Below are 57,671 nucleotides of genomic sequence, written 5' to 3' on the forward strand. Positions count from 1 at the left end.
AAAATCATTTGAATGATTTCTTCTTGGTCTACGTGCCATAAAATACTCCATATATTGATGTTTATAACATCATTTGAGGAGCAGAATATCACTTATAGGAGTTGTTCAAATTTACGGATCCATCTCTAGATTAACCCGTTAGGTCAGGTGGCCTAACTTAAATAAAAAAGTCTCCGACAAACCCGGTACGGTTCACTCTCTACTTACTACTCACAATCAACAATCTGAATCAGCATGCATATCGCCATACCCGACCTCGTGTCGGGTATGGCTTTTTATGCATTTCTTTTACAGAGATCAGAATTAATAAGGATAATTCCATGAATCAAATTGTACCTATTTCCCATCAGCCTACGACGGTAGGATCAAAGATCGTTGTCAATCCAACCGTCACCATCAAACGCTCAACAGCAGCCAAGCGACTAGTCAATACCAAAGGAATGGAATATCAGGACTGGCTTGAAGTTCGTAAACAAGGTATCGGTAGCAGTGATGCCGCGACTGCCTGTGGTCTTAATCCATATATGTCGATGCTGGAACTCTGGCTGATCAAAACCGGACGACAGGCTCAATCCATAGAAGATGAAAGCTCAGGTGTAGCACCACTGTACTGGGGCAAACAGCTCGAACCTTTAGTGGCTGAGTATTACAGCATGCACACCAATAATAAAGTTCGTCGAGTCAATGCGGTACTTCAGCATCCTGATCCCGATAAACACTTTATGTTAGCCAATCTGGATTACAGCGTGGTCGGCAGTGATGAAGTCCAAATTTTGGAATGCAAAACAGCAGGTGAGCATGGAGCAAAATTGTGGCGTAATGGTGTGCCTTTATATGTGCTTTGTCAGGTACAACATCAACTGGCGGTGACAGGAAAGCAGGCAGCACATGTTTGTGTCTTGATCTGTGGGCATGAAACCAAGATCTTCAAAGTGACACGGTCTGAATCAGTGATTGACCATATTGTCAAAGCAGAACGATATTTCTGGGAGTGTGTAGAAAAGGATATGCCGCCATCCGTGGATGCCAGTGAATCCGCAGCTAAAGCGATTCAACAACTCTATCCAGCGCATGTGCCTTTAACCGTAGAGGATCTCTCGCAAAATGAAAATGCCAATTTGATGTTCGACCAGCTCATCAAAATGAAAGAAGAGATTCAGCATAAGCAGGAACGCTTTGACCAGCTTAAACATGAAATCCAGATGATGATGCAAGACAAGGAAAGGGCGGTCTTTGCAAATGGCTCGGTAGTTTGGAAGAAAGCCAAGGATTCTATCAGCCTCAATACCAAAGCATTGCTTCAGCACCAACCTGAACTCATTGAGCTTTATCCACTTCAAAAGCAAGGCAGTCGTCGATTTAACATCTATACCGACTAAGTCCTATCTACAGCACCAAATCAAAAATTCACAAAAATCGCTCCCCGCTCTCTACCCTTCGGTAGAGAGCAAATCGGTCGCGATCTCTGTAGCACTTTATCTGGCTCTACATTCTTTGGGTAACTTATTTGGTCCTTGTTCCGACCTACATACATAGACCCAAATTTGTAAGGTAATACATTAAGGAATATCAACATGATTAAAGGTTTAGCAATTACTCCTCCAATACTCGGACGGATCAGTATCGGTCGTATGATCGAGAAGAATGGCAAACGCCTACCGGAAAAGGATGACCAGTTCACCATTACTTCCCAGATTCAAAGCAAAGAAGGCTGGGTTAAACATCCACTGGATGATCAGCTTCGAGCCAATACGCCTAATCAAAAGCTACGTTCAATCCCTGTCAGAATGATCTTTAATGATCCTGATTTAAACCTGCGTGCAGAATACAGCCTGTTTGACCGACAGACTGGAAGACCTATCTGTGTCGGTAATGGAGAAACCTGCCAGCGTTTAACCAATCAAGGCGTGGAGCAACTTCCCTGTCCATCCCCTGATTTATGTCCATTGGCTCAAGGAGGGAACTGCAAGCCCTACGGGCGTTTGCATGTGAACTTAGATGAATCGGATGAGTTTGGCACCTTCATCTTTAGAACCACGGGCTTTAACAGTATTCGGACTTTGGCTGCACGGCTGAGTTATTACCACGCAGCTTCAGGAGGCTTACTGTCTTGCCTGCCTTTGCAACTGACTTTAAGAGGAAAAAGCACCACACAAAGCTATCGGCAACCGGTGTACTACGTGGATCTGACTTTACGTGAGGGCATTAGTCTGAATGATGCGATTGCTCAAGCCAGGCAAATCGATGAACAGAGTAAACAAGCTGGGTTTTATCAGGAAGCTTTGGACTTTACGGCAAGGAAGGGTTTTGCCAATGCACGGTTTGAAACGGATATAGAGGAAGGGTTAGATGTACTGGAGGAGTACTATCCTGAACAAGAACAGAACCGGGCGGTGGAACAACAAGCTTCGCATGAAGGGTTTGTGCAGGATATTCAGCAGGGGTTGCAGCAATCAGTCAGACCCGTCAACTAGTCGATTCGTTGGAAAAGAGCAGCTTTCTAGGTTGCTCTTTTTTTTACGACAGTATTAGTCGTGGGAGTTGTCAAAGTACTACTTTAGCTATAGTTATCCCGTTAAAATGACAAGATTTAATTAATCTCTATTTTTTTGTTAAGTGCATGACTTTTAATAGGTCGCAGATATGCTAACTTAGCAACATTGTTTAACATTAAGTATAAAACCAAAGCGGTTATCATTGATTGAGGAAATGGAAATGAATTTATTGGAACAAAAATTTCTAAATGACTTAGATGACAAGCTTTGGAAAGCCGCCGACAAATTACGCAGCAGTCTAGATGCAGCCAACTATAAGCATATTGTTTTAGGACTGATTTTCTTAAAGTACGTATCAGATGCTTTTGATGAACGGCAATCTGAACTCAAAGAATTGTTTGCACAAAAAGACGATCACAATATCTATTACATGCCGCGCGATCAGTACGACAGTGAAGAAGAATACCAACAGGCTATTGCTGATGAACTAGAAATACTGGATTACTACCAAGAAAAAAACGTGTTTTGGGTGCCAAAAGCAGCACGTTGGTTAAGTATCCGCAATGCAGCAGCACAAGCGATTGGCTCTACCATCTGGCAGGATGAACAAGGGCAAGATGTCAAACTGCGTTCGGTATCATGGCTGATTGACAATGCCTTTGATGAAATTGAAAAAGCCAATCCAAAGCTTAAAGGTATCCTGAATCGCATTGGTCAGTACCAGCTGGACAATGACAAGCTGCTTGATCTGATCAACACCTTCTCTGACACCAGTTTTACCAAGCCTGAATATAATGGCGAAAAACTCAGTCTACACAGTAAAGATATTCTCGGGCATGTCTACGAATACTTTTTAGGACAGTTTGCTTTGGCTGAAGGCAAGCAAGGTGGGCAGTACTACACGCCTAAAAGTATCGTCACCTTAATTGTTGAAATGTTGCAGCCTTATAAAGGGCGGGTGTATGACCCAGCGATGGGTTCAGGCGGATTCTTTGTATCCAGTGAAAAGTTTATTGAACAACATGCTCAGGAAAAGCATTACAAAGCCTCCGAACAGAAAAAGCATATTTCTATTTATGGTCAGGAGAGTAACCCGACCACATGGAAACTGGCCGCCATGAACATGGCGATTCGCGGGATTGATTTTAATTTCGGTAAAAAGAATGCAGACAGCTTTTTAGAGGATCAGCATCCAGACTTACGTGCTGATTTTGTCATGGCTAACCCACCTTTTAATATCAAAGATTGGTGGCATGCTTCGCTAGAAAGTGATGTACGCTGGAAATACGGTACACCGCCACAAGGTAATGCCAACTTTGCTTGGATGCAGCACATGCTACATCATCTGTCACCAACAGGCAGCATGGCACTTTTACTTGCCAATGGTTCGATGAGTTCCAATACCAACAATGAAGGTGAAATCCGTAAGAACCTGATCGAAGCCGATCTGGTGGAATGCATTGTTGCATTACCGGGACAACTGTTTACCAACACGCAAATTCCGGCCTGTATCTGGTTTTTAACCAAGGACAAAAAGAACGGATTGTCTTTAGATAAAAAGAAAGCTAACCGTGAAGGCAAGACTCTGTTCATCGATGCCCGTAATTTGGGCTATATGAGAGATCGCGTACTGCGTGACTTTACCGATGCAGATATTGCTAAAATCACCAATGCTTTACATGCTTGGCAACAAGGCGAAAATTTTGAAGGCGAAGCGTATCAAGATGAGAAAGGTTTCTGTTTCTCTGCTGAGTTAAAGGATATTCAGAAGCACGACTACGTACTGACTCCGGGACGTTATGTCGGTGCAGTCGAGCAGGAGGATGATGGCGAGCCATTCGCTGAGAAAATGCTGCGTTTGACTGCTCAGCTCAAAGAACAATTTGCTGAAAGTGCAGTCTTGGAAAGTGAGATTAAAAAGAATCTAAAGGGCTTGGGTTATGAGTTCTGATCATCCTTTATTGCAAGAAATTCAGAAGGGTGAAAGTCAAACCCTTGAATTTAAAGAGCAGTTACCGAAAGGGCAACAGGTCGCAAAGACCCTGATTGCTTTTGCCAATACCAGTGGTGGTAAATTGGTAGTGGGTGTAAGTGATGATCGCCAACTCGTAGGTATTCAAGATGATATTTTTGAGTTGCAAGATCAGATCACTTCGATGATCAATGAACTGTGTATGCCGAACATTCTGCCGTATATCTATATCGAGAATATCCAAGGCATAGAGTTGCTGGTGATTGAAGTCAGCCGTGGTTCATTATTGCCTTATTATCTCAAGCCGCAAGGCAAGGCACAGGGGACCTATATCCGTCTAGGTGCAAGTAATCGTGTAGCATCGTCTGAGTATATCCAGCAACTTGAATTGCAACGTCTGAACCAGACTTTTGATGAGCAGCCGAATCCGCAATACAGTTTAGATGACATCGATTTACAGCCTTTAAAGCAAGCCTTTGCGGAGCTGGGCAAAGAACTGTCTTTGCAGAAAATGCGTAATCTTAAATTGATCATTCAGCAAAATGGACAGGATTACCCAAGTCATGGGTTACTCATTTTGTTGGGGCTTTATGAGCAGGTTGAGATTAAATGCAGCCGCTTTAAAGGCACCACCATGACTGTGTTTTTGGATAAAAAAGAATACCGTGGAGACTTATTTAGTCAGTTGAAGCAAACAGAGCAATTCATCAAAAACCATCTGCATCTACGTGCTGAAATTTTAGGGTTACAACGTACAGAAAGTTATGAAATTCCAATCCCTGCTATTCGTGAAGCCTTGGTGAATGCAGTGTTACATCGTGACTATAGCAATGCAGGGCGTGATATAAAGGTTGGCATTTATGATGACATCCTGAATATTGTATCGCCGGGTGGTTTGCCAAATGGACTGACTGAAGAAGATTTGGCACAAGGTCGTTCTGAGATTCGTAACCGTGTCTTGGCTCGTGTGTTTAAAGAATTGGGTTATATCGAGCAGTGGGGCAGTGGTATTGCCCGTATTAAAGATCTATGTTTGGAGGCAGGTAATGCCGAACCTCAATTGAAAGCACAAGGTGATTTTGTCGATTGGGAATTTTACCGTCCTTCGATTGAGCAATTAGGTGGCTCAATAGGTGGCTCAATAGGTGGCTCAATCAAAGAAACTATGCTGACAGATCGTCAAAAAGAGATTTTAATTTTAATTCAACAGAACCCGAAAATTTCCTATCGTGCTATGGCGGAGCAGCTCAGTATTAATGAGTCAGCAGTGAAAAAGCATTTGAATCATTTAAAAGATGCAGGTTGGCTTGAGCGTATTGGTGGAACAAGGGGCTATTGGGCGATTAAGCAAGAATTTTGGGTAGGAATGTGATGTTAAATAATAAAGTTCGTTTGGGAGACCTAATAGAGGTACTTACCGATTATCATGCTAATGGTGCTTATAAAAAGCTTAAGGAAAATGTAGAACTATTAGATGATGAAGATTATGCCCTAATGGTAAGGACAACTAATTTTGAAAATAATGATTTTCATGATTCTGTAAAATATATTAGTGAACATGCATATAACTTTCTTGAAAAATCCAAGGTTTATCCAAATGACTTAATTATGAATAAAATTGCAAATGCTGGCTCAATATACTTAATGCCTGATTTGCAACGACCTGTATCATTGGCTATGAATTTATTTTTAATCAGGGTTAATGAAAAGTTAGCTAATCCCATCTATGTATATTTATATTTAAAAATTAATGAGCAGTATGTAAAGCAGTTTGCTAATGGATCTGTCACAAAGACCATTACTAAAGAAGCAGTTAGAAATCTAGAAATATTTCTTCCTTCTCGTGAAGAGCAAGATATTGTTGTTGAACAATATCTCTCATTAGACAATAAAATTAACTTAAACTTAAAAATAAATCAAAAACTAGAATCTATTACTCAAGCAATTTTTAAAAGTTGGTTTATTGATTTTGATGTTGTTCGTGCCAAAATTCAGGCAAAGCAAGAAGGCAAAGATTCTGAACTTGCTGCTATGTGTGTTATTAGCGGCAAAAGCGAAGAAGAGCTTCAGCAAATGCCTGAAGAAGATTTTGCTGAGTTACAAGCAACTGCAGCACTGTTTCCTGATGAGTTGGTTGAGAGTGAGTTAGGGGAAGTGCCAGCGGGGTGGGAGAAAATTCCTTTCGATCAAATTGCCAAAGCGAAAAAAGGTAAAAATATTACAAAAAAAAATACATCTTCAGGGAATATCCCAGTGGTTGCTGGTGGTTTAAAACCTGCATATTTTCATAATGAATATAATGTCGAAGGCCCAGTGGTTACCATTAGTGCTTCTGGAGCGAATGCTGGATATGTTAATTTGTATCAACAAAATATATGGGCATCTGATTGTTCGTTTATTAGTAAGGACGAAACTACATCTATCTATACTATATATACATTTTTAAAAATTAAGCAAAATGAAATAACTAAGATGCAGCAAGGAGCAGCCCAACCACATGTTTACCCTAAAGATTTGAAAAGGCTTATCTTCCCTAAAATCCCTGGTTGTTTAATCTTGAAGTTTGAAGAATTTTCTCAAAAAATTTTCAGTAAAATTCATGTTAATGATCTAGAGAATAATGCTTTAAATTCAATTAAGGAAATTATTTTACCTAAGTTTTTTTCTGGTGAAGTAGTTATCCATAAGAGAGCGGAATTGGAATAAGTTATGAAGCAATATAGGGAATATGAGTGGGGTAGAATTCCTGAATGGAATGAAAATAGTATCAAAGATAGTTTTATTTTAATGAACGATCAGATTAATGGTCGTATTCCTGTAACAAAGTTAGAGCATTGGAGCGACTTCACTTCATTTTTGGAATCAGAATTTTGTAATCGTAAAAGAGTTGAGCTAGTTTTTCGTGGGCATAGACGTTATGACTGGGGGCTAACACCAACTTTAGCTAGGTTTAATGAGCAAAATATCATCGATGAGGGGTTGGCTGAGGAGCAGTTGAGACTTTTTCGTAAAGCTATACGAGGCAGAATTTCCGATCACTCTTTGTTTAACAGTGATGATAAGCGAGAGGATGATGAGTTGTGGGCAATTGGACAGCATTATGGATTAAAAACTCCATTGTTGGATTGGACTTATTCACCTTACGTCGCCTTATTTTTTGCCTTCGCTAAGGCAGATGAAGCTGAGGAAACAGATAATCCTTATAGAGCTATTTATATTCTAAATAAAACGGCTATCTCAGATGATGATTACTTTAGCGATATTCGAGTACTAGAACCTCGAAAAGATGATCATGGACGTTTAGTCAATCAAGCAGGGCTTTTTACATTTTCGCCTTATGGAGCAACAATAGAAAATAAGTTGATCGAAGTTCTTGGAAGCGAAGAGTATCCAGATGCAGAACTAAGGAATGCTTCACAAGATGAGGGAGAAGAGTCTGCTATTTTAGCTAAGTATATTTGTAAAGTCTTTATCAAGAATGTTCAGCAAAAAGAATGCTTAAAGTTTTTGAGACGTATGAATGTTCATCATGCAAGTTTGTTTCCTGATCTTATTGGTGCTGCAGATTATTCAAATATTCTAATTGAAGAGTGGGAGCAAAATAGAAAGGATAAACAAGCTATTATCTTACAACCTGAACCAATAATTATTGCCCCACCAAGTATCGATACTGAGATTGTTGTACCTAAGCCAAGTCTTGAGTCACAGGATGTGGCACCGATCCTTGAATTATTGATTAATTCTTTACAGCAAGAAGAAACTTTAGAAAAGGATTTAATAAATAGGATTGCTTCCGAGATAGCAAAAATCATTACAGAGTATAAAGAAGTTGATTTTGAAGAAAGAGATGATCTTGCCTTAGAGTTGCAAGCAAAGCTCCGTTTAGTTTTGAGGAGGTTGAACTATCCTGAAACTCATAGGGAAGTAGTTATTGATAATATTTTTGATTTTGTGATACAGGGGGAATCTTAACCATGAATGAAACACAACTAGAAAATTTATGTTTAGATTGGTTTTCTGAAAATGGTTGGGAAGTCGTTCATGGTATTGATATTGCGCCCGACAGCAGTAATCCCCTACGCAAAGACTATAAACAAGTCTTAATTGAATCAGACTTACATGCTGCATTTGAACGATTAAATCCACACTTGCCTACGAGCTGTTTTGAGCAGGTTTGGCAAAAACTGAGCAAGCCTGAAAGTTTGGATCTCGTCACCAATAACCGTGCCTTCCACCGTATGTTGTTGGAAGGTGTGCCTGTCACCTATAAGAAACAGGACGATTGGTTACATGATCATGCCTTCTTGGTGGACTTTAATCATGTGCATCAAAACCGTTTTGTTGCGGTCAATCAATTTACGATTCTAGGCACTAAACAACCTCGACGCCCAGACATCATCTGTTTTATCAATGGTATTCCGTTTGCCGTGTTAGAGCTAAAAAGCCCAACCGATGAAAATGCAGATATCTGGGATGCCTTTAACCAGCTACAAACTTACAAAGAAGAAATCTCGGATCTGTTTGTTTTTAATGAAGCCTTGGTAGTGAGTGATGGCGTAACAGCACGTGTCGGTTCACTGACGGCGAATCAGGAACGCTTTTTACCGTGGCGTACCATCAAGAATGAAGATGATAAACCTGCTTTAGAATGGGAGTTAGAGACAGTTATTCGAGGCTTCTTTGATCGAGAATTGTTCCTAGATTACATTCGATTCTTTGTGTTGTTTGAAACAGATGGCGAAAAGACCATTAAGAAAATTGCAGGCTATCATCAGTTCCATGCGGTTAGGGAAGCCGTACAAGCGACCATTGCAGCAGCCAATCCGAATGGGGATAAGAAAGCAGGCGTTGTTTGGCATACCCAAGGCTCGGGTAAAAGTATCTCCATGTGCTGCTATGCAGGCAAGCTATTACAGCAGCCTGCCATGCACAACCCAACCTTGTTAATCGTCACTGACCGTAATGACTTAGATGGACAGTTGTTTGAAACCTTTAGCAATGCTCAAGATTTATTAAAACAAACGCCAGTTCAAGCCAATAACCGTGATGAGCTGAGAAAGTTTTTAGCTGAACGTGAGTCAGGTGGCATCATCTTTACCACAGTGCAAAAGTTTGCATTACTGGAAGGTGAGAGTGAGCATCCATTATTGAATGGACGCCACAATATTGTGGTGATGTCAGATGAAGCACATCGTAGCCAATATGGTTTGAAAGCAAAACTAGGTAATGATGGCACGTACAAGTTTGGCTATGCCAAGCACATGCGAGATGCTTTAAAGAATGCTGCTTTTATTGGCTTTACTGGAACCCCGATTTCGAGTGAAGATAAAGACACCCGAGCTGTCTTTGGTGATTATGTTTCCATCTATGATATTCAGGATGCCGTCGATGATGGTGCAACCGTCCCAATCTACTACGAGTCACGCTTGGCAAAGCTAGATATTAATCAGGCTGAAATCGAAGAGCTATCTGATCAAGTCGATGAGGTTGTAGAAGATGAAGAAGATGTTGGTAACCGAGAAAAGACTAAAAGTGAGTGGAGCCGACTAGAAAAGCTGCTGGGTGCCACACCACGGCTGAAACAGATTGCTGCGGATTTAGTCGCACACTTTGAAGCTCGTACTGAAGCGACGGCGGGTAAAGGTATGATTGTGACCATGAGCCGAGAGATCTGTGTCCACCTTTACAATGAGATTATTGCCTTACGTCCAGATTGGCATGACCCTGATCCTGAAAAAGGCAAAATCAAAATTGTGATGACGGGTTCAGCTTCAGATAAACCATTATTACAGCCGCATATCTACAATAAGCAAACTAAAAAACGCCTTGAGAAACGCTTTAAGGACGTAAACGATCCTTTGCAATTAGTGATTGTCAGAGATATGTGGCTTACAGGTTTTGATGCACCATGCACGCATACCATGTATATCGACAAACCGATGAAGGGGCACAACCTCATGCAGGCCATTGCACGTGTGAACCGTGTCTTTAAAGATAAGCAGGGTGGACTAGTTGTCGACTATATCGGCATTGCTAATGAATTGAAGCAAGCCTTAAAAACCTATACTGATGCCAAAGGGAAAGGTGAGCCGACTTTACGTGCAGAAGAAGCCTATGCAGTTCTCGCTGAAAAGATGGATGCAATACGAGGAATGTTTGCCAAAACCAATGAACAGGTAGGCATTGATTTAAGTGCTTATGAAACTCAGGCACACCGACTGATTATCCCCGCAGCCAACTATGTGCTGAGCTTGAAGGATGGTAAAAAGCGTTTTCTTGATTTAGTCTTGGCAATCAATAAAGCCTTCTCTTTATGCAGCACCTTGGATGAAGCGAAGAACCTGCACAAAGAAATTGCCTTTTACTCAGCCATTAAAGCGGTTATTAGCAAGCATACCTCTGTAGATCGTAAACTGTCGCAAGCGGAAAAGGACAGTACGCTAAAACAGATTCTGGATAATGCTGTCATTGCTGATGGTGTAACAGATGTCTTTGCAATGTGTGGTTTAGATAAACCTAATATTGGCTTGCTTTCAGATGAGTTCTTAGAAGATGTACGGCAGATGCCATACCGTAACTTGGCAGTTGAACTGTTGGAAAAGTTACTCAATGATGGCATTAAGGCAAAGACTAGAAACAATGTAGTACAGGAAAAACGCTTCTCTGACCGTTTGCAGGAAACCTTGAGGAAATACAATAACCGAGCGATTGAAACGTCTCAGGTCATTGAAGAACTCATTCAAATGGCAAAAGAGTTTCAGGCAGAAATGCAGCGTGAAGCTTCACTTGGCTTGAATCCAGATGAAATCGCCTTCTACGATGCCTTAGCCAATAATGAAAGTGCGGTCAGAGAGCTTGGAGACGATACGCTGAAGCAGATCGCCCGCGAAATTACCGAGAAGTTGCGGAAATCAACGACAGTTGATTGGCAGGTTCGGGATAGTGTGCGTGCTCAGCTGAAAATATTAGTACGTCGTACTTTGCAGCGTTGGAAGTATCCACCTGACAAGGCAGCTGAGGCGATTGAGTTGGTGATGAAGCAGGCGGAGACTTTGTCGAATGCTTGGACGTGTGCTTAACTAATAATTCGATTGAACAATTGGTAAGCATTTGACTTACCAATTGTTTTTACACCAAATTTACGCCATTAAAATTTATAATAATAGTAAATCATTGTTTTTAAAAAATAATATTTATTTGTTTGTCCAATCCATCATCGGGGCCACGGAAATTCTTGGCAGTTGGATATTTTCAAGCGTATTTACATTTGACATTCAACAGCAAACCTTGCAACGACGGGAAACAAAACTGAGGCGCTATTCGCACAAATCGGGCAGCACAAGGCAGAGGGTTTTACTCACATCCACTGGGCGTGCAGGGGCGAGATAGTAGCACAAAATCCGGCTGACGAAAAAAGATTGTTGTTGGCTGTCCGCAGGCGTGCGGGTGAATATCCATATTTTAGCCTGCTGTTATTTTAACTGTTATATTGTTAAAATATAAATTATAATTATTGATATTAAGTTTAAGTTATTTTATAAATTAAATGAATACTCCCGAAAATGATCTTTAAATTCAATTAGAATATATAATCAAAATACATATATAATCTTCCCAGCTAGAATAAAAATAATAAAATTAATTCACTGGAAAAATTGACAATCAATTCACAAATTATAGTTATTCTTTGATTTGTTTAAAAAAATATGTAATTCCAATGTAACAAGAAGCATTTTTCTTGCAAAATACCTATTAAATACTACATAAAATTACGCAAAATCCTTCAATATTACTATATTCAGAATAATAAATGGATGATCGTATGCCTCAGTATATTAAACTTGCTGAAATAATATATAGAAATGTCGAGCAAAATAAGGACTTTAGAGGAGATATTATCAATGATTTAAATATGTTAATGATTGAGCTGCGTGCTGAAATCAAAAAAACACGTCTTAAATTATTGGTCAATTGCATCGACTTTAATGAGCTGATGGTCAACCCTTTATATGCCAACGAGCTGAAACTGGACTTGAGCATTGTGCCGAAAAGCAGCAATAAAGAAGAGTTTATACTCTGGTTGGCGACATTTATTCAGAAAATTACCGTTGATGAAGATCAGCCGAAGACCCCAAAGGGAAAGAAGATCAAAGTGCCCTTAATGAGCTTAGAACCGCTGGATATTGCAGCCCCTCCACAGATCTCGAGTGACAAGGAGCTGGAGCGGTATCAAACGGCGCAGATTGCAGATTAAGGTGAGAGGAAAGCACTATGTACATCAAGTTTTAATCTGAATCTCATCCATCTATTCAAACAAAAGGGGAGCCATTGGCTTCCCTTTTGTTGATTCAGCTTGTATGAGTTCAGAACAATTAAGCCGGAATAGATTCTGCAATGGCTTCACGTGCCCAGACCCGGTTGTGACGAATCGCTTCTTTAAAGCCTTCCGCCACATTCTGGAAACTGGCATCGCTAAATACGCCTTCATCTGCCGGCAATCGCAGATGCTCCAGCAGCTCGGCTTTATCGCCTAACAGTACCACCGGTTTTAAATGCTTATAGGCTTCAATCACATAATGGCAGGCCACCCCATCGCGCTTAAAGGCATCCAGATTGTTGCCATCCAGCACAATCACTGCATCATACAGCACTGAAGGTTCGGCCTGCTGCATCCCATCAGATGGAATCATGTCATCTTCAATGGTGGTGGTTGGGGCAGGGGTGGGCGTCAGAAAATCCAGCATCACATTTTCTTTTAAGGCCCATTGATGAATCGGCTCAATATTGTCGGTGGCGGCATGAGGATGCACCAGTACCGCGATTTTACGGCCTTCAATATTCGGCGGTAAAAATGCCGTCATGGATAACTTGGCTGAGGTTTTTTCCTCGGGTAGATCAGGCGGCAGCTGGCTTTCATCTAGTGCAATGCCGAGTTTATCGGCGACCATTTTGGCCAGATTGGCATCAATATTGGCCAGCATATTGTGCACCACACGCTCACGGATAGGTTTGCGCTGCACTTTACTCAGCTCAAAGACATAGGCATCGACCACGTGTTTCTGTTCAGGCAGGCTCAGGCTTTTGAAATACAGACGCACCTGCGAAAAGTGATCGCTAAAGGATGGACTGCGCTGACGGATTTTATGCCCGTCAATGCGTTCCTGATAGCTTTCAAAACCGCCACCTTTGGCTGCGGGTGGGGTTTCTCGTGGCCAGTCATTGTCAATCGAGTTGGGCTGATACGCCGCCTGACCGCGATGAACCCGGCTCTGATGGATGCCATCGCGCTGGTTATTGTGAAACGGACACACCGCCTGGTTAATCGGCAGCTGATGGAAGTTCGGACCCCCTAAACGGCTGAGCTGGGTATCGGTATAGGAGAAAATCCGCGCCTGCAGCAGTGGATCATTGGTGAAGTCGATTCCCGGCACAATATGCGCCGGACAGAAGGCGACCTGTTCGGTTTCATCAAAGAAATTGTCAATATTGCGGTTGAGCACCATCCGGCCAATCGGAATGACCGGCACCAGTTCTTCCGGAATCAGCTTGGTCGGATCAAGCAGGTCGAAGTCAAAGCTCATTTCATCTTCCTGCTCCACAATCTGCACACCCAGTTCCCATTCCGGATAGAAACCGTTCTCGATGGCCTGATACAAATCGCGGCGATGATAATCCGGGTCTTTCCCGGCAATTTTCTGTGCTTCATCCCAGACCAAGGCGGCCATACCCTGTTTCGGGGTCCAGTGGAATTTCACAAACACCGATTTGTTTTCGGCATTAATAAAGCGGTAGGTATGTACGCCAAAGCCCTGCATACTACGGAAGTTTTTTGGAATACCACGGTCGGAAATGGCCCAGATCACCGCATGTGAGCTTTCTGGCACCAGCGAAACAAAGTCCCAGAAGGTGTCATGTGCACTGGCACCGGTTGGAATTTCGGTATCCGGTTCCGGTTTTAAGGCATGCACAAAATCCGGGAATTTCATGCCATCCTGAATAAAGAACACCGGGGCATTGTTGCAGACCATGTCATAAATGCCTTCCTGGGTATAGAACTTGATGGCAAAGCCGCGAATATCGCGTACCGTATCTGCCGAGCCGCGCGGCCCTTGTACGGTCGAGAAGCGTACAAAGACTGGCGTTTTATGTTCTGGGGTAGTTAGAAAATGGGCTTTGGTATATTTTTCATTGCCTGGATAGGCTTCAAAATAACCATGCGCACCGGTGCCACGCGCATGCACAATACGCTCCGGAATCCGTTCATGGTCAAAGTGGGTCATTTTTTCATGAAAAATAAAATCTTCGAGCAGGGTGGCCCCGCGAATGCCAGCTCTGAGGCTGTTCTGGTTATCGGCAATTTTAACGCCCTGATTGGTGGTGAGCGCCTGTTGTGTCGCATCACTGCGATACGGGTCTAATTGAACGGATTTATCATTACTGTTCTGTCGGTTTGCCGCATCTGCGCCGGCCATTTCACTCGGTTGTTGATCTTTTTTCATTGTTGCTGTTCTCCGTAATTAACTTTTATGATGCATTGGGTCGAGCGCCTGCGACAGCGCCGGGAAAAGGGCCTGGCTGTATTGCTGGGTACACCAGCGTCCGGCATCGCTGGCAGATTTATGCGGGGCCAAATAAGGCAATAGCTGCCGGATTTTGTCGTCAAAAGATGAGGCCTGGGCGTATTTGAGCTGAATTTCTTCCAGCTCCAGCTCGGCCATATAATTAAAGTGGTCGCTGGTTTTAAAATGGTCCGACGTGCTTTGCAGCGCAGATGGGGCAGGATGCTGTACTGCGGCATCTCCCAGAATCCAGTCATAAATAAACTGCTGTTCGGTACGGTTAAACAGCCCGAACATCTGGCTTTCCTGCTGATGAATCAGACGCCAGAATTTACTCTGCTCCGGGTCCTGACCTAAACGGATCCAGTCGGTTTCCAGCAGCTGCTGGATAAAACCATCCACGCCTTCGACGGTTTCCAGCCATTGGTTGATGCTGCGGTTGGTAAAAATACATTTATTGTCATGAATGAATTTGCCCATCAGGGCTTTATGCTGGAAAATTTTCTGGATAATGTCGTGCAGATGCAGCCGCTGCAGGATTTTTTCTTCGTTCATGCCTTGCTGGCTTAAGGCATAGCCCAGCTGAATCAGGCGCAGATATTGAGCCTGCTGTTTTTCGTCCGGGGCCAGACTGGCAATGGCATGTAGCACAGGCGTATGCCGTGATGTTGAACGCTGCTGTGGCTGAAAACAGCGGGTGTGAATACCGAGTTCTTTTAGTTCATGCGCAATGATCAGCTGATGCAGCGAGCACAGGTGTTTGCCAATATGAAACCCTAAGGTCAAAGGCATGAAATCGGTAGGGCAGTACGCCAGTGCCAGCTGAATTGCAGCCTGATGAAAATAGCCATCTTCCAGACCGAGTATAAAGTTATCTAGCTGCAGGGTTTCAAGCAGTGCATTGAACTGATACAGCAGATGCTGCTGCGTGTGACCATAGGCCAGAGCTTGCAGATACAGCTGAATCAGCTCGGTATAGCGCCGGTCATCCCAGTGCTGGCTAAAACTGTAGAGCCAGGCTGCCTGCGCACGCTGGGTCGGGGCAATCTTGATCAGAAACTCATAAGCATCGGACAGGCAGTGAAAATATTCGCGTGGCTGTCCCCAGGCACGGCGCTTTAAATAATATTCAAATTCGAGCTGGGCTTGCTGTTCATGTTGGATCATCCAGTGCTCCAGCTGATCCAGCTGGCGAGGGAAATCGGGTAGGGCCAACGGCAGGGTTTCAATTTCATGTTTTAAACTGAACAGGGCTTTTTGTTGTTTGGCGGTGGGAGCAATATCGGCATCTAAATAAAAGGACACCAGATCAAAATAGGTTTCAGGCACATCATTGAGTATGTCTAATAATCTTTGTTTGACGACCGTTGGCATTATTCTGCTCCATGATTTAACCCTAGAAAACAGTAATCTAGTTGGCTGTAAACTTAAGCCTGAGTTGTGTGGCTTCATGTAAAGTATGTATATGGGCAATTAACCTATAGGTATAAAAATCAGAGGGTTATATTTTTAGTTTTAAAAAAATAAATGAAATGTTACTTTTCAGAAAAAAGCACTGAAAAAGAGCTATGTTTAAATCGGAAGGAATAATTATATTCAGGATGGGTATAAATGAATAAATGCTGCCAGTTACTTGCCAAAAAGAAATTAAAAGTCACCTTTATTGAAAGTGCTTCGGCAGGGTATCTGGCCTATCGTTTTTCATTAAATAAAAATTCAGGCGATATTTTAAATGGCAGCCTGGTCTGTTATGACGCCAATTTAAAAGTCAGTATTTTAAAAATTTCAAAGAAATTCCTGGAGAAATACTCTCCTGAATCTGCCGAAGTGACAGAACAGCTGGTTTTAAAAGCCAAACAGATCATTGATTCTGATATTTTTGTTGGTTGTACCGGTTTATTAAAACGTGGTGGCTCTGAAACTAAGGAAAAACCGGTCGGAACATTTTTTTACTGTATTTCGTATCAGAATAAACTGCATCATTATCGCTGTGTATTTAATGGCACCAAAAAGAAAAAACTGGAACAGCTGTCGCGGGCAATTAGTCAGAGTATTATTGAAGTAGTCAAGCAAAAATAATAGGAATATATAAATCAAATAGACAACCCAAAATAGAAAATCTGCAGAGATAAAACCCTTAGATATAAAAAAGTTATAGGTCATAATGACCTATAACTCTGAACCGTATTAGAACCAGACTGAGGGTAATCTAGTTTCTATCCCAAGCATCTTTAATCGCATGCTTGGCCTGTTCCCATTTTAAGCGAGAATCTGCTTTAAACTCTTCCCAGCGCTGTTTCAGGTCGCCTTCAGAACTTTCAAAGTCGCGATCTGTGCCATATTCACTACGGGCGCGCGTACCGAGATCATAAGCAGAAGATAAGTCCCGATCATAATCGATATCTGGAATATCTCTTTTAAAATCATTGTAGTAAGGGCGGTCTGCATAGTTGTCACGCCAGTACCCATGTGGATCATTTGCATTGTTGACCATGATCATCTCCTTCGATTATTTATAATAAAAATAAGTGAAAAACAAAAAATGGTTTTACATATCTTCATCATCTAAGAGATTGTTTTGCTGCTGCGCATTCTGGTTATGGCGTTGTTGACCATATTGCTGCGGTTGTTGCTGTTGCTGCTGGCGGTTTTGTTGCTGGCCAGGCTGATCCTGTTGCTGTTGTTGGCGCAGCTGATCCTGTTGCTGATCATTTTGCTGGCGCTGTTGCTGGTTTTGTTGTTGCTGCTGGTTGCCCTGATGTTGAGGCTGTTGCTGCTGTTGATCTTGCTGGCGTTGCTGATTGCCTTGTTGCTGGTTATTTTGCTGTTGTTGAGGTTGCTGTTGCTGCAGACGGTCTTGTTGCTGCTGCTGATTGCCTTGCTGTTGAGGCTGCTGTTGCTGTTGGTTTGAACCATTGTTTTGATTTTGCATTTGAACACCTCTTTTATAGATATCGACGCTATCGCTAGCGCGCTGAAATCATCTGAGAAAAACAGATAGCTTCTTTTTAACATGAAACATCTCATGAAAAACCCTGGCTCTGTTACATCTTATTTAGTTGTAAGCGGTGATTTTAAGCCGGAATTTTTAATTGGCTGTCCTACATAGGATTTTTAAGAATGTAATCTTTTGTGTAATTACATTTTTCGTGATTTTATATATAACTTTACATTTCTTTATTCTCATAGATAGTTTGATAAAATGTGTTTTAAATATATTTTAAGCTTTCAGATTTTTATTTATTTTATTTAAATAAAAGGAAAATACTCAGATTTATTTTTGCTGGAAAATAGATGGGTAATAAATAAATTGAAAGATCAAAAGGTTGAGAGAAAATAGAAAAACTATTACATTGATGCAGTAAGACAAGAAAAAGGATAACAAAGATGCTGGTGGTTGAGGAAATTTACCGCAGTAAAAAGAATGAAAATTCGGTGCATTTTAATCTGAAAATACAGCGCAGCCTGAGCTGGTTTAAAAAAGCCCTGAGTCTGGATCAGGAGCTGGATTTTAAATTTATGAGTTTATGGATTGCCTTTCAGGCCATTTACCGTGAAGATGCGGCCAGTCCACCCGCTGCGCAGTTACAGCAGTTTTTTCAGCTTCTGCACCAGCAGGATGAAACCCGAAAAATTGATTATGTGTTATGGGAAAAATACCAGCAGCAGATTCAGGCTCTGTTGGCACACCCGTATACCCATCCGGAATTTTGGGCCTATCAGCATTTACAGCTCACACGCGATGAATGGCAGCAGCGCGCTGCACAAGAGCAGCTTGATCTGCAACAGACCTTGCAAAATAAACAGTCGGTGGCTTTGCTGATGGCGGTATTTAAACGCTTTGACAGTCTGCGTCACCAGTTTGCCAGCGGCGGTGCCAACTATAACAGCCTGTTAAACCGTGACATTCTGGCTGGGGCAACCAGTATATTTGCTGCCTTAATTCCATCCTTTATTCAGATTCTGCTGGAATATCCGGCCAGTATTGATTCGGCCCAGCCGCATTATCCGATGGTGCAGGTGTCTTAAACCTGCCTGCACGATTTATACAGTTTTAAGCCAGTTGCTGGCGGCGCAGATGTTGCTGATCTAACCAGGCAAAACAGGCCGAGCAGAGCACCAGGGTTAAACCAACCAGACAGCTCATGTTCCAGCCGCCATGATGCCAGGCGTAAATGCCCAGTGCAGAACCGCAGGCGCCGCCAATAAAATAGCTGGTCATATAGACTGCATTCAGGCGTGATTTGGCATCGGGGCGTAAATGGAAAATCACGTTCTGGTTACTGGTATGCACACTGGCCAGTCCCAGGTTAATTAGGCCAAAACCAATAATATAGCTCCATAAATACTGCGCGCCGAAATACAGGAAACTCCAGCTGACCGCCAATAAAGAGAGTCCGGCCCAGGTGATCAGTTTGCCATGACCCCGGTCGGCAATTTTGCCAATTTTTTTGGTAGAGAGTGCGCCAAATACCCCAATTAAGGTGACTAAACCGACTGCGACATCTGGCAGGCCAAAAGAGGAGCCAAGTAACACCGCAATGGTGGAAAACAGCACGCTCATGGCGGCAAAGGCACTGGCACCAATCAGGGCGCGATAGACCAGCCGTTTTTCCTGGCGGATCAGTTGCAGCATCGAATGCAGGATTTTGCCATAGGCCATACGCACCGTCGGAATATGTGGCAAGCGTTTTTTCAGAATAATCGCCAGTCCCATCATCAACACGCCACTGATGATATAAATCAGCTGCCAGCCATATAAATTGGACAACAGTCCGGCCAGACTGGTCGACAGTAAAATCCCGACCAGTAAACCACTCATCAGTAGTCCGACCACTTCGCCCATTTTATCCGGCTTGACCGACATGGTGGCAAACGGAATCAGAATCTGCGCGGCCACGGAAAATAGTCCGGTCATGATGGTGCCAATCCAGAGCATTGGCAGATTCACTGAAAAAGCACATAGAAACAGGCCAAACGCGGCCAGAAACATCAGCAGTGGAATGAATTTGGTTTTATTGACGGTATCGCCAACCGGCACAATAAATAACAGCCCCAGCGCATAGGACACCTGGGCAAACGTCACCGTGAGCGCGACTTGGGATTCCGGCACCTGAAAATAAGTATGAATCGAGTTAATCAGCGGCTGGCAATAATAGTTGGCCCCTGCACATAGACCACAAGCCAGCGCCATAAGCCAGAGCAGGGTTTTATCCTGACTAATATCGGGAGAGGTATTCATACAAGGTCCAGTTCAGGTTAATTCATTCAATCGCATCTTCGGCAATACTGAGCATGACGGCCAAAGACCACCATTTGCAACATCCTTTTTGCATGTGCAAGACACATGCACAGCAGTCCGGAACAGGCTGAGCTGACTGATCATGGGATCAGGTCATCAGCTTTTTCTTGGACAAGCTAATCATCATTACCCCAATGATATTGAGGGCACAACCCAGCCATTGCCAGGCATTTAAATATTCATCTAAAAACAGAGTGGCCAGCACAATGGTCAGAATCGGGCCGATAGAAGCGATCATGGCCGAATGAGCGGCTCCCAGGCGTTCGATACTTTGCATTAATAAAATGGTTGGTAACACCGTGACCAGAATGCCCAGCCCAATGCCATAGGCATAGACGCTGCCCGGCAATTGACTCAGCCGTTGCAGCGGCTCTGGTACGGCCAGCAGATAATGCAGCAAGGTGCCGAAACAGGCCACACTCAGCGCCAGGCCAGTAAAATTCCAGCCGCCAAATTTCTGGATCAGCCGCGGCGTCACCAGCAAATAGGCAGCAAAAGCCACTGCACTGGCAAATACCAGACTGGTACCAAGCCAGAAGGAATGGCCATCTGGCATGTTTTGCTGTTCCTGTAGCATCACCAGCACCGTTCCGCCATAACTGAGCAGCAAGGCCAGTATCGTTTTCAGGCTTAAGCGCTGCTTGTAAATTAGGCTGCTGGCTAGAACGGTTAAGGTGGGATACAGAAACAGGATAATCCGTTCCAGTGAGGCGCTAATAAACATGAGCCCCAGAAAGTCGAGCCAGCTGGCAAAATAATAGCCGAGCAGCCCGGCAGCCACGAGCAGTATCCATTCGCGCAGCTGAATCTGGGTATTGCGATGCCGGTTAAACCAGCAGATCAGCAGGAAAAACGGCAGTGCGCTGGCCATCCGTAGGGTCATTAAGGTGGTGGCATCCACCAGAGGTGAAAGTGCGTAGGCTTGCTTGATAAAAATAGCTTTGGTGCTAAATAAAAAGGCCGCGCATAGTGCAAACAGTGAACCTAACTGCGTTCTGGTCAAGGAAATGGACATATTCAGAGCAATTTAATCAAGAGGGCAGGTGTCACCAGATTTTCATGCGTTGAGTATAAGCTGTCTGCTCGAAGAAATGAATGTGTAAAGATAGGCTTTATTCTCATTTTATGAAAATTTTAAGATGGTTTATTTCAGGCAAAGCTCTATTGAAGCCTTGCGGGCAGTTATTGCACAAAAATAGTGCAAAATACGCAAATTTAAGCAGTTGTGCTGCTTTATTCATCATCAGGCAAAATGATCAATAAAAAAACTTTTAATTTTTTATCGCGCTTTCACCGTCAGATGTATCGGTTGAGGCCAGATCAGCGGGCAGGAAATCATTTAGCCAATCGGTGCATTTGCCGCAGGATTTACTTTTCTGCCCGAACATTGGGCAGTTTTGACCAATTTCTCCCGGATTCTTCTGTGATTAAGATGTCATTTCAGTCAATCATGAACTGGATGTTCATTTTTTGCTGCGAAAAAGCCGTTCATTATTGGTATTTATCAGCCTGTTGTAAGCCGGCACTACACGATAAGATTTGTCAAAACAATCAATTTTAAGGAAAGAAAAAACAAAACAGGACGCAATTCGCTGTAAAAAGTCAGGAGCTGTGCTGATAATTTATACACCTTATTTCCAGAGCGGCGCCATGAAGAATAGAAAGCTAAACTGATCAATTATATCTGCCACCCTTCTTTTTATGAATCATCAGTTCAAAATATGGGTATTTATTAAATAAATATTGGGTGGTAATTTAAAAAAGTTCAATTAGAATCCAAAAATTCAACAAGGACATAACCTGAGGGGAAGCATCGTTTTGGCGATGTTTACTTAAGAAAAATTAGCTTGAGGAACGCTCATGCAGATCGGAATCCCAACCGAAACTGTCGTCGGTGAAAATCGTGTCGCTGCAACGCCAGAGACAGTAAAGAAGTTGATCAACGCGGGTCATAGCGTGGTTATTGAACGTGGTGCAGGCTTAAAAGCTGCCTATATCGATAGCGCCTATGAGCACGTGGGTGCCAAAATTACAGATGATGCCTATACCGGCAGTCAAATGATTTTGAAAGTTCGCGCGCCGAAAGGTGAAGAAATTCAAAAACTTGCTCCTAACTCTACCGTAGTGGCAATGTTTGACCCATACCGCAATACTGAACTTGACCAATTTGCTGCACAGCAGGTGTCTGCATTTGCTCTGGAATTATTGCCACGGACCCTGTCCCGTGCGCAAAACATGGATGTGCTGTCCTCACAAGCCAACCTGGCCGGTTATAAATCGGTATTGCTGGCTGCAGCTGAATACCAGCGTATGTTCCCGATGCTGATGACCGCAGCAGGGACAGTCAAACCTGCCCGTGTCGTGATCATGGGGGTGGGGGTTGCCGGTTTGCAAGCGATTGCGACCGCAAAACGTCTGGGTGCGGTGGTAGAAGCCACTGACCTGCGTCCAACTGCCAAAGATCAGGTTGAATCTCTGGGCGGGAAATGGCTAGACGTGCCGATGTCTGAAGAAGAACAGCAAAAAGCTGCTGATGCTGCTAAAAACGGCTATGGCTGGATGCCGGGCGAACAGTACATCAAAGATCAGGCCATCATTGTCGATAAAGCTGTTTCCAATGCTGACATCGTGATTACCACAGCGCTGTTACCAGGTCGTGATGCACCACGTTTAATCAAGGCAGAAACTGTGGCCAAGATGAAACCGGGTTCAGTCATTCTGGATATGGCGGTAGAAACGGGCGGTAACGTTGAAGGCTCTCAATGCGGTGAAACCGTGGTGACTGACAACGGCGTGAAAATTCTCGGTATTCCGAATATTCCATCAACGGTCTCTACTGAAGCATCGGCGCTGTATGCACGTAATGTGCTGAATTTTGTGGAAACCCTTTTTGATAGTGAAAAGAATTTTGCCATCAGTCAGGACGATGAAATTCAAAAAGCCCTACTGGTTACGCACGGCGGCCAAGTGCTGTTGAAACGAGGTTAAGGAGAACAGTCATGGTTGAAACAATTACAATTTTTGTCCTGGCCATTTTCGTAGGTTACTACGTGGTTTGGGGGGTTACACCTGCATTGCATACGCCACTGATGGCGGTAACCAATGCGCTGTCTTCGATCATTATCGTGGGGGCGATGATTCAAACGGTCGGCTTGCCTGTGTTAGGTGTGGATGCCAATGTGCAGTTCCAGAGCATTAACGTGGTGAGCGTACTTGGTGCGATTGCAGTATTCCTGGCCAGTATTAATATTTTCGGTGGCTTCGCAGTGACTGCGCGTATGCTGGAAATGTTTAAACCAAAACAAAAGAAAAAAGAGGGCTAATTGATGGAATTTATTCGAGACTATGCGGATTGGTTCTACCTGATTGGGGCTGTCCTCTTTATTTTAACTTTACGAGGCCTGTCTGGGCCAAAAACGGCGATTGCTGGTAACCGTTACGGCATGATCGCCATGGCGATTGCCGTATTGACTACCTTCTTTGTGGCGGATCATCCGGTTATCTGGATGATTGTGGGGGCGATGATTCTGGGTGCCATTGTCGGGATTGCCCGTGCGCGTACCGTACCGATGACGCAAATGCCAGAAACCGTAGCACTGATGCACTCACTGGTCGGTCTGGCAGCGGTGTTAATTGCAATTGCAGCGATTATTCATAACAACAAGCTGGTTGAACTGGGTCCAGAGCTGTTGGCAGCCAATGGCGTCAGCTTCCATGAAATGAGCAAAGTGCATTTGTTTGAATTGTTCGTGGGCTGTTTTGTTGGTGCGATTACCTTTACTGCATCGGTATTTGCTTACGGTAAACTGGCAGCGAAAAAATGGGCCAAGACCATTTCGGGTGGCTGGGTTAAACCGGTTCAGGCACTGATTTTCATTGCCATGCTGGGCTTTGGGATTCACTTCTTCTTAAGCGGTAGCATGACCTCGTTCTGGGCCATGACCGCACTGGCTTTAGCCTTTGGCTGGGTCTGGATTGCCCCAGTCGGTGGTGGCGACATGCCGGTGGTGGTATCACTGCTCAACTCCTTCTCGGGCTGGGCGGCAGCAGGGATTGGTTTTACCTTGGAAAACAACATGCTGATTGTGGCGGGTTCACTGGTTGGTTCATCAGGTGCAATTCTGTCGTACATCATGTGTAAAGCCATGAACCGTTCAATCATCAACGTTTTGTTTGGTGGTGCGATGGGTGGGGCGGCAGCGCCTACCGCAGGTGCGGGTGAGCAGGTACAGCGTAACTACCGTTCAGGTTCTGCAGATGATGCTGGCTTCTTAATGTCCAATGCGGACAGCGTGGTGATTGTGCCGGGTTATGGTATGGCACAAGGCCGTGCGCAAAATGCGGTGAAAGAACTGGCCAACTTGCTGAAAGAGCAGGGTGTAACGGTGCGTTTTGCGATTCACCCGGTGGCGGGTCGTATGCCAGGTCACATGAACGTCTTGCTTGCTGAAGCCGACGTGCCGTATGAAGACATTCTGGAAATGGACGAGATTAACTCGGACTTCCCGGCAACGGATGTGGTATTGGTGATAGGTGCCAACGACGTAGTCAACCCGGCAGCCAAAGACGATCCAAACTCGCCAATTTACGGTATGCCAATTCTGGAAGCACATAAAGCACGTACCATTATGGTGATCAAGCGCTCAATGGCGACTGGTTATGCAGGTCTGGACAATGACCTGTTCTATAACGACAAGACTATGATGGTCTTCGGTGATGCCAAGAAAGTGGTTGAAGACATGACCAAAGCGATTAACGGTACGGGTCACTAAGACGTCCGATACCCGCGTTCAAAATCCCCCTCGATTGAGGGGGATTTTTTATATCTGTGACTAAATAGAATCTTTTATTACATACGATTCAATCTTTGGGTTGGGGGGAGATCGAGAAGCACTGCCGAGAGGTTTAAGTTCAGCTATTGGGAAGTGGAAAAATCAGTCGGTGTCTGGATTCAGCTGTGACCAGCTCTTATTTTGACCCAATAAAAAAGCGACCTTCAGGTCGCTTTTTGGGAAATCTTAGTTTACAGATTCAGGTGCTGTACGCCATAAGCTTTCTAGGTCGTAGAACTTACGGGCAGTTGGAAGCATGACATGTACCACCACGATACCCAGATCAATCAAGATCCATTCAGCATCGCGTTCACCTTCCATACCAATCGGGCGGAAGCCTGCTTTACGTGCTTCTTCAGCAACGTTATCAGCAAGAGATTTAACATGACGGGTTGAGGTGCCGCTAGCAATCACAATAGCATCTGCAACATTGCTGATGCTGCTAACATCAAGCTCAACAATTTCTTTGGCTTTTACATCTTCAAGGGCATCGCGCACAACTTGCAGGCAAGCGTGTACGTCATTGTTTGGGGAAGTCATTGCGAGATCGTGAGAATTAGAAGCGCCGGGCGATGGTTCCAAATTCATAAAGGGTATAATTTCCTGACAATTATTCATTGTCTAATATAGCGGCTTTGAGCCTAAATTTCAAATCTATGACAGTGCCGAATTATTGATATTCGGCAAAGTATTTGTTTTTCCACGCAAAGGAATTTGCTGAATCTTTGCTCGGTCGATATTCCGCCGCCACATAGCCTGCATAGTTACTGTGTTTGAGCCAGTCAAACACTTCCGCAAAGGCAATATCGCCGGTATCCGGTTCATGACGACCCGGGCAGTCGGCAAACTGGATATGGCCAATCTGTTGGATATTCTCGATCAGTCCTTCCAGTACGTTTTCACCCATCATGGCCATGTGATAGCAGTCATACTGCATTTTTAGCGCCGGATGTTGCACCGCTTCAAGCATCTCTTGGGCCTGGGCAATGTTCTGTACTAAAAAGCGCGGCATGTCGGTGCCATTAATCATTTCCATTACCGGCTGGATCTGCTGGCTGCTAAGCATATGGCTGGCCATTTTCAGGTTCTCGGCCAGTGTTCTGAGGCAAGGCAGCAGATCGGCATCCTGGGGCTGTTTACCAGCCAGAATATTGACACTTGGCACTTTGAGTGCAACCGCGTATTCAATGGCCTGTTCAACGGCATGACGAAACTCGATTTCCTTGCCCGGCACACCGGCCAGCCCGTTGCCGCCTTGCATTAAATCTCCGGCCGGAACATTAATCAGGCACAGCGTCAGTTCATGCAAGGTTAGCTGGCTTTGAATCTGCGCAATGCTCAGTTCATACGGAAACTGGATTTCAACATGCTGGAAGCCGTGTTGTCTGGCCAGTGCAAAGCGCTCAAGTAGCGGCACTTCAGTAAAAATCATAGAAAGATTTACGGCAAGTTTCGTCATAAACAATGTCCTGCATTCCCTGTGCAAAGGGTGAAATTAAGTGGTCTGTTCCACCTGTTGAATGACCGTGGATAAATCTGCTTCCGCAAAGCCTTTGGCCTGATGCGCTTGCAGTTGTTGCAAAGCCTGCTGTGCCACCGGAATATTCAGCTGATAATGCGCAGCCAGGGTCAGGGCATTGTTCAGGTCTTTGGACAGGGTCTGGACTTTCCACTGCACCGGTTCAAAGCTATGACTGGCCATGCGCGGGGTTAGAATCTGAAACGGTTTGGAGTCAGCAAATCCACCGGCCAGTGCGGGTGCCAGTAAAGTGGTGTCTACCCCAGCTTGAGCTGCAAGCGCGACAGCTTCGGCAATCAGGGTACTGTTGGCCGCGACAATCAGTTGGTTGCAGATTTTGGTGGCCTGTCCGGTGCCACTGGCGCCCATACGGGTCACGCGCTGTGAGAGCACATTATAAATCAGGGTCAGTTTTTCAATGGTGGCGGCATCACCGCCGGCAAAGATCACCAGGGTGCCTTGTTCTGCGCCCGCTGTGCCGCCCGACACTGGTGAATCAATCCACTTCACCTGCTGACGGGCTGCCTGTTCAGCCAGTGTCAGGGTTTTATCCACAGACAGGCTGGAGAAATCCACAATCACTTGCTTGGCCTGTAAATGCGGCTGAATCTGCTCAAAAACGGCTTGGACTGCATTGTCATCGGCCAGGCAGCTTAAAATTACCGGATATTGACCAATCTTTTCTAGGGCCAGTGCTTCAGCACCCATGTCCAGCAGTTCCTCACAGGCAGCAGCAGTGCGGTTCCAGACCGCGACCCGAAAACCGGCATGAATCAGACGTGCTGCCATGCGTGTGCCCATTAAGCCCATACCCAGAAAGGCGATGGGCGTATTGCGATCAAAACTCATGCTTCTCTTCCCGATCTTGATGCTCTGTGCTTAGTTAAATTGACGCGGTAAAAAACTGGTGTCAGGTTGCTTGTCTTTTTTACGCGCCAGTTGACTGTTTTTGCCAAGCAGTAATTTCAGCTGCCAGATTTTTTCCAGACGTAAGGATTTTTGTGGATTATGTTCCATGGCATCTAGCACCTGTTTGGCCGCAGCCAGCGCATCCGGAGAACGCTGCGCCAGTTCCTGCGCCAGAATCTGGGCATGATCCAGTGGTGTGTCACTTAGGTGGGTGACTAAGCCAATTTCTTTGGCATATTGTGCTTCAAAAATGCGGGCAGTGAGGGTCAGTTCTTTGGCCAGGTCCAGGCCAATCAGGCCTTTTAAAGAGCGGCTCAGACCCATATCCGGTACCAGCCCCCAGCGGCTTTCCATAATTGACATCTGGGTTTTAGGATGGGCAATACGAATATCTGCTGCCAGTGCCAGTTGCATCCCCGCTCCAAAACAGTAACCTTCAATCGCAGCAATCACAGGGACGGGCAATTCCTGCCAGATCAGAAAGGCTTTTTGAAACAGGCTCTGGCCGGGTTTGAGTAATTCCCAGGCGGCAAAGGCACGATTTTGCGGATTGTTTAAATCGGCCAGATCAATACCGGCACTAAACACTTCGGCTTCACCAGTCAGAATGACGCAGCGCAAGCTACGGTCTTTTTTTAGCTGCCGGGCAGTTTTGACCAGCTGTTTTAATAATGCAAAGCTCATGGCATTGCGTTTTTCCGGGCGATTCAGTCGCACAATGGCAATGCCGTTATTTTTTTCTACCTGTACTATGGTCATGGTCTAAACTCTTATTTTTCCTCTGTTGAGCATAGCATGCAGATACGCATGATACATGACAGGGCAGTCACATCCATCTTTCAACACCCTGACTTTAGTCGAGTCAGACTACTGCGTGTGCTTGTTTAGAATCTGCTCGGCGGCATGTTCAACCTGAGCAATCACGGCTTGTAATTCATCAAAGCGTCTTAGCACTTCCTGAATAAAGGCATCATCGGCTTTACGGCGTTCTTTACGTAAGGTCGAAACAAACTGCTCAAAAGAACCGGTGGCTTCCTGCAGGCTTGGGGTGCCGACATAACGGGTGGCGCCATACAGGCGATGCAGCACATGCTCCAGTTGCGGGAAATCTTCCAGTTCAATCAGCTGCTGCATTTCATGCAGTTCGGTGGCAAAGCTGTCGAGCAGCATACGCAGCAGATCCAGTGCCAGATCTTCCTTGTTGGCGGCCAGCATCAGGCTTTGCTGCCAGTCAAGAACCAGCGGATCAAGCGCTTCAATCACCACGGCTTTTTCCACTGCCGGTACCTTGTTAAAGTTTTCAGTGGTCCAGTGGGTCAGAATCTGGATGATCTGTTCAATCTGGATTGGCTTGGTGACGTAATCATCCATGCCGACCTTCAGCAGATTCTGTTTTTCATCGGCCAGCGCATGCGCGGTCAGGGCGATAATTGGCAGGCGTTTATGCTTGTCGAGGGTGGACTCCAGCGAGCGGATGGCGCGGGTGGTATCAATCCCGGACATCACCGGCATCTGAATATCCATAAACACCAGATCAAACGGTTTGGCATCCTGTTCAATCCGTTCTTGCAGGATATTCAGGGCTTCCTGACCGCTCAGCGCTTTGGTGGTGGTGACATTCAGTTCACCTAACAAGGCTTCTAAAACAATCAGGTTTGGCAAGTGGTCATCTACCGCCAGCACATGCAGCCCCTGTCCATCAAAGACTTCGGTGCCTGTATCTTCAAACGGATTTTCATTGTTCAGTAACTGAATCAGCGCGCCACGGCTTAAAGGCTGATACAGCGGGCGGGTGCGATATTCATTCAGCATGCTTAGATCAAGCGCCATCTGGTAGCCGTAAATGGCCAGATTGCCCTGATAGCGGCTGCGAATTTCTTTCAGTAAGGCTTCGGTGTCACCGCTATGATCGACAATTAACCAGGTGTCTTCTTCCGGTGTAGACAGGTGATTGAGTCGGCTGAATAAGTCCAGAATCGAAGTGGTTTCGGTATGCTGGACCTGATAATTTTCCAGATAGTGACGCAGCACATTGGCGGTTGCCGGATGCGCCAGATAGGACACCACATGCTTGTTGGCAAAGCGTGGGTGCACAATAATTTCATCCTCATCAATGCTGAATACGGCAGTAAACCAGAAGGTCGAGCCTTTTTCAGTCGGTGCGCGTTCCTGGTTGTCTTCAAAGCCAATCTGGCCCTGCATTAAATGTACCAGCTGCTTGGAAATCGCCAGACCCAGACCGGTCCCGCCAAACTGACGGGTCACAGAAGCATCGCCTTGCGAGAAGGATTCAAACAGTTTTTTCCGGTCGGTGCCGCTTAAACCAATACCGCTGTCCTGCACGCTAAAATGAATCATGCTCTGACCGATATCTTCATGTTCAATGCGCGCACGTACAATAATTTCACCATCCGGGGTGAATTTAATGGCATTGGAAATCAGGTTGGTCAGCACCTGCTTAAAGCGCAGGGCATCGCCAATCACATGCTTTGGCACGTTGTCAGCATAATAAAAGGCCATCGCAATCTGCTTCTGCGCGGCCAGCGGCGACAGCATGTCCATTACATCATAAATGGCTTCTTCCAGATCAAAAGGTGCGGTTTCCAGTTCCAGTTTGCCGGCATCAATTTTCGAGAAATCCAGTACATCGTTAATCAGCGCCAGCAGATGCGCCGAGGATTTGCGAATGGTTTGCAGATACAGGTTCTGCTCATTGCTGAGATTACCCTGGCGCAGTAATAAATGGATAAAGCCATCAATACTGTTCAGCGGAGTACGTAATTCATGGCTGATATTGGCCAGGAAGACCGATTTGGACTGGTTGGCTGAAATCGCCTGGTCACGTGCCTGACGGTAAGTAATGTTCTGGACTTCCAAGGTATCTAGGGTGCGGCGCAAGTCATCTTCGGTCTGTTCGGTATGTTCTTTTAGTTCCAGAAAGCTGAAATGCAGACGCTTGACCACATTGGCAATATCACGCTGCAATAAACGCAGCTCGCCGGTACTGTTAATTACCATGTGCTGATCTAGCGTGTCGGCATTCAGGCGTTGCAGTTGCATACGGATTTCGTACATTGGCGCAATCCAGCGGCGCGAATAGAAATTTAGACACAGCAACAGAAGCATCAGGGTCAGCAGGCCGGTGGTAATCAGCACGGTCATGACCCGATAACGGGCAATTTCCAGGGGTTGATTGTCTAGTTCGATTAGCAGCCAGGCATACTGGCTCTGGCTTTCATCAATACGTAAACCATAGACATGGCTGTCTTTATGCTGAATGGGGCCAAAGAAGGCGGCATCGCGCGGAAAACTGGGCCAGCCGGCCTGATCTTGATAGCCCATACTCAGGCGACTACGGCCTTGGGAATCAATAATGGCAGTCCGAAGTAAATGCTTTTCATTGAGCAGGTTTTGCATATAGCTGCGCGCCTGCTCATATTGCCAGGGAAAGGTGTTGAGCTGCTGCAAGGCCACTTCAGACAGCATTTCATAGCGGGTTAAAATCGCAATCGCCATCTGCTTTTGCTGGGCGCGCGCTGCATTCGAGGTTTCGGTCAGAACCAGCCCTGCACCGACTGCCGCCAGCACCATAATGGGCACAAATATCAGGGCAATCAGTTGCCCATAAGCATGATTTAAATGTAGGCGCTTAAATAACTTTTTATTGATATTTGACATGGTTAAAGCAGTTTATTCGTTCTGCCGAGCAGTTTAGCACGCTTTATTTTAAAACTGACTGTGCTTTAAGCACTTTCACGAAAAAGCTGGTGAAAAGAGTGCAGGCGGGTGGTTTTTTTCATACAATATGCGCACCTAGAGAAAGGTGCAAATAATGAGTAATACCACCCCTGATTTCCAAGCCGATGAATTTCTATTAGATCATTATGTGGGCAAAACGCCATTGGTACGCTTGCAGCGTCTTGCAAGTCATACCCAAGCCACGGTGTTGGCCAAATTGGAAGGCAACAATCCGGCAGGTTCAGTCAAAGACCGCCCAGCGTATAACATGATTATGCAGGCGGAAAAGCGCGGTCAGATCAAACCGGGTGATACCTTGATTGAAGCCACCAGCGGAAATACGGGGATTGCACTGGCCATGGTGGCTGCCATGCGTGGTTATCAGATGAAGCTGATCATGCCGAACAACATGAGTCAGGAACGTAAAGATGCCATGCGTGCCTATGGTGCCGAACTGATTGAAGTGACCAAAGAACAGGGCATGGAAGGAGCGCGTGATCTGGCCCTGCAAATGCAGGCCGAAGGTAAAGGTCTGGTACTGAACCAGTTTGGTAATCCGGACAATGTCGAAGCGCATTACCTGACCACCGGGCCGGAAATCTGGCAGCAAACTGGCGGTAAAATTACCCACTTTGTCAGCTCGATGGGGACCACCGGTACCATTATGGGTGTATCCAAATACCTGAAAGAAATGAATCCGGATATTCAGATTGTTGGGTTACAGCCTTCAGATGGTTCCAGCATTGCCGGTATTCGCCGCTGGCCGGAAGAATATTTACCGACCATTTTTGATCGTAGTCGTGTCGACCGGATTATTGATATTCCACAAATTGAAGCCGAGCGGACCATGCGTAAACTGGCGCAAAAAGAAGGCATCAGTGCCGGAACGTCATCGGGTGGTGCAGTCTGGGCTTCGCTGAAACTGGCAGAAGAAAACCCGGATGCGGTGATTGTCTGCATTATCTGCGACCGGGGTGACCGTTATTTATCAACCGGTTTATTTTCCGTTCAAGATCCTGAATAAACCGCCGTCAAGCTGTAGAGAAAATTATGCGTCTACCTGTGTTGGTATTTGATATTGAAACATGGACCGACCTGAAGTCGGGGGCGCATCTGTATGGTCTGGATTTGCCTGAGGCAGATCTGGAGCAGGCGCTGATGAAGCTGCGCCGTCAGGAATCGGGCATGGATTTTCAGCGTTTGCCGCTGCATGAAATTGTCTGTATTTCCGGTCTGTGGATTGATGAAACCGGCTTAATGACCCTGTTTTCTTTTAGCCGGGAACAGTATACCGAAGCCGAAATCCTGAAAAAATTTCTGTCGATTTTTGACAAGCGTCATCCGACTCTGGTGAGCTGGAACGGTTCGCAGTTTGATTTGCCGGTGATTTTATATCGTGCCATGTATCATGGCCTGTCTGCGCCAAGTCTGTTTGATCAGGGCGAAATTGACACGCAAAAGCGCTATAATAACTACCAGAACCGCTATCATCAGCGGCATATTGACTTGATGGATGTGATGGCCATGTTTAATGGCCGGAATTTCCAGAAACTGGATGATATGGCGCATCTGCTGGGTTTTCCGGGTAAACGCGGTGAAGCCGGTTATCATGTGCCGGAATATATCCGCGCCGGTGAATGGCTCAAACTCACCAGCTATTGTGAAGGTGATGTGCTGAATACCTGGCTGATCTATCTGCGCTGGCTCTTGCTGAAAGGGCAGTTGCAGCTGGATGATCATCGCCTGTGGGTTCAGACCACCATCCAGTATTTATCCAGCCTGCCACAGCATGGCGAGTTCCTCGCAGCCTGGCGCCAGAATGCACAAGCCACATACTTTACTGCTGCAGACTTCCCATCTTCCACACTTTAGGTGCTCATGAAACATCGTCCATCCGCTCGTCCAGCTCAACCCCTGATCCATACCTTTCAGGTTGAGTCGCTGTCCCATGAAGGGCGCGGGATTGCACACTATGGTTCACAGCCTGAACATCCGCAGGATAAACACGGCAAGAAGGTGTTTATTCAGGGTGCCTTGCCGGGTGAAACAGTCAAAGCACGGATTCATCATGTCACCAAACGGTTAGAAGAAGCCGACTGTATCGAACTGTTATCTGCACCTGCCGAGATGCGGGTCGAGCCGCCGTGTCCGTATTTTGGTGTCTGTGGCGGCTGCAATATGCAGCATATCCAGCTGGATGAGCAGATTCGTTTAAAACAGGATGTACTCAAGTCGCACCTGCAGCATTTTGCCGGCATTCAACCGGATGAATGGCTGACACCGTTACGTTCAACCCGGGAGGATTATCGCCGCCGTGCCCGGATCGGGGTGCGTTATTTCCCGAATAAAGACAAACTGGTGGTCGGTTTCCGGGAACGCCAGAGCAACCGGCTGACCTCAATTGACCGCTGTCTGATTCTAGATCGTGAACTCGGTTCAATCACCCGCTTGAAACAACTACTCCAAAGTCTAAAAGGCAAAGCCGACATTGGTCATGTAGAATTGGCAATGGGTGACACGGAAATTGCCCTGTTGGTCCGGCATACGGAAAAATTATCTGAGTCAGATGTCAACCAACTGCTCAAATTTGCGTTACAGAAACAATGGCAACTGTATCTGCAGCCTGCGGGACCAGACAGTGTGCAACGTGTAGATCAACCCGATCAGGCCATGCGTCTGCATTATGCACTGCCGGAATTTGAGCTGAAATTTGCTTTTCATCCACTGGATTTTACCCAGGTAAATTCCACCGTGAATCCGCAAATGGTCAAGCTGGCATGTGATTTGCTTCAGTTGCAGGCAGGTGAGCGTGTGCTGGATCTGTTTTGTGGATTAGGCAATTTCTCTTTACCTTTGGCGCGCTGTGTCGGCGAAAGTGGTACGGTGGTTGGCGTGGAAGGTTCAGATGAAATGGTGCATCGTGGTGCGGAAAATGCCCAGATGAACGGGTTAACTCAGGTGAAATTCTTTTCACAAGATTTAACAAAAGATTTTTCGCATCATTCTTGGGCAAATCAAGGATTTGATGCATTATTGATTGACCCTCCGCGCTCCGGTGCCGAGGAAGTCATGCATTATGTGCCCAAATTTGGTGCGGCAAGAATCGTTTATGTGTCATGTAATCCGGCTACACTTGCAAGGGATGCGGGGATGCTGGTGCAACAGGGCTATCGTTTAAGCAAAGCCGGGGTGATGGATATGTTTAGCCATACCGGTCATGTAGAATCGATTGCCTTATTTGAGCAAGAAAAATCAATAAACGATTTATAGAAAATGAAGTATATAGAGGTAGGAGTAGGGTATGGTCACAGTACGTGAACAACTTCCTGGACGATTAAACGAATTGTCTGAGGAAACGACTGTAGAACATGCCGAGCAAGCACGACAGGATCTGGCAGAATGGCTGGACCGGGTTCGTGACATCTTAGATGGGGCAGCATTAGCAAAACTCGAAGAAGTTGCCACCTATACGTTACAAAAAGAGCTGGAAACGACAGTCAAGCACCGGTCCAATACCTTGTATACCGGAATTGAAATGGCCGATATTCTGGCGCATTTGCATGTCGATGAAGATACCTTGTCGGCTGCCATGCTGTACCGCAGTGTGCGTGAAGGGGTGATGACCCTGGAAGAGGTGCGTGAGCATTTCGGTGACAGCGTACATACCCTGGTCAAAGGCACCCTGTCGATGGGTAAGCTGTCCGAGCTGATTGAAAAGAATAAACGGCTGGAAGATCACTTCAATAACAACCAGCGCGAGCATCTGACCGGTATCTACAAAATGCTGATTTCGGTCACTGAAGATGTGCGTGTGGTGCTGATCAAGCTGGCTGAACGTACTTATGCCTTACGTGAACTGACCACAGCGTCCAAAGAGCGTCAGGAGCGGGTGGCGCGTGAAATTCTGACCATTTACTCGCCGCTGGCGCACCGTCTGGGCATTGCCCAGTTAAAATGGGAGCTGGAAGATCTGGCTTTTCGTTATCTGGCGCCGGACCGTTATAAAGAAATTGCGTCTTTACTGAATGAAAAGCGGCTAGAACGTGAGCAATATATCCAGTTTGTGATTGATAAGCTCAAGAGTGAACTGGCGGCGCATGGCATTGAGTCGGAAATTACCGGCCGGGTCAAACACATTTATTCGATTTATCGAAAAATGAAGAGTAAAGACCTGAGCTTCGACCAGCTCTATGACATTCGTGCGGTGCGGGTACTGGTCAAAACCATTCCGGAATGTTATCACTCGCTCGGTATCGTACATCAGCTGTGGCGGCATATTCCGCATCAGTTTGATGACTACATTACCAATCCGAAAGCCAATGGTTATCGCTCGCTACATACTGCAGTGATTGCTGAAAACAAGTCGCTGGAAGTGCAAATCCGTACCATGGAAATGCATGAAGAAGCGGAACTTGGGGTGTGTTCGCACTTTAACTATAAAGAAGGCAGCAAAACCACCGATCATTCCTTCAACCATCGTTTGCATTCTTTGCGTGCGGTGCTGGAACATTATCAGGAACGTAATGATGCCAGTGCGCATAAGTCCGATGATGAAACTGAAAACTTCGAGCAGCTGCAAGAGTTTGAAGATTTTGAAAAGATTTATGTGTTTAGCCGCGATGGGGATATTAAAGAATTACCGCGTGGCTCGACTGTGCTGGACTTTGCCTACCATGTGCATACCGAGGTTGGTAACAAGTGTTATGCCGCGCGGGTCAATCAGCGTTATGTGCCGCTGACCTATACCTTAAAAACCGGTGAACAGGTCGAAATTCTGACCAAGAAAGACCGTGAACCAAACCGTGACTGGCTGGTGAACTCACTTGGTTATATCAAGACTGCGCGGGCGCGTGACAAGTTACGCCACTGGTTCAGACAGCAGGACCGCAGCAAGAATCTGGAAATTGGCCGTGATATTCTGAATAAGGAATTGTCGCGTCTGGCGATTCACCCGAAAAGTATCGACTTGAATGATTACTGCAATCACTTTAATGTCAAACTCGGTGAAGACATTCTGATTGGTCTGGTCAATGGTGAAATCAGCCTGCATGCGCTGATTAACCAGGTTAACCGGCATATGCATCTGGATCAGGATGAACCGGAACTGGTATTAAAACCGACCCTGAATCCGCGAGCCAGCCATACCTTGTCGGCGCATGGTATTCTGATTGATGGTCTGGATAACGTTGAGCTGCATATTGCTCAGTGCTGCCAGCCGGTACATGGTGAATCCATTGCTGGTTATATTACCCTGAATCGCGGCGTCAGCATTCATAAGGTGGCTTGTCCGGATTATGTACGCATGATCAGCCAGGAGCCAGAACGTGCGGTCGAAGCCGACTGGGAAATGCAGCCAACCCGTGGTCAAAGCGTGCAGATTGTAGTGGAAGCCTATGATCGCCGTGGTCTGCTGAAAGATCTGACTCAGGTGATTTTCTCCGATCAGATTAATATTCGTCAGGTGAATACCATTTCCGAAAATGATGGTATTGCCAATATGAAGCTGTTAATTGAAGTCAAAGGTCTGGCGCAACTGTCACGTCTGCTGGCACGTTTGGAGCAGCAGCCGGGGATTATCAGCGCACGTCGTTTGGTACAGGGCAATTAAACTTTCTTTCTTATCTTTGAAAAAACCAGTGATCTTGATCGCTGGTTTTTGTTTATGCATGGAATGCGTGCACATATGAGCGCACAGATCATTTTAGAATTGGCCCGTCTGGCACAGATTGCACCGCAGCAGCCGGCGCTGGAGCGTAAAGCGTACATCCAGCAGCAGAAGCAGGCCATTTATGCTTTTCGTAACCAGCGCCTATCGGCCTATTTAAACGCGCCAATCTGCTCGGAAGATTTTGACCGTACTGCGTATGGCAAGCCGTTTTTGCCTGCGTATCCGCAGCTGGCCCTGAATCATAGTCACAGCCGTCAGCACTATGCACTGGCCTATAGCGAGCAGCTTCAAGATGTTGGGGTTGATGTTGAAGATCTGGATCGCAAGGTGCGCTTTGAGAGTCTGGCCAGGCACATGTTTCATCCGGCTGAATGGGAATTGTGGCAGGCTTATGGCCAGGAGACAGATTACTGGTTTAAGGTCTGGACCACCAAGGAGGCTGTTCTGAAAGCGTCAGGGCTGGGTATTCGCATGAGCCTGAACCAGCTGAATAGCGGGGTTCATCCGCATCAGCAGGGTGGATTCTGCCATCATGAGGGCTTGGGTACGTTTGCCTATCAGCATCTGAAGATTGGTGGCTGTATGCTGACCGTAGCCTGGCGTTCTGAACGTTCCTGCAAGGGATTTCAGTTTCCCAAGCTGCAACTGATCCGCCATTAAAAAAGCCCATCCGGAGATGGGCTTTTATGGGTACAGGAAGGAAAAGAATTAAGGAATTTCTTCCTCTTCAAATTCCGGCTTCACCTGCACAATAAAGTCTTGACGGTTCAGCCCACGCCACAGTGCAAAGGCGGTACCAATATAAATCGAAGAATAAGTCCCGACAAAGACACCGACAAACATGGCAATCGAGAACCATTTCAGGCCATCACCGCCCATCAGCATCATCGCCACCACCACCAGTAACAGTGTCATCGAAGTGTGGATGGTACGACGTAAGGTTTCGGTTAAGGCAATGTTGACCACTTCCAGCGGCGAAGCGCCCCGAATTTTACGGAAGTTTTCACGAATACGGTCCGAGACCACAATGTTATCGTTGAGCGAGAAGCCGATAATTGCCAGCAGGGCTGCCAAAACGGTCAGGTCAAATGGCCATTGCATCATCGCAAAAATACCCACCGTCACGATAATATCGTGGAACAGGGACAGTACCGCACCCATCGCCAGTTTGAACTCGAAGCGGATGGTGACATAAATCAGCATCAGGATCAGCGCCAGTGCCACGGCACCTGCAGAACGCACATATAGCTCGTTACCGACCTGACCGCCGACCACATCAACCTTGGTCACATCGGCGCTGTTGCCCGGCAATTGTGCCGCTGCGGTAATGGTCTGGGTCAGGTCTTCGACTTCAATCTCGTCCTGCACCGGCATACGCACCATCAGGTCACGTTCAGAACCCAGGGTTTGTACCACTGGATCACGGAAACCGGCCTGCGTCAGGGCAGAAGAGACATCGCTGGCTTTCACCGGATTGCTGTAGTTCAGCTCTGCGGCAATACCGCCGGTAAAGTCCAGACCCAGATTTAAGCCTTTGGTGGCAATAAAGAAGATGCTGGCCACGGTTAAAATGATCGAAAGCAATGCCGCCGGCAACGCAATCTTCATAAACGGAATGACGCGCTCATCATCCGGACGGCCGTATTTTTTCGGATTCAGTTGAGTATTCTCAGTCATCATCGATCTCCTTAAATGCTCAACTTTTTCAGGTTACGGCGTTTGCCATAAATGATCTGTACAATCGCACGGGTTACGGTAATGGCCGTAAACATCGAGCAGACAATACCAATCATTAAGGTCACGGCGAAGCCTTTAATCGGGCCGGTACCAATTGCGAACAGAATGAACGCCACCAGGAAGGTGGTTAAGTTCGAGTCGAAAATGGTGTTATAGGCCCGGTCATAACCGGCTACAATGGCCTGTTTTGGTGAGGCTCCCCATTTGATTTCTTCCCGTATTCGCTCACAGATCAGCACGTTGGCATCGACTGCCATACCAATGGTAATGACGATACCGGCAATACCTGGCAAGGTTAAAGAAGCACCAATCCATGACATCACTGTCAGGATCATCGCCAGGTTAAATACCAGCGCGAAGTTGGCAATCACACCAAACAGACGGAAGAACACCACCATCCAGATCGCAACCAGAATAAAACCGATCTGGGTCGAGGTTACGCCCTTGTCGATATTTTCCTGACCCAGACTAGGACCAATCACACGTTCTTCAACGAAGTACATTGGCGCAGCCAGGGCACCGGCACGTAGCATTAATGCCAGTTCAGCCGCTTCTTGCGGTGAATCCAGACCGGTAATCCGGAACTGTGAACCCAACACTGCCTGAATGGTCGCGGCGTTGATCACTACAGATTCTGTATATGGGGTACGCACTTCAGTCTGGACGCCGGTTTCCGGATCAGTTACATAGCTGATGCGCTGCTTGTTCTCAATGAACAGAACCGCCATACGTTTACCGACCGCATTACGGGTCGCGTCTGCCATCAGCTTACCGCCTGCAGAGTCGAGGGTAATATTTACCTCGGCACCGCCAGTATCCTGACTAAAGCCACTCGATGCATTCTGTACGCGCTCACCGGTTAAAATACGGCTACGGTTCAGCAGCAACTGACGGCCACTGTCGAGCGATTCAAAGGCAAAGGCTTCAGTGCCCGGTGGTAAGGTCTGGCTGCTGAGCTGACCGGTATACGGGTCAATATGCTGATCATTCAGATCAGAGACCAGACGGAATTCCAGGTTCGCAGTACGACCCAGAACACGCTTGGCTTCAGCGGTATCCTGTACACCCGGCAATTCCACCACAATACGGTTGCTGCCTTGGGTTTGGACCAGCGCTTCGGCCACACCTAACTCGTTAATACGGTTACGTAGCGTGGTCAAGTTCTGGTTCACGGCATAGGATTCAATTTCCTGCTTGCGCGTGTCGGTATAGGTCAGGCGCAACATGGCACCATCTGTGGTGGCCAGTGCCTGCTGGTTAAACTCGTTGCCGTTACGGCGCAAGAAGTCCATTACGGCTGAGCGGTCATCATTGTTGGCGAACTGCACGGTAATGGTGTTGTTATTCAAAGACAGGCTGTTGAATTTCAGCTTGTTGTCGCGCAGTTGGCGACGCAGGTCAGTCGCAGAGGTTTCCATGCGCTGGCTGATGGCCTTGTCCATATCCACTTCCAGCAGGAAGTGAACACCACCACGCAAGTCCAGACCCAGTTTCATTGGCTTGGCGCCAATTTTCTGTAGCCATTCAGGAGTGGTTGGCGCCAGGTTGAGGGCCACGACATAATCATCACCCAAGCCCTGACGTAATGCATCTTTGGCTTTAAGCTGTGCTTCGCTTGAGTCCAGACGCAACAGGGCTGCGTTACTGGTAAAGCTGTTGTCATGGCTGGCAATATTTTCTGATTTTAGGATTTGCTCTGCTTTTTGTACGATGCTTTGGTCAATTTGGGTACCGGCTTTGGCCCCAGAAATCTGAACCGCAGGTTCATCTGGATACAAACTTGGCAGGGCATATAATGTACTCACCACCAGAACCACAAGGATGAGTAGATATTTCCATGCTGGGTAACGCATTTAATTTTCTTCTTAAAATGAAAAAGTCGTGCGGGCGCACGACTAATTTTTGATTAAAGGTTGTTTAATGTGCCTTCAGGCAGAACTGAAATCACACTGGCACGCTGAATTTTTACTTCTACGCCGCGGTTCAGTTCAACCACTGCAAAATCACCTTCAAGTTTGGTGATTTTACCCATCAGGCCACCAGCAAACACCACTTCGCTGCCTACGCCCAGGCTGTCGATCAGGGCGCGGTGTTCTTTGGCACGTTTTGATTGCGGGCGCCAAATCAGGAAGTAGAAAATTGCAATAAATACTGCAATCATCAAAAGGTTAGCAACCATGCTTGGTTGTTGTGCAGCTTCACCTGCTGCGTGAGCAGTAGAAATAAAAAGGCTCATTTCATTTTCCTAAACTAAAAACTGGAATCAATAACATTGATAATAAATTGACTTGTTCTGCAATTTACCCTGTCTTTTTCTTCAGCGCAAATACTGAAAAGATTAATCTTGCGGACAAGGCGGCACATCCAGACCGCGACGGGCGTAAAAGTCCTGTACAAAGTCATCAAAAGTGCCATTGTCCAAGGCATTACGGATATCTTGGGTAAAGCGTTGGTAATAGCGCAGGTTATGGATGGTACCGAGCATTGAACCGAGCATCTCGCCGCATTTTTCCAGATGGAACAGGTAGGCGCGGGTAAAGTTCTTGCAGGTATAGCAGTCACAGTGCGGATCAAGCGGGCTCTGGTCATGACGGTATTTACTGTTACGAATCCGTACCAGACCATCGGTCACGAAATAATGACCATTACGGGCATTACGGGTTGGCATTACGCAGTCAAACATATCGACACCGCGGCGAATCCCTTCCACGATATCTTCCGGTTTGCCGACACCCATCAGGTAACGTGGTTTATCTTCCGGCATTTTGTTCGGCAGATAATCCAGTACCTTGATCATTTCTTCTTTTGGTTCACCGACTGACAGACCGCCAATGGCATAACCATCAAAACCGACTTCTAGCAGACCATTTAAAGACTCATCACGTAAATCTTCATACATCCCGCCCTGAATAATCCCGAACAGGGCATTTTTATTTTCAAGGACATTGTGATGATGTTCTTTACAGCGTTTGGCCCAGCGTAACGACAGCTGTAAAGATTTCTGTGCTTCTTCATGGGTCGCTGGATACGGCGTACATTCATCAAAAATCATGACGATGTCTGAGTTCAGAACCTTCTGGATTTCCATGGAAATTTCTGGAGAAAGGAATACTTTGGAGCCGTCAATTGGTGAACGGAAAGTCACGCCTTCTTCTTTAATCTTGCGCATGGCACCCAGACTAAAGACCTGGAAACCGCCAGAATCGGTCAGAATCGGCTTGTCCCATTTCATGAATTCGTGCAGGCCACCATGTTCTTTAATGACATCCAGACCCGGACGCAAATACAGATGGAAGGTGTTGCCTAAAATAATTTGTGCTTGAATGTCTTCAATATCACGTGGCAGCATGCCTTTGACTGTGCCATACGTTCCGACAGGCATAAACACAGGAGTTTCTACCACACCATGAGCAAGCGTTAAACGACCACGACGGGCACGCCCCGACTGACCTAATTTCTCAAACTTCATATATGTTCCAAATCAAGGCGAAAAAACAGTTCGCTGATTGTTCATGCTAAAAGTGCACTATTTTCCTAGATTATGCACGGAATTGCCAGTTGAGATACGTTTTCCTTGGTAAAAATTACGAGTGAATATTTTGCTCAAATTTATTGCGTTTACATGGGTTAAATTGCTGAATATGCGGGTAATTTCTTCTTTATCGGCTTACTCTTTATTTTGGATTTTATATTTTGAGTAAGTTCCTTTATATTTGCTCAACTACATTGTTGTGTCAAAGCTGAAGAAGAAAATGTCAATAAGACAGAACAAATTGTAGTCAAAGCTCACTTAAGTTGTTACATTGTAATTAAAATAAATTCATAGGGTGGGCTATGAGTGAAATAAACAGTGCATTAAAAGAAGACCAATTCTATAAAACGCTTTTGGAAACCACGAATGCAATTCCGTGGCAGATTAACTGGAAAACCAAAGCTTTTAGCTACATCGGTCCACAAATTGAGTCTTTACTGGGTTGGACGCAAGACAGTTGGAAAACTGCACAAGATTGGATTGATCGGATGCATTCTGAAGATCGAGACAAGACCGTAAATATGTGTGTGAGTTTGTCTGATCAAGGTACAGACCACGAAGCTGATTATCGTGCCTTAACCGCTACAGGAGATTATGTCTGGATTCGTGATGTGGTGCATGTGATTCGTGAAAATAACGAAACTGTGGCGATTATTGGGTTTATGTTTGATATTTCTGCACGTAAACAGATGGAGTTGGAACTTGAAGCGCTGAGTCGTAAAAATCTGGCTTTGAGTTTACAAGACCCGCTGACTTTGGTTGCCAATCGAAAGGCGCTCAGTGAACGTATAGAAAACGAATTTAAACGTGCCGTACGTCATCAACATGCATTGTCTCTCTTGTTTATCGATATCGACCATTTCAAGCCTTATAACGACAATTATGGGCATTTACAGGGTGATCATTGTTTGATTAGCGTGGCGCAGTTGCTTAAACAACACTTTGCGCGTGCATCTGACTTTGTGGCTCGCTTTGGTGGTGAAGAATTTGTGGTGCTATTGCCTGAAACGCCGCTGGCAGATGCCGTGCAACTTGCTGAAAACTTTAGGTAGGCGGTATATGCACTGGAAATTCCACATACCAAGACTGGGGAAATCACCCAAGTCACTGTGAGTATTGGCGCAAATAGCCATCATCAAAATCAGCAGTATCACAATGTGGTCGATTTTCTGCATTCAGCCGATGAATTATTGTATTTGGCAAAAAATAAGGGGCGTAATCAGGTGCAGTATCTGACACAGTCAAGTGTTTAGTTGAAATCTGAAAAACAGCAAGCTTCGTGGTTGCTGTTTTATTGACCTATCAAAAATAACTTAAAAGTTTGGACGATAATCAAAACTTTGCGCTGCACTGTTATCACGAAAAGCGCGCACTGGTTTTTTGGCTGTGGTTGCAGTATTGATGATGTTGTTAGGAAAGACCTGAATATAATTATTAAATAGTTCGACATTGCGGTTATAAATAGTAATTGCAGCACCGACATTTTCATTCTGCTCGTCAATTTCATGCATCATTTTTAAATACAGTTGATCGGCTTTTAACTCAGGATAATTTTCGACCACCACATTCAAGCTGCGCATCAATTCTTTGCTCAAGGCTTCAACACGTTGTAATTGGCTGACATCGGCATTATTGATGTTCAGGTTCATAATATTTTGACGCAGTTCAGTCACTTTTTCTAAAGTGCCTTTTTCCATGCCTGCATATTGTTCGACCACTGGCGCAAGTTCTTCGAGTGTTTTTAATTTCTGTCGCTCAAAACTGGTCACATCTGCCCAAGCGCGGATAGTAGCGTTGTGGTGGCGTACGATATTGTTACGAATCATGATACCTAGAATCACCAATATGATAACAACCAAAAGAAAAATTGCGATACCCATGCTTTGCCCCAAGATGATTTTCTTAGTCTAGAAAATCGACCAGATCTGTCTGTAATTGTTCTAAATAAGGTAATTTAAAAGTGCGTAAGTGTCCACGCAATGCGGAAATATCTTGAATATTTTTTGCTTTACTGGAAATTTCAAACAGGTTGCGATTGCCTAAAAAACAGAGCGTGTTCCGCTCAGGGTGAAATAACAAATCACCTTGTTGATGCTGAAAAAAATCATCTAGTTTTAACACCATTGCAGGGCTGAGCGTACGCGCCAGTTGAATTGCATCACTACCAAAAAAATTGAGTTTTTGATTCAGAAAAATATCACTGGTATGCCACGGCACATGATAAGGCGCACCAAAGGATTTATTGTTTGAGGTCACTGCTAAACCTTGTAGTTGCACATCAAAGACAAATACGCCCGATAAATAGCGCACGACTTCACGAACTTTGTAGTCATTGCCATTTTGATCTTTAATGCGGGTTTCGCTGACATAGCGATATTCAAACACCAAAACCTGATGCTGCTTGCCTTGTTCATCTTGCCAAACAGTACTGGCGTAACGGCGAATTTCATTAGACAGATTCCCTAAATTAAATAAGGGAAACAGACTTTTTAAATGAGCAATCAAATAAACGGGTTGTAAGGTGCGGGAAAGATGTTGCGGCGGTTGCTGCCATGCCAGTTGATAGCGTTGCGCAATGCTTTCCTGTTCTAAAAAAGTGATAACTTCTTCAATGGGGTCGTCTTGCTCATAGGTAATAAATGCCCAAAAAATACAGACTACACCAATCAGTAAACAAAATTGCAGCCAAATATTGCTCGGTTGAATCAAGAGCAATAAGCAGAACAACACCCCTATAATACCAAGCAAAATAGGCAAAACATTTTCAAACTTGAGGGTGATGTCATCTTGCCAAGGGTGCAAACCATCCAAAATTTCTTGATGGCTTTGCGCTTTTTTTCCTATATCCCATAACCGAGCGATATTGCGAAATACCCGCTGATTCTTCTTACGTCGAATATGAATGGAGTGTTTCACGGTATCGAGCGGCATGGCGATATCTTTTACAGTTTGAAAATTAAGACTGAGCTTGATCAATCAGCATGGCATCGCCATAACTAAAGAAACGATAGCGTTCAGCCACAGCATGTTGATACGCCCGCATGACATTTTCACGGCTCGAAAGCGCAGACACCAACATTAATAAGGTGGATTCAGGCAAGTGGAAATTGGTGATCAAACGATCCACCACTTTAAATTTATAGCCCGGATAAATGAAAATCTGGGTATCACCGGTCCAGGCGGCCAGTGTGCCGCCATGTGCCTGTGCTGCACTTTCGACCGCACGGGTGGCTGTGGTACCAACTGAAATGACTTTATTGCCACGTGCTTTGGCCTGCTGGATCATCTCCACAGCGGCGGCTGGTACATCACACCATTCGCTGTGCATGATATGGTTTTCAATATCAGTGGTGCGTACCGGCAGGAAGGTTCCAGCGCCCACGTGCAAGGTTACAAAGGTTTTTTGAATGCCTTTGGCTTCAAGCTTGGCCAGCAGTTCGGCATCAAAATGCAGGCTGGCAGTCGGGGCGGCAACACTGGCCAGTTTGGTTGGATCATTAAATACAGTTTGATAGCGTTCGGTATCAATCGCTTCTGCTTCACGGTTAAAGTACGGCGGAATGGGCAGGGCGCCGTAGCGATCCAGCACCTCTAGAATGGGCTGGGAAAACTCGACAATAAACAGGTTCTCATGCCGGCCTTGTACCGTGACTTTCACTTCATCTGGACCAATGAAGAGTTCAGCACCGGCTTTTGGAGAATTGCTGGCTTTAATATGACAATGCGCAATAAACTGATCTTGCATGCGTTCGACCAGCACTTCCACAGCACCACCGGTAGCACGTTTCCCTTTCAGGCGAGCTTTCATGACTTTGGTGTCATTTAAGACCAGCACATCGCCAGCTTCAAGTAAGTCGACAAGATCGGTAAATTGATGGTCTTGATACTGACCTTCGGCATTGACATGCAGCAGGCGTGAGGCGCTGCGCTGTTCCAGCGGGTAACGGGCAATCAGTTCATCAGGGAGATCGAAATTAAAATCAGAAAGTTGCATGGTTAAATAAATGCGCAAAACAATAACAGGATTGGGCGTAGTATATGCGTTTTTTGGTTTTATCGCTGAAATTGCCTAATTATAAGACAAAAAAAATCGGGTTGATTTATTTTTAAACAAATATGGGAGGCGAGCGTTGACAAGCGGGTGAAACAGTTTATTATACGCATCAACACCTTCCCGAGGTGGTGAAATTGGTAGACGCGGCGGACTCAAAATCCGCTGTCAGAGATGACGTGTCGGTTCGAGTCCGACCCTCGGGACCAGTTACCTAAAAAGGCTCTAAGCACATTAAGACTTAGAGCCTTTTTTTATTGTTTAAAATAAATAATCTGCGTTAACCATTCGTTCAAAACTCAATGACTTCATTAGCCTGATTTCAGGTGGTCATTCTGGCAAATAAGTCCCTAAATGAGTACCTGATTTTCCCTTGTTTTTCATGGTGAAATCAGATGGCTAAAATTACAAAACCTCCGACCCTCGGGACCACAGATTCTAAAGAACCCCAAGCATATTCAGACTTGGGGTTTTTTATTGCCTGAAAAATAAGAAGAATCAGATTATTCTAAAAAATGTTCGGGTGTCGTAACGTGGAAAGGATGAATAATCAAGATACCTATCAAGATATAAGTAAATAGCTCCACCTTTTACGGCATCACTGAATGGTTAAATTCATCCCTGATCGCTTGTTAATCTAATGGTATTAAACATAAAAAACCGGCGCCTTAGCACCGGTTTTTTTATGAGCTGACTAACAAAGGTCAGTCAAATTCAATTTAAGCTTGTAATGAAGCCAGCGTTGCATTCAAGGTTTCGCTTGGACGCATCACGGCATTTACTTTCGCTTGATCTACCGCGTAGTAACCGCCGATATCTACTGATTTGCCTTGGACTTCTGCAAGTTCAGCCACGATTTTCTCTTCATTTGCAGCTAAAGCTTGTGCAAGTGGAGCAAATTTCGCTTTCAGTTCAGCATCTTCGTCTTGTGCAGCAAGTTCTTCTGCCCAGAATTTTGCCAGGTAGAAGTGGCTGCCACGGTTGTCCAGCTCGCCAGTACGACGTGATGGAGATTTGTCGTTGTCCAGCAGTTTGCCTGTTGCAGCATCTAAAGTCTTCGCCAGAAGTTTCGCTTTCGCGTTGTCTTCTTTAATGCCAAGCTCTTCTAGAGATACCGCCAGTGCCAGGAACTCACCTAAAGAATCCCAACGTAAGTGGTTTTCTTCAACTAGCTGTTGTACGTGTTTTGGTGCAGAACCACCGGCACCTGTTTCGTACATACCGCCACCAGCCATTAACGGCACGATTGACAGCATCTTCGCAGATGTACCCAGTTCCATAATCGGGAACAGGTCAGTCAGGTAGTCACGTAAGATGTTACCAGTTACAGAAATGGTATCCAGGCCACGAGCAACGCGCTCAAGCGTATAACGCATTGCACGGACTTGTGACATGATCTGGATGTCTAAACCGTCTGTATCGTGATCTTTCAGGTATTTTTGTACTTTCTTGATCAGTTCATTTTCGTGTGGACGGTACGGGTCTAACCAGAAGATGGCTGGCATACCAGAGTTACGTGCACGTGTAACAGCCAGTTTCACCCAGTCGCGGATTGGTGCGTCTTTCACCTGACACATACGCCAGATGTCGCCTTCTTCCACGTTTTGAGACATCAACACTTCACCTGTTTCCAGATCCGTGATGTTGGCAACACCCGCTTCAGGAATTTCGAAAGTCTTGTCGTGTGAACCGTATTCTTCCGCTTTTTGCGCCATCAGACCAACGTTAGGCACAGTACCCATGGTACGTGGGTCGAAGTTACCATTCCATTTACAGAAGTTGATCATTTCCTGGTAAATACGCGCGAAAGTCGATTCTGGCATTACTGCTTTACAGTCGTAAGGCTTGCCGTCAGCACCCCACATTTTACCGCCAGAACGGATCATTGCTGGCATAGATGCGTCAACAATTACGTCGTTCGGAGAGTGGAAGTTAGTGATACCTTTTGCAGAATCCACCATCGCCAGTGCAGGACGGTGTTCTTGACACGCGTGCAGGTCTTCGATGATTTCTTCACGTAAAGAAGTTGGCAGGGTTTCGATCTTCTCGTAAAGACCGGCCATACCATTATTGACATTAATGCCTAACTCGTCGAACAGTTTGCCATGTTTTTCGAAAGCATCTTTGTAGTAAATTTTCACACAGTGACCGAATACGATCGGGTGTGAAACTTTCATCATGGTCGCTTTTACGTGTAAAGAGAACAGGATGCCGGCTTCTTTGCAGTCATCCAATTCTTTTTCATAGAAGTCGCAAAGCGCTTTTTTGCTCATGAACATCGAGTCGATGATCTCACCGTCTTGCAGCGCAACTTTTGGCTTCAGAACAATGGTTTCACCTGACTTGGTGATCAGTTCCATTTTCACGTTACGCGCGCGGTCTAAAGTCATGGACTTTTCGCCATGGTAGAAGTCGCCTTCGTCCATGTGAGAAACGTGAGTTTGTGACCACTGTTTCCACTCGCTCATTGAGTGCGGGTTTTTCTTCGCGTAGTTCTTTACTGCAGTTGGTGCGCGACGGTCAGAGTTACCTTCACGTAATACCGGGTTTACTGCAGAGCCCAGGCATTTGCCATAACGGGTCTTGATTGCCTTTTCTTCCTCAGTGGTCGGGTTTTCAGGGTAATCAGGAACCGCATAGCCTTTAGACTGAAGTTCTTTGATACATGCAGTCAACTGAGCAACAGAAGCACTGATGTTTGGAAGTTTGATAATGTTCGTATCTGGATCTTGTGTAAGACGACCTAGCTCTGCGAGGTTGTCAGTGACCTTTTGCTCGTCGGTGAGGTAGTCAGAAAATTCTGCGAGCACGCGTGCGGCCACGGAGATGTCACTTTTAACGATCTCTACGCCGGCCGGCTTAGTAAAGGTCTCAATAATCGGCAGCAGCGAATAAGTCGCCAGTAATGGCGCCTCGTCAGTCAGTGTGTAAATGATGGTTGACTTTCCACCAGCCATATATAGCCCCTTGCGTTGATTGAGTTTTGAGGGGGTGAAAGTGATGAATCAGCCCCTGCGAACCGGTTTGCTTAAGTAAAACCTTGAGAGTATCGACCCTCAAGCCTTTTCAGTCAACGTAATATCCGTGATAACGACATTTCGCTGAAAAATGATGCATTTTAATTCGTGATATTTGTGCCTGATTTGAATCCACACTTGCCTGTTTGGGGAAGAAAAACACTCAAAGAGCCGCCTTTTTTCCTTCAAACTCGATCATTCCATCCAGCACATCTGCGTATTAGATTTGAATGATTAACCTGATTTTTTCAATACCAATAAGACAGATTGATCATGTGATGACGATTCACTGATCAGGCGGATATATTATCGTCCAAAAACATGAACAGAAGATGTAAAACTAAAGTAACGTGGTAAACCCATTATCCGGTGAAAATTAACCAGGAAATTCCCTTAAAAATCCGATGAATTTACAGAAATCATACCTATCATAACACTGAAAAAAGTGTATAAAAATGTGCCAATTTATTTTTAACCAAAATCAGTTAATAGCTTGCTGTTTAAAAAGAGATAAACAAAAAGTAGTGAATTTATTTAATAAATGTAATGAAAATATACCTTTTTTTAAAATTTTTTCAGGTTACAAATTAATGAAGGAGTTTGGTTTATTCTTTTGGGTTTGGTGTTATATTCTCTGTTAAAGTTTGTTAACCGGGCTGAGCAATCGGCTTTAAAAATGGCCTAAATATTCTATAAGAATGGATCTCGGATGAGGCAGATATGAAGTTGCAGTTGCTTGAAATAGGTTCAGAAACTGAACAGCTGAGTGCATGCAGGTTGTCTCTGTTATTGGGGGTATTTACTGCCACCAATCAGATTGAGCGTTTTTTATCATCTGCCCGTAAAATTTTAGGGGTAGAGCGTTCCGCACTGGCCTTCGAGGGCGAACCCTATTTATGGTATGCCCATCAGGACTGTTTTAAAGCCTTTATTGCACCCGATCATATCCAGATTGTCGAACTGTTTGATGGTCAGGACTGCATTCATACCGAGCATCCTCACTATATACAACTGGTTGAGCGTATTGGCTCTTTAGGCGTAGAAGCAAAACGCTTTATGGCCTTTGATCTGAAAATGTCCGATGGTCGTTCAATTGGACAAATCCTATTTTTCGACCAGAACGAGCAGCCTTTTTCGCTACAGGCGATTGAAATTCTCAGTGATCTGGCCACTAACCTGGTGAATTATCTGGAGTTAAAAGCTGAGCATGCTGAACTAAAAGAAATGTATGAGCAGCAGGCCGCGCTGAATTTTAGTAAAACCAAGTTTTTCCAGATTATTGCGCATGACTTGAGAGCGCCGTTTCATGGCCTGCTCGGTTTTTCCGAAGTTCTGGCGCAAGAACGCGAAACGCTGGATGATTCCAGTGTGCAAAATATTGCCGACTATTTATATGATACTGCGCAATCGACCTATAACCTGCTGGAAAGCTTGTTGAACTGGGCCATGGCAGAAGGCGGCCGCTTTATCTATCATCCAATTAACTTCAAGCTGCAACAGTCGTCGCAAATTGTCTGCGATGTCCTGAACAGTCTGGCGGCGAAAAAGAATATTCAGCTGATTAACCAGATTGATGATGATATTAAAGTCTATGCCGACATTAATATGATTACTTCGGTTATCCAGAACCTGGTGTCGAATGCGCTAAAATTCACCCCGACAGATGGTACTGGCAAGGTGACTTTACGCGCCGAACAGGCAGACGATGGCGTGCACATCTATATTCAGGATACCGGTCTGGGCATGAGCCAGTCGCAAATAGAGCAGCTATTCCAGGCTGCGGTCACGGCCAGTAGCAAAGGTACAGCCGGTGAAAAAGGTACTGGTTTGGGCTTGGTACTGTGTAAGCGTTTTGTTGACCTGAACAAAGGTGAAATTGTAGTGGAATCTAATGAAGGCGAAGGCACCACCTTTATTGTGACCTTGCCGCAGGCCACCAGCGCGCATCAGGCTTTAATGCCGGAAGATATACAGTTCGAAAAAGTAAAAATGTAGAAAACGCAATTTTCTTTTCCCCTCTAGCCAGACTCCTGATATAACTAGAAAAAATAGTCAGCTTTGGGTGTGTGAATGAATACGGAACAATTGCGCAAAACCTTAGGTGCCAGTCAATATGCAGAACAGGTATTGGCCAAGCACCAACCCCTCTTAGAACAAGATTATGCAGTTGACCGGTTTTTAACCCCTTTAAGCACCCAGCAGATTCAGCACACCGTGCAAATAACCTTGCAGGATATTCAGGATGAAGCCGAGTGGATGCGTAGTCTGCGGATTTTACGTGCCCGGCTGATGTTTCGCTGGATCTGGCAAGATGCCAACCAGTTAACCGATGTGGTCACCCTGACCCGTGAACTGTCCGATTTTGCTGATGTCTGTGTAACAGCAGCAAAAGATTTTGCCCGGGCTCCCTTGGTGGCCAAGCATGGCGAGCCGGTGGGCTATAACGGTAAAGTACAGGACCTGATCGTAATTGCCATGGGTAAACATGGTGCGCAGGAACTGAATTTATCCAGCGATATTGACCTGATTTTTGCCTTCGATGAGCAGGGCGAAACCAACGGCCGTAAATGTATTGATGTGCAGCAGTTCTGTATTTTATGGGGACAGAAACTGATTTATCTGCTCGACCATATCACCGCCGATGGCTTTGTGTTCCGGGTTGATATGCGTTTGCGTCCCTGGGGCGATGGTTCGGCCCTAGCGATTAGCCATGTGGCGCTGGAAAAATATTTAAGCCAGCACGGCCGTGAATGGGAACGCTATGCCTGGATCAAGGCACGCATTGTCACCGGAGGCAAAGAAGGGGATGAACTGCTGGAGATGACCCGGCCGTTCGTATTCCGCAAATATGTTGATTACACTGCCTTTGAAGCCATGCGTGAAATGAAGGCCATGATTGAGCGCGAAGTGCAGCGTCGTCATCTGGAAGATGATATTAAACTCGGCGCTGGCGGGATTCGTGAAGTTGAGTTTATTGTGCAGGTGTTTCAACTGATTTATGGCGGGTCCAAGCTGGAGCTACAAGACCGGCAATGTCTGGTCAGCCTGAATCATCTGGATGAAGCTGAATTGCTGGACAGCAAAGCCGTGGCCGAGCTGGAAGATGCCTATTTATTTCTGCGCCGGGTTGAACATGCGATTCAGGCGCTGAATGACCAGCAAACCCAGTCCTTACCGACCGAGCCGGAATTACGTCAGCGTTTGATCAGCACTTTAGGCTTTGCGAGCTGGCCGGATTTTATGGCTTTTCTGGATGAAAAACGTGCCAAAGTTATCTACCAGTTTGAGCATCTGATTAAAGAAAAAGAACCAGACCCGCTGGTCGAAAGTTTTAGCCAGCTGGAACAGCGCCTGAATGAAGTGCTGGATGATCAGGCCAAAAATCTGGTGCATGAATTCTGGTATGGACATGCGCTGAAAAAATTACCGGCCAAAGCGGTACAGCGTCTGAAAACCTTCTGGCCGCATCTGGTCGAAGCAGTGTTGCAGTCAGATATGCCGCAAGTTGCGCTGGTACGGTTGATGCCGTTGGTGGAATCGGTAATGCGCCGTACCGTGTATCTGGTGATGCTGATTGAAAGCAAAGGCGCATTGCAACGTCTGGTAAAAATGGCCACCGTCAGTCCGTGGATTTGTGAAGAGCTGACCCATTATCCGGTGCTGCTGGATGAATTCCTGTCGATGGATTTTGAATTGCCGAAACGTCAGGATCTGGAAGATTCCTTGCGTCAGCAATTGCTGCGGATTGAAGTCGATCAGGTCGAAGACCAGATGCGGGTACTGCGCCTGTTTAAAAAATCCAATGTACTGGCAGTGGCAGCCAGTGATGTACTGGCCGAAAGTCCGCTGATGAAAGTTTCCGATGCGCTCACCGATATTGCTGAAGTGTCAGTCAATGCTGCCTTGCATCTGGCTTATCAGATTACCGCGAAAAAACATGGTTTCCCGCTGGATGCTGAAGGTCAGCGCTGTACGCTGGATCATATGGCTTTTACCGTGATTGGTTATGGCAAGGTAGGCGGGATTGAACTCGGTTATGGCTCAGATCTGGATCTGGTCTTTATTCATTATATGGATGAACAGGCCGATACCGACGGGCTTAAACCCATCAGCGGTTTTGAGTTTGCGATGCGGGTGGGGCAAAAGTTTGTGTCATTGATGACCACCCAGACTTTAGATGGCCGCGTTTATGAAGTCGATACTCGTTTACGACCGTCTGGGGAAGCGGGATTACTGGTCACCAGCCTGAAAGCCTTTGAGCATTATCAGCTAAAAAGTGCCTGGCTGTGGGAGCATCAGGCATTGGTGCGCGCGCGCAGTATTGCCGGTGAACGCTGCCTTCGGGACAAGTTTGAACAGCTACGCTGCCGGATTCTGACCCAGCCGCGTGAACAGGCGCATGTGCGTGCCGAAGTGCTGAAAATGCGCCAGAAGATGAAAGACCATCTCGGTTCATCAAATGAGCAAAAAAAAGATGGAATTTTTCATTTAAAACAGGATGCAGGTGGTATCGTTGATATCGAATTTATGGCACAGTATGCGGTGTTAGCGTGGAGTGGGACGAATAAAGATCTCGCCCATTACTCCGACAATGTACGAATCCTTGAGGATGCCGCAAAGACAGGTTGCTTATCCAGCAACGATGCGACTGCTCTGATTCAAGCTTATCTCCGTGAACGCGCAGAGAGCCACCGCTTAGCCCTTGCAAATCAATCCATGCAAGTGTCTGCAAGCGACTGGCACGATACCCGAATGACCGTTTGCAAGTTATGGCAAAGACTGATTGATCCAGCTGCAGCATTTGCGCTGGAGAGTGAATAATTGTGAAAAATTGGAGTTTATGGCATGAATTTGGCTGATCGTGATGGTTTTATTTGGCAAGATGGACAACTGGTTGACTGGCGTGAGGCCAAAACTCACGTGTTGACCCATACTCTGCATTACAGCATGGGTGTGTTTGAAGGTGTCCGTGCCTATGAAACCCCGAATGGAACGGCTATTTTCCGTCTAAAAGAGCACACAAAGCGTTTGTTAAATTCTGCAAAAATTTATCAAATGAAAGTGCCGTTTGATCAGGCAACTTTAGAGCAAGCACAAATTGACGTGGTGCGTGAAAATAAACTGGCATCTTGCTATTTACGTCCAATCATCTTTATTGGTTCTGAAAAACTCGGTATTGCGGCAACAGACAACACTATTCATGCCGTGGTTGCAGCGTGGAGCTGGGGTGCTTACCTGGGTGAAGAGGCAATGGCGAAGGGTATTCGCGTAAAAACCTCATCATTTACCCACCATCATCCAAACGTGACCATGTGTAAAGCCAAAGCGTCTGGTAACTATACGCTGTCGATTCTGGCACACCAAGAAGTGGCGCATTCAGGTTATGACGAAGCGATGCTGCTGGATCCACAAGGTTATGTGTGTCAAGGTTCGGGCGAAAACGTATTCCTGGTTAAAGATGGCGTAATTCATACACCGGATATCGCTGGTGGTGCGCTGGATGGGATTACCCGTCAATCGATTATTACCATTGCTAAAGACTTGGGTTATGACGTGGTTGAGCGCCGTATTACACGTGACGAATTCTATATTGCCGATGAAGCCTTCTTTACGGGTACGGCTGCAGAAGTGACCCCGATTCGTGAATACGATGATCGTCAGATTGGTGAAGGTGTTCGTGGTCCAATCACTACGCAAATCCAGAAAGCCTACTTTGATGCAGTGCAGGGCAAAGACCCGAAATATGCACACTGGTTAACTTACGTAAAATAAGTGCAAACTGTAAAAAAAGGACTCAGATGAGTCCTTTTTTATGGGTTGGAAAAATGCTCTTAATCATCCATACTAAAAATATCGCGGCTATAGACTTTTTCCAGTACATCCGCCAGCTCATCGGACTGGCGATTGGCAACAATCACATCGCTATATTGTTTAAATTCATCCAGAGCCTGTATAACTTTGGAGTGAAAGAATTCATCTTCCTGCAAGGTCGGCTCGTAAATCACCACTTCCACGCCACGGCCTTTAATGCGTTTCATCACCCCCTGAATGGCCGATGCCCTGAAGTTGTCTGAACCACTTTTCATGACCAGACGGTAAATACCGACCACTTTCGGGTTACGTTGCAGGACGGACTGGGCTATGAAATCTTTACGGGTGGCATTGGCATCGACAATGGCCTGAATTAAATTGCTCGGTACATTGTGATAGTTGGCCAACAGCTGCTTGGTGTCCTTGGGTAAGCAGTAGCCGCCATAGCCAAAGGACGGATTGTTATAATATTTGCCAATCCGCTGATCCAGACAGACGCCGTCAATAATCTGTCGGGTATCCAGCTGAAACAGCTGCGCATAGGTGTCCAGCTCATTGAAATAGGCCACGCGCATAGCCAGATAGGTGTTGGCAAACAGTTTGATCGCTTCGGCTTCGGTGGAACCGGTAAAGAGCACCGGGCAGTCTTTTTTGATGGCACCTTCGAGTAGCATATCGGCAAACAGTCGGGCACGCTCCGACTGCTCTCCGACAATAATCCGTGAGGGATACAGGTTGTCGTGCAGGGCTTTGCCTTCGCGTAAAAACTCCGGTGAAAAAATAATATTCCCACTACGATATTTCTGTTTGATTTTTTCAGTAAATCCGACCGGAACGGTGGATTTGATGATCATGGTGGTGCAGGGATTAATCGACAGTACATCCTTTATCACACTTTCAACACTGTCAGTATTAAAATAATTGGTCTGCGGGTCGTAATCGGTAGGCGTGGCGATAATCACATAATCGGCATCCTGATAGGCATCGGCCTGATGCAGGGTGGCTTTAAAATTCAGGTCTTTATTTTTCAGGAAGTCGCTAATTTCAGGGTCTTGCAGGGGAGAAATGCCATAATTCAGCAGTTCGACTTTTTCAGGAATGATATCGAGCGCCACCACTTCATGCTGCTGCGCAAAAATCATGGCATTGGAAAGGCCAACATAGCCGGTACCGACAATACTAATTTTCATAATCTATTGTTGTTCTGCGATGAGTTCTAATCTGCATTTTGAATGTGCAAGTTCGATGACGCTTTTCTGACAGTTATTTTGCAGTGGCTTTTCTTTGCAGCCATTCTGCTAATTTGTAACTCTGTGATATGATGGCGCCATTGCTCAGGTGGATCATGCGGCATGGCTTTACATGAAACAGAGATGAACTCTCAATCTTCTTTAATGCAGGAACAGAATGTTGTTCTGTGCATGAAATGGGGAACCAAATACGGTTCGGAATACGTTAACCGTTTGTACAATATGGTCAAACGCCATACCACAGTCGACTTTAAAATGGTCTGCCTGACTGACCGTACTGAAGGCATTAATCCGGAAGTGGAATGTTTCCCGATCCCGCCGCTGGCTTTGCCAGAAGGTGCGCCTGAACGTGGCTGGAACAAGCTTTCAACCTTTGAACCTGATTTATATGGTTTAAAGGGGAATGCACTTTTTCTCGACCTTGATGTTGTGATTATTGATAATATTGACTGCTTCTTTCAAGAAAAAGGCGAGTTCCTGATTATTCATGACTGGAAACGTCCTTGGCGCATTACAGGCAATAGCTCAGTCTATCGTTTTAAATTGGGTGCCTTTCCTGGAATTCTGCCTTATTTTCGTGAGCATTTTGATGAAATCCGTCAAAAGTTCCGTAATGAGCAGGCCTATTTATCATGGTTTGTGCATAAAGAAGGAAAATTGAGTTATTGGAATGATCAGTGGTGTAAAAGCTATAAATATCATTGTCTAAGAAAAATTCCATTTGCTTATTTCCAAGCACCAGTAAAACCAGAAGGCGTTAAGATTATTATTTTCCACGGTGAAATTAATCCACCTGATGCAATCAATGGTGGTGGTGGTAAATGGTATCGTTATGTATTGCCATCAGATTGGATCAAGGATGCTTGGCAGTAAATCTGTATTTATGGAAGGTTTTGATTTATGAATCAGGGTTTGCATCCGCTTGATATCGTCATCGCATGGGTCGATGGGAATGATATCTCTCTGAAAAATAAACGCCGTCAATTTATGAATCAAAACGAACCATCAAATGCTTTGGATGATACTCGTTTTGCAAGTAACGATGAAATCTATTTCTGCATCGCCTCAATTCTTAAGTATGTTCCATATGCAGGCACGATTTATGTCGTGACGGATCAGCAAACACCTTTGTGGTTAGACCAATTTTCCCAGCAAGGTTTATGTCCTGTTGGAAAAATAAAAATCGTTGATCATCTAGAATTATTTCGTGGATATGAGTTTGCTTTACCGACATTCAATTCATTAAGTATTGAAAGTATGTTGTGGAATATTAAAGGGA

43 protein-coding genes, 1 tRNA gene and 1 pseudogene (1 of these 45 running past the window's edge) are annotated in these 57,671 nt (G+C 45.5%); 25 read left to right on the forward strand and 20 right to left on the reverse strand.

All coding sequences use genetic code 11. The features are described 5' to 3' along the window. Positions 1-320: 320 nt before the first annotated feature. The 8 genes from FTT63_RS08690 to FTT63_RS08725 all read left to right on the forward strand — a co-directional run bounded on the left by FTT63_RS08690 (position 321) and on the right by FTT63_RS08725 (position 12,721). Complete coding sequence (locus FTT63_RS08690; RefSeq protein ID WP_180192172.1) at positions 321-1,379, forward strand: YqaJ viral recombinase family protein; 1,059 nt, start codon at positions 321-323, stop codon at positions 1,377-1,379. 195 nt (positions 1,380-1,574) lie between these two features. Next, positions 1,575-2,474, forward strand: coding sequence for a hydrolase or metal-binding protein (locus FTT63_RS08695; protein WP_127801482.1), 900 nt, complete (start codon positions 1,575-1,577; stop codon positions 2,472-2,474). 241 nt (positions 2,475-2,715) lie between these two features. Continuing rightward, on the forward strand, positions 2,716-4,446 hold the full coding sequence (locus FTT63_RS08700; RefSeq protein WP_180192173.1) for a class I SAM-dependent DNA methyltransferase: 1,731 nt from the start codon (positions 2,716-2,718) through the stop codon (positions 4,444-4,446). Then, entirely contained in the window at positions 4,436-5,839 is a 1,404-nt protein-coding gene (locus FTT63_RS08705; protein ID WP_180192174.1) for a helix-turn-helix domain-containing protein, read from the forward strand. The genes FTT63_RS08700 and FTT63_RS08705 overlap by 11 nt, the downstream gene beginning before the upstream one ends. After that, positions 5,839-7,173, forward strand: coding sequence for a restriction endonuclease subunit S (locus FTT63_RS08710; protein WP_180192175.1), 1,335 nt, complete (start codon positions 5,839-5,841; stop codon positions 7,171-7,173). Before FTT63_RS08705 ends, FTT63_RS08710 begins: the two co-directional genes overlap by 1 nt. Before the next feature lie 3 nt (positions 7,174-7,176). Further along, complete coding sequence (locus tag FTT63_RS08715) at positions 7,177-8,439, forward strand: FRG domain-containing protein (RefSeq protein ID WP_180192176.1); 1,263 nt, start codon at positions 7,177-7,179, stop codon at positions 8,437-8,439. A 2-nt stretch (positions 8,440-8,441) separates the two neighbouring features. Further along, positions 8,442-11,546: a type I restriction endonuclease subunit R gene (locus FTT63_RS08720; protein ID WP_180192177.1), complete on the forward strand. Its 3,105-nt coding sequence runs from the start codon at positions 8,442-8,444 to the stop codon at positions 11,544-11,546. Between the two features lie 743 nt (positions 11,547-12,289). Then, complete coding sequence (locus FTT63_RS08725; protein ID WP_168417105.1) at positions 12,290-12,721, forward strand: hypothetical protein; 432 nt, start codon at positions 12,290-12,292, stop codon at positions 12,719-12,721. Positions 12,722-12,839: 118 nt separating this feature from the next. On the opposite strand, the gene katE is transcribed toward FTT63_RS08725, so the two are convergent. Further along, positions 12,840-14,966 carry a catalase HPII gene (katE, locus tag FTT63_RS08730; RefSeq protein WP_168369996.1) on the reverse strand — a complete coding sequence of 709 codons (2,127 nt, stop codon included), beginning with the start codon at positions 14,964-14,966 and terminating at the stop codon, positions 12,840-12,842. 18 nt (positions 14,967-14,984) lie between these two features. Beyond that, entirely contained in the window at positions 14,985-16,400 is a 1,416-nt protein-coding gene (locus tag FTT63_RS08735) for a hypothetical protein (protein ID WP_180192178.1), read from the reverse strand. A 237-nt stretch (positions 16,401-16,637) separates the two neighbouring features. Between FTT63_RS08735 and FTT63_RS08740 the strand changes: the two genes are divergently transcribed. Further along, positions 16,638-17,105, forward strand: coding sequence for a CinA family protein (locus tag FTT63_RS08740; protein WP_160242814.1), 468 nt, complete (start codon positions 16,638-16,640; stop codon positions 17,103-17,105). 130 nt (positions 17,106-17,235) lie between these two features. Here FTT63_RS08740 and FTT63_RS08745 read toward each other — a convergent pair whose 3' ends face one another. Further along, positions 17,236-17,520, reverse strand: a complete 285-nt coding sequence (locus tag FTT63_RS08745; protein WP_016658607.1) for a hypothetical protein — start codon at positions 17,518-17,520, stop codon at positions 17,236-17,238. Positions 17,521-17,574: 54 nt separating this feature from the next. Then, positions 17,575-17,958 carry a hypothetical protein gene (locus FTT63_RS08750; RefSeq protein ID WP_177156038.1) on the reverse strand — a complete coding sequence of 128 codons (384 nt, stop codon included), beginning with the start codon at positions 17,956-17,958 and terminating at the stop codon, positions 17,575-17,577. A 455-nt stretch (positions 17,959-18,413) separates the two neighbouring features. Here FTT63_RS08750 and FTT63_RS08755 point away from each other — a divergent pair, with 455 nt between their 5' ends. Beyond that, the gene (locus FTT63_RS08755) at positions 18,414-19,055 is read left to right on the forward strand and encodes a hypothetical protein (RefSeq protein ID WP_177156037.1); all 642 of its coding nucleotides are present in this window, start codon (positions 18,414-18,416) and stop codon (positions 19,053-19,055) included. Positions 19,056-19,080: 25 nt separating this feature from the next. On the opposite strand, the gene FTT63_RS08760 is transcribed toward FTT63_RS08755, so the two are convergent. After that, positions 19,081-20,268 carry an MFS transporter gene (locus FTT63_RS08760; protein WP_180192179.1) on the reverse strand — a complete coding sequence of 396 codons (1,188 nt, stop codon included), beginning with the start codon at positions 20,266-20,268 and terminating at the stop codon, positions 19,081-19,083. 148 nt (positions 20,269-20,416) lie between these two features. Next, a complete protein-coding gene (locus FTT63_RS08765) occupies positions 20,417-21,343 on the reverse strand; it encodes a DMT family transporter (RefSeq protein WP_180192180.1) in 927 nt (308 codons plus the stop codon). Positions 21,344-22,188: 845 nt separating this feature from the next. Here FTT63_RS08765 and FTT63_RS08770 point away from each other — a divergent pair. The 3 genes from FTT63_RS08770 to FTT63_RS08780 are packed head-to-tail and all read left to right on the forward strand — an operon-like array spanning position 22,189 to position 25,100. Continuing rightward, positions 22,189-23,316, forward strand: a complete 1,128-nt coding sequence (locus FTT63_RS08770) for a Re/Si-specific NAD(P)(+) transhydrogenase subunit alpha (protein ID WP_005180102.1) — start codon at positions 22,189-22,191, stop codon at positions 23,314-23,316. Between the two features lie 11 nt (positions 23,317-23,327). Further along, complete coding sequence (locus FTT63_RS08775; protein ID WP_005180100.1) at positions 23,328-23,651, forward strand: proton-translocating transhydrogenase family protein; 324 nt, start codon at positions 23,328-23,330, stop codon at positions 23,649-23,651. Positions 23,652-23,654: 3 nt separating this feature from the next. Then, positions 23,655-25,100, forward strand: a complete 1,446-nt coding sequence (locus FTT63_RS08780) for an NAD(P)(+) transhydrogenase (Re/Si-specific) subunit beta (protein ID WP_005180098.1) — start codon at positions 23,655-23,657, stop codon at positions 25,098-25,100. Positions 25,101-25,346: 246 nt separating this feature from the next. Here the strand turns inward: FTT63_RS08780 and rsfS are convergent, their stop codons facing one another. The 5 genes from rsfS to FTT63_RS08805 form a co-directional block, all read right to left on the reverse strand. Next, positions 25,347-25,748, reverse strand: a complete 402-nt coding sequence (gene rsfS / locus FTT63_RS08785) for a ribosome silencing factor (protein ID WP_005180097.1) — start codon at positions 25,746-25,748, stop codon at positions 25,347-25,349. A gap of 82 nt (positions 25,749-25,830) precedes the next feature. Then, on the reverse strand, positions 25,831-26,619 hold the full coding sequence (locus tag FTT63_RS08790; protein WP_127799676.1) for a hydroxypyruvate isomerase family protein: 789 nt from the start codon (positions 26,617-26,619) through the stop codon (positions 25,831-25,833). A 36-nt stretch (positions 26,620-26,655) separates the two neighbouring features. Further along, entirely contained in the window at positions 26,656-27,528 is an 873-nt protein-coding gene (locus FTT63_RS08795; RefSeq protein ID WP_005180090.1) for an NAD(P)-dependent oxidoreductase, read from the reverse strand. Positions 27,529-27,558: 30 nt separating this feature from the next. Beyond that, positions 27,559-28,347 carry a crotonase/enoyl-CoA hydratase family protein gene (locus FTT63_RS08800; protein WP_016658615.1) on the reverse strand — a complete coding sequence of 263 codons (789 nt, stop codon included), beginning with the start codon at positions 28,345-28,347 and terminating at the stop codon, positions 27,559-27,561. Positions 28,348-28,455: 108 nt separating this feature from the next. Continuing rightward, positions 28,456-31,266: an ATP-binding protein gene (locus tag FTT63_RS08805; protein ID WP_005180081.1), complete on the reverse strand. Its 2,811-nt coding sequence runs from the start codon at positions 31,264-31,266 to the stop codon at positions 28,456-28,458. A 154-nt stretch (positions 31,267-31,420) separates the two neighbouring features. On the opposite strand from FTT63_RS08805, the gene cysM reads away from it, so the two are divergent. The 5 genes from cysM (at position 31,421) to FTT63_RS08830 (ending at position 37,654) form a co-directional block, all read left to right on the forward strand. After that, positions 31,421-32,350: a cysteine synthase CysM gene (gene cysM, locus FTT63_RS08810; RefSeq protein WP_005180080.1), complete on the forward strand. Its 930-nt coding sequence runs from the start codon at positions 31,421-31,423 to the stop codon at positions 32,348-32,350. A gap of 26 nt (positions 32,351-32,376) precedes the next feature. Beyond that, positions 32,377-33,198: a 3'-5' exonuclease gene (locus FTT63_RS08815; protein ID WP_005180079.1), complete on the forward strand. Its 822-nt coding sequence runs from the start codon at positions 32,377-32,379 to the stop codon at positions 33,196-33,198. Positions 33,199-33,204: 6 nt separating this feature from the next. Beyond that, positions 33,205-34,596 carry a 23S rRNA (uracil(1939)-C(5))-methyltransferase RlmD gene (rlmD, locus tag FTT63_RS08820; RefSeq protein WP_163141224.1) on the forward strand — a complete coding sequence of 464 codons (1,392 nt, stop codon included), beginning with the start codon at positions 33,205-33,207 and terminating at the stop codon, positions 34,594-34,596. 31 nt (positions 34,597-34,627) lie between these two features. Beyond that, on the forward strand, positions 34,628-36,934 hold the full coding sequence (locus FTT63_RS08825; RefSeq protein WP_045796610.1) for a bifunctional (p)ppGpp synthetase/guanosine-3',5'-bis(diphosphate) 3'-pyrophosphohydrolase: 2,307 nt from the start codon (positions 34,628-34,630) through the stop codon (positions 36,932-36,934). 75 nt (positions 36,935-37,009) lie between these two features. Then, entirely contained in the window at positions 37,010-37,654 is a 645-nt protein-coding gene (locus FTT63_RS08830) for a 4'-phosphopantetheinyl transferase superfamily protein (RefSeq protein WP_034597905.1), read from the forward strand. A gap of 48 nt (positions 37,655-37,702) precedes the next feature. On the opposite strand, the gene secF is transcribed toward FTT63_RS08830, so the two are convergent. From secF to tgt, 4 genes are all read right to left on the reverse strand, one after another. Next, on the reverse strand, positions 37,703-38,674 hold the full coding sequence (gene secF, locus FTT63_RS08835) for a protein translocase subunit SecF (protein WP_171065090.1): 972 nt from the start codon (positions 38,672-38,674) through the stop codon (positions 37,703-37,705). Between the two features lie 8 nt (positions 38,675-38,682). Then, complete coding sequence (gene secD / locus FTT63_RS08840; RefSeq protein ID WP_180192181.1) at positions 38,683-40,584, reverse strand: protein translocase subunit SecD; 1,902 nt, start codon at positions 40,582-40,584, stop codon at positions 38,683-38,685. Between the two features lie 53 nt (positions 40,585-40,637). After that, positions 40,638-40,967 (reverse strand): preprotein translocase subunit YajC, encoded by a 330-nt coding sequence (gene yajC / locus FTT63_RS08845; RefSeq protein ID WP_005180065.1) that lies wholly within the window; start codon positions 40,965-40,967, stop codon positions 40,638-40,640. A 102-nt stretch (positions 40,968-41,069) separates the two neighbouring features. Next, positions 41,070-42,200, reverse strand: coding sequence for a tRNA guanosine(34) transglycosylase Tgt (gene tgt, locus FTT63_RS08850; protein WP_180192182.1), 1,131 nt, complete (start codon positions 42,198-42,200; stop codon positions 41,070-41,072). Positions 42,201-42,565: 365 nt separating this feature from the next. On the opposite strand from tgt, the pseudogene FTT63_RS08855 reads away from it, so the two are divergent. After that, a pseudogene (locus FTT63_RS08855) lies at positions 42,566-43,516 on the forward strand (diguanylate cyclase). A gap of 60 nt (positions 43,517-43,576) precedes the next feature. Here FTT63_RS08855 and FTT63_RS08860 read toward each other — a convergent pair. Genes FTT63_RS08860 through queA form a run of 3 tightly spaced genes read right to left on the reverse strand, consistent with a single transcriptional unit; the run spans position 43,577 to position 46,257 of the window. Continuing rightward, positions 43,577-44,143: a LemA family protein gene (locus tag FTT63_RS08860; RefSeq protein WP_180192183.1), complete on the reverse strand. Its 567-nt coding sequence runs from the start codon at positions 44,141-44,143 to the stop codon at positions 43,577-43,579. Between the two features lie 22 nt (positions 44,144-44,165). Next, positions 44,166-45,194, reverse strand: coding sequence for a hypothetical protein (locus FTT63_RS08865; protein WP_180192184.1), 1,029 nt, complete (start codon positions 45,192-45,194; stop codon positions 44,166-44,168). Between the two features lie 25 nt (positions 45,195-45,219). Continuing rightward, positions 45,220-46,257: a tRNA preQ1(34) S-adenosylmethionine ribosyltransferase-isomerase QueA gene (gene queA / locus FTT63_RS08870; protein WP_163141236.1), complete on the reverse strand. Its 1,038-nt coding sequence runs from the start codon at positions 46,255-46,257 to the stop codon at positions 45,220-45,222. 179 nt (positions 46,258-46,436) lie between these two features. On the opposite strand from queA, the gene FTT63_RS08875 reads away from it, so the two are divergent. Next, positions 46,437-46,523 (forward strand) — tRNA-Leu (locus tag FTT63_RS08875). A 510-nt stretch (positions 46,524-47,033) separates the two neighbouring features. On the opposite strand, the gene FTT63_RS08880 is transcribed toward FTT63_RS08875, so the two are convergent. Then, complete coding sequence (locus tag FTT63_RS08880; RefSeq protein WP_005180056.1) at positions 47,034-49,271, reverse strand: NADP-dependent isocitrate dehydrogenase; 2,238 nt, start codon at positions 49,269-49,271, stop codon at positions 47,034-47,036. A 780-nt stretch (positions 49,272-50,051) separates the two neighbouring features. Between FTT63_RS08880 and FTT63_RS08885 the strand changes: the two genes are divergently transcribed. The 3 genes from FTT63_RS08885 (at position 50,052) to FTT63_RS08895 (ending at position 55,103) form a co-directional block, all read left to right on the forward strand. Then, positions 50,052-51,326 (forward strand): GAF domain-containing sensor histidine kinase, encoded by a 1,275-nt coding sequence (locus FTT63_RS08885; protein ID WP_016658628.1) that lies wholly within the window; start codon positions 50,052-50,054, stop codon positions 51,324-51,326. Between the two features lie 75 nt (positions 51,327-51,401). After that, positions 51,402-54,152 carry a bifunctional [glutamate--ammonia ligase]-adenylyl-L-tyrosine phosphorylase/[glutamate--ammonia-ligase] adenylyltransferase gene (gene glnE, locus FTT63_RS08890; protein ID WP_160240996.1) on the forward strand — a complete coding sequence of 917 codons (2,751 nt, stop codon included), beginning with the start codon at positions 51,402-51,404 and terminating at the stop codon, positions 54,150-54,152. Positions 54,153-54,176: 24 nt separating this feature from the next. After that, positions 54,177-55,103 carry a branched-chain amino acid transaminase gene (locus FTT63_RS08895; protein ID WP_005180046.1) on the forward strand — a complete coding sequence of 309 codons (927 nt, stop codon included), beginning with the start codon at positions 54,177-54,179 and terminating at the stop codon, positions 55,101-55,103. Positions 55,104-55,162: 59 nt separating this feature from the next. Here FTT63_RS08895 and FTT63_RS08900 read toward each other — a convergent pair whose 3' ends face one another. Then, positions 55,163-56,332 (reverse strand): nucleotide sugar dehydrogenase, encoded by a 1,170-nt coding sequence (locus FTT63_RS08900; RefSeq protein WP_163141242.1) that lies wholly within the window; start codon positions 56,330-56,332, stop codon positions 55,163-55,165. 162 nt (positions 56,333-56,494) lie between these two features. Between FTT63_RS08900 and FTT63_RS08905 the strand changes: the two genes are divergently transcribed. Next, positions 56,495-57,265 carry a glycosyltransferase gene (locus tag FTT63_RS08905; protein ID WP_171521820.1) on the forward strand — a complete coding sequence of 257 codons (771 nt, stop codon included), beginning with the start codon at positions 56,495-56,497 and terminating at the stop codon, positions 57,263-57,265. 27 nt (positions 57,266-57,292) lie between these two features. After that, positions 57,293-57,671, forward strand: partial view of a Stealth CR1 domain-containing protein gene (locus FTT63_RS08910; protein WP_008303438.1) — the start only. The gene runs 617 nt beyond the window's last position; only the first 379 of its 996 coding nucleotides appear in the window; it begins with the start codon at positions 57,293-57,295; its stop codon lies off the right edge, out of view.

It is taken from the genome of Acinetobacter sp. C15 (assembly GCF_013420645.1).
Lineage (GTDB): Bacteria > Pseudomonadota > Gammaproteobacteria > Pseudomonadales > Moraxellaceae > Acinetobacter > Acinetobacter indicus.

Coding starts and splice junctions, on each gene's coding strand:
- FTT63_RS08690 (WP_180192172.1), top strand. CDS start 321: ATGAATCAAATTGTACCTATTTCCCATCAGCCTACGACGGTAGGATCA.
- FTT63_RS08695 (WP_127801482.1), top strand. CDS start 1,575: ATGATTAAAGGTTTAGCAATTACTCCTCCAATACTCGGACGGATCAGT.
- FTT63_RS08700 (WP_180192173.1), top strand. CDS start 2,716: ATGAATTTATTGGAACAAAAATTTCTAAATGACTTAGATGACAAGCTT.
- FTT63_RS08705 (WP_180192174.1), top strand. CDS start 4,436: ATGAGTTCTGATCATCCTTTATTGCAAGAAATTCAGAAGGGTGAAAGT.
- FTT63_RS08710 (WP_180192175.1), top strand. CDS start 5,839: ATGTTAAATAATAAAGTTCGTTTGGGAGACCTAATAGAGGTACTTACC.
- FTT63_RS08715 (WP_180192176.1), top strand. CDS start 7,177: ATGAAGCAATATAGGGAATATGAGTGGGGTAGAATTCCTGAATGGAAT.
- FTT63_RS08720 (WP_180192177.1), top strand. CDS start 8,442: ATGAATGAAACACAACTAGAAAATTTATGTTTAGATTGGTTTTCTGAA.
- FTT63_RS08725 (WP_168417105.1), top strand. CDS start 12,290: ATGCCTCAGTATATTAAACTTGCTGAAATAATATATAGAAATGTCGAG.
- katE (WP_168369996.1), bottom strand. CDS start 14,966: ATGAAAAAAGATCAACAACCGAGTGAAATGGCCGGCGCAGATGCGGCA.
- FTT63_RS08735 (WP_180192178.1), bottom strand. CDS start 16,400: ATGCCAACGGTCGTCAAACAAAGATTATTAGACATACTCAATGATGTG.
- FTT63_RS08740 (WP_160242814.1), top strand. CDS start 16,638: ATGAATAAATGCTGCCAGTTACTTGCCAAAAAGAAATTAAAAGTCACC.
- FTT63_RS08745 (WP_016658607.1), bottom strand. CDS start 17,520: ATGGTCAACAATGCAAATGATCCACATGGGTACTGGCGTGACAACTAT.
- FTT63_RS08750 (WP_177156038.1), bottom strand. CDS start 17,958: ATGCAAAATCAAAACAATGGTTCAAACCAACAGCAACAGCAGCCTCAA.
- FTT63_RS08755 (WP_177156037.1), top strand. CDS start 18,414: ATGCTGGTGGTTGAGGAAATTTACCGCAGTAAAAAGAATGAAAATTCG.
- FTT63_RS08760 (WP_180192179.1), bottom strand. CDS start 20,268: ATGAATACCTCTCCCGATATTAGTCAGGATAAAACCCTGCTCTGGCTT.
- FTT63_RS08765 (WP_180192180.1), bottom strand. CDS start 21,343: ATGTCCATTTCCTTGACCAGAACGCAGTTAGGTTCACTGTTTGCACTA.
- FTT63_RS08770 (WP_005180102.1), top strand. CDS start 22,189: ATGCAGATCGGAATCCCAACCGAAACTGTCGTCGGTGAAAATCGTGTC.
- FTT63_RS08775 (WP_005180100.1), top strand. CDS start 23,328: ATGGTTGAAACAATTACAATTTTTGTCCTGGCCATTTTCGTAGGTTAC.
- FTT63_RS08780 (WP_005180098.1), top strand. CDS start 23,655: ATGGAATTTATTCGAGACTATGCGGATTGGTTCTACCTGATTGGGGCT.
- rsfS (WP_005180097.1), bottom strand. CDS start 25,748: ATGAATTTGGAACCATCGCCCGGCGCTTCTAATTCTCACGATCTCGCA.
- FTT63_RS08790 (WP_127799676.1), bottom strand. CDS start 26,619: ATGACGAAACTTGCCGTAAATCTTTCTATGATTTTTACTGAAGTGCCG.
- FTT63_RS08795 (WP_005180090.1), bottom strand. CDS start 27,528: ATGAGTTTTGATCGCAATACGCCCATCGCCTTTCTGGGTATGGGCTTA.
- FTT63_RS08800 (WP_016658615.1), bottom strand. CDS start 28,347: ATGACCATAGTACAGGTAGAAAAAAATAACGGCATTGCCATTGTGCGA.
- FTT63_RS08805 (WP_005180081.1), bottom strand. CDS start 31,266: ATGTCAAATATCAATAAAAAGTTATTTAAGCGCCTACATTTAAATCAT.
- cysM (WP_005180080.1), top strand. CDS start 31,421: ATGAGTAATACCACCCCTGATTTCCAAGCCGATGAATTTCTATTAGAT.
- FTT63_RS08815 (WP_005180079.1), top strand. CDS start 32,377: ATGCGTCTACCTGTGTTGGTATTTGATATTGAAACATGGACCGACCTG.
- rlmD (WP_163141224.1), top strand. CDS start 33,205: ATGAAACATCGTCCATCCGCTCGTCCAGCTCAACCCCTGATCCATACC.
- FTT63_RS08825 (WP_045796610.1), top strand. CDS start 34,628: ATGGTCACAGTACGTGAACAACTTCCTGGACGATTAAACGAATTGTCT.
- FTT63_RS08830 (WP_034597905.1), top strand. CDS start 37,010: ATGAGCGCACAGATCATTTTAGAATTGGCCCGTCTGGCACAGATTGCA.
- secF (WP_171065090.1), bottom strand. CDS start 38,674: ATGATGACTGAGAATACTCAACTGAATCCGAAAAAATACGGCCGTCCG.
- secD (WP_180192181.1), bottom strand. CDS start 40,584: ATGCGTTACCCAGCATGGAAATATCTACTCATCCTTGTGGTTCTGGTG.
- yajC (WP_005180065.1), bottom strand. CDS start 40,967: ATGAGCCTTTTTATTTCTACTGCTCACGCAGCAGGTGAAGCTGCACAA.
- tgt (WP_180192182.1), bottom strand. CDS start 42,200: ATGAAGTTTGAGAAATTAGGTCAGTCGGGGCGTGCCCGTCGTGGTCGT.
- FTT63_RS08860 (WP_180192183.1), bottom strand. CDS start 44,143: ATGGGTATCGCAATTTTTCTTTTGGTTGTTATCATATTGGTGATTCTA.
- FTT63_RS08865 (WP_180192184.1), bottom strand. CDS start 45,194: ATGCCGCTCGATACCGTGAAACACTCCATTCATATTCGACGTAAGAAG.
- queA (WP_163141236.1), bottom strand. CDS start 46,257: ATGCAACTTTCTGATTTTAATTTCGATCTCCCTGATGAACTGATTGCC.
- FTT63_RS08880 (WP_005180056.1), bottom strand. CDS start 49,271: ATGGCTGGTGGAAAGTCAACCATCATTTACACACTGACTGACGAGGCG.
- FTT63_RS08885 (WP_016658628.1), top strand. CDS start 50,052: ATGAAGTTGCAGTTGCTTGAAATAGGTTCAGAAACTGAACAGCTGAGT.
- glnE (WP_160240996.1), top strand. CDS start 51,402: ATGAATACGGAACAATTGCGCAAAACCTTAGGTGCCAGTCAATATGCA.
- FTT63_RS08895 (WP_005180046.1), top strand. CDS start 54,177: ATGAATTTGGCTGATCGTGATGGTTTTATTTGGCAAGATGGACAACTG.
- FTT63_RS08900 (WP_163141242.1), bottom strand. CDS start 56,332: ATGAAAATTAGTATTGTCGGTACCGGCTATGTTGGCCTTTCCAATGCC.
- FTT63_RS08905 (WP_171521820.1), top strand. CDS start 56,495: ATGGCTTTACATGAAACAGAGATGAACTCTCAATCTTCTTTAATGCAG.